Origin of the sequence: Actinomadura sp. WAC 06369, from assembly GCF_003947565.1 — a bacterium.
Taxonomy (GTDB): Bacteria; Actinomycetota; Actinomycetes; order Streptosporangiales; family Streptosporangiaceae; genus Spirillospora; species Spirillospora rifamycini.
Map to the genome: position 1 here is coordinate 57,672 of NZ_QHJN01000008.1, position 51,468 is coordinate 109,139.

Below are 51,468 nucleotides of genomic sequence, written 5' to 3' on the forward strand. Positions count from 1 at the left end.
AGAACACCCGGACGCCGATGACCTTGCCCTGCTCGCCGTGCGGCACCTTCAGCGAGGTGTCGCGGACCTCGCGGGCCTTCTCACCGAAGATCGCGCGCAGCAGCCGCTCCTCGGGGGTCAGCTCGGTCTCGCCCTTCGGGGTGACCTTGCCGACCAGGATGTCGCCGGGGACGACGTCCGCGCCGATCCGGATGATGCCGCGCTCGTCGAGGTCGGCCAGGACCTCCTCGGAGACGTTCGGGATGTCCCGGGTGATCTCCTCGGGGCCCAGCTTGGTGTCGCGGGCGTCGACCTCGTGCTCCTCGATGTGGATCGAGGACAGGACGTCGTCCTGCACGAGGCGCTGGGAGAGGATGATGGCGTCCTCGTAGTTGTGGCCCTCCCACGGCATGAACGCCACGAGGAGGTTCTTGCCGAGCGCCATCTCGCCGTTGTCGGTGCAGGGCCCGTCGGCGATGACCTGGCCCTCCTCGACGCGCCGGCCTTCCTCGACGATCGGCTTCTGGTTGAAGCAGGTGCCCTGGTTGGAGCGCTTGAACTTGGTCACCCGGTACGTCGTCCGGGTGCCGTCGTCGTTCATGACCGTGATGTAGTCGGCGGAGACCTCTTCGACCACGCCGGCCTTGTCGGCGGTGATGACGTCGCCGGCGTCGACCGCCGCGCGGTACTCCATGCCGGTGCCGACCAGCGGCGCCTCGCTGCGCAGCAGCGGCACCGCCTGGCGCTGCATGTTGGAGCCCATGAGCGCGCGGTTGGCGTCGTCGTGCTCCAGGAACGGGATCATCGCGGTCGCGACCGAGGCCATCTGGCGCGCCGAGACGTCCATGTACTGGACCTCGTTCGGCGTGACCAGCTCGATCTCGCCGCCCTTCTTGCGGACCAGGACGCGCGACTCGGCGAACGAGCCGTCATCGTTGAGGGCCGAGTTGGCCTGCGCGATGACGTAGCGGTCCTCGACGTCGGCGGTGAGGTAGTCGATCTGGTCGGTCACCACGCCGTCGGTGACCCGGCGGTACGGGGTCTCCACGAAGCCGAACGGGTTGACCCGCCCGAACGCGGCCAGCGAGCCGATCAGGCCGATGTTGGGGCCTTCCGGCGTCTCGATCGGGCACATGCGCCCGTAGTGCGACGGGTGGACGTCGCGGACCTCCATGCCCGCCCGCTCACGCGACAGACCGCCCGGACCCAGCGCGTTGAGCCGCCGCTTGTGCGTCAGCCCGTCCAGCGGGTTGGTCTGCTGCATGAACTGGGAGAGCTGGCTGGTGCCGAAGAACTCCTTGATGGAGGCGACGACCGGCCGGATGTTGATCAGGGTCTGCGGCGTGATCGCCTCGACGTCCTGGGTGGTCATCCGCTCGCGGACGACGCGCTCCATCCGGGCGAGGCCGAGCCGCACCTGGTTCTGGATCAGCTCGCCGACCGTGCGCAGGCGCCGGTTGCCGAAGTGGTCGATGTCGTCGACCTCGATCGGCACGGGGACGGAGCCGAGGGTCGCCTCCTCCTCGCCGGCGTGCAGCCGGACGAGGTACTCGATCGTGGCGACGATGTCGTCCTCGGTGAGCGTGCCCTGGTTCATGTCCAGGTCGAGGCCGAGCTTCTTGTTGATCTTGTAGCGGCCGACCTTGGCGACGTCGTAGCGCTTCGGGTTGAAGTACAGGTTCTCCAGCAGCGTCTGCGCGGACTCGCGCGTCGGCGGCTCGCCCGGGCGCAGCTTGCGGTAGATGTCCAGCAGCGCGTCGTCCTGGCCGGAGGTGTGGTCCTTCTCCAGGGTCACGTTGATCGACTCGTAGGAGCCGAAGCGCTCGCGGATGCGCGCCTCGTCCCAGCCGAGCGCCTTGAGCAGCACGGTGACGGGCTGCTTGCGCTTGCGGTCGATGCGCACGCCGACGTTGTCGCGCTTGTCGATCTCGAACTCGAGCCAGGCGCCGCGGCTCGGGATGACCCGGCAGCCGTAGATGTCCTTGTCCGACGCCTTGTCGAGGGCGCGGTCGAAGTACACGCCGGGCGAGCGGGTCAGCTGCGACACGACGACGCGCTCGGTGCCGTTGATGACGAAGGTGCCCTTCGGGGTCATGAGCGGGAAGTCGCCCATGAACACCGTCTGGCTCTTGATCTCACCGGTGGTGTTGTTGATGAACTCCGCCGTGACGAACATCGGGGCGGAGTAGGTCATGTCCTTGTCCTTGCACTCCTCGACGGAGTACTTGGGCGGCTCGAACCGGTGGTCGCGGAACGAGAGGGACATGGTCCCGGAGAAGTCCTCGATGGGACTGATCTCTTCGAAGATCTCCTCGAGGCCCGACTGGGTCGGGACGCTCTTACTATCGGCCTTCTGGGCCGCCTCGACCCGGGCCTTCCACCTCTCATTGCCCAGCAGCCAGTCAACAGAGTCGGTCTGCAGAGCAAGGAGGTCCGGGACTTCGAGCGGCTCCTTGATGCGCGCGAAGGAGACGCGGTTCGGACCGGTTGCGGTATTCGAGGCGTTGCGCGAGGCTGCCAAGAGTGGTCCTTCCGAGGGCTCGCGGCGTAACTGACGACACGCACGCCAGACGATCCACGTCCAAGACCTACGCGATAGGGTCCAAAACGGACTCCTGTAGGGGTGCTCTCACACGTGGATAGTCAGAGGGCAGCGCAAAGGGGCAGTGTAGCCGACCCGCCACACCGCTCGCAACTCTAGCGCCGCAGTATGCATCACGTTGCCTTGGAGCATCGCCCCTCGCGCCCGTGCAGTCAAGAGCGGACTTGGACTTTTCGGGCTCTGACCTGCAGTGAGGAAGGCCATAGTTTAGGATCCCTCCCCCTACCCGGCGGCAGGCCCCTGGAGACGGGCGATTCCGGGCACTTCAGACCCCCGCGGAACCCTCTCGACGGGCCCTTGACGAGGCCGTCCGGCGGGTGTGGAAGCGGCTCCGGACGCGGACCGGGCGACCGCCCGCGGAGGGTGGTCGCCCGGTCCGGAACGCTTGCTCAGGTCAGGAGATGACCTGCAGCTTCCGCGCCAGCCACTCGCCGTCCTTCTCGACCATGACCATCCGGATGCGCAGCGGCTCCGGCAGCCGCGCCTCGGTGTCCTTGTTCGTCGCCGACGCGCGGTTCGCGTACACCAGCACGACGACCTCGTCCGGCTTCGCGCTCACCGCGCCGGCCTTGAGGACCGTCGTCGTGGACACGGCCTGCTGCTGCGTCGCCTGCGTCCGCAGCTGGGCGGCGAGCTTGTCGAACTCGCCGCGCAGCTCGCCCGTGGTGGTCGCGGACGCGGACTTCAGGTCGGTCTCGAGGGTCCGGTAGTCGTAGGACGACAGCGCCTTCGCCGCGTTCGACGCGGCCGCGACGGCGTCGCGGCGGGCGTCGGCGGTCGCCTGCTGCTCGCGGACCTCCAGCCCGAGGAACACCGCCCCGGCCGCGAGCGCGGCCGCCACGACGGACAGGACGCCGATCACGACGGCGGGAGAGCCGCGCCGCCGCGACGACCGCGCGGACTCGCCGTCGTCCGCTTCGGCGGACGGCGTCGCGGTCTCCGCGTCGTCCTCGTCGTCCTCGTCTTCTTCCTCGTCGTCCTCGGAGTCGTCCTCGTCGTCGAGGTCGTCGAGGTCGTCGTCCTCGTCGGTGTCCTCGTCGGTGTCCTCGTCGTCGGCGGCGAGGTCGTCCTCGTCGTCGGTCCGGTCGCCGTCGGTCCGCTCGCGGGTGAGTTCGCCGTCCGCGCGGGTCTCGGCGTCGGCGGAAACGGTCGTGGACGCCGCTGAGTCGTCCGCTGCGGCCTCGCCACCCTCGGGCGCGACTTCGAAGCCCTTCCGTCGCTTCCGTCGCTTCTCGAGCGATGTGGCGGCCTTGCCGGGCTTCTCCGGGGCGTCCGCGTCGCCGTCCGCCCCGGCCTCGGCGGAGGCGGCGTCGGCGGCGATCTGCGCGAGCCGCGCGGCCTCCTTGGCGCGGGCGGCCGCCTCCTCGGCGTGCCGGGCCGCCTCGGCGGCCTCCTCGGCCTTGGCGGCCCGCTCGGCCGCCAGGCGCGCCTTCTCTTCCGCCTCGGCGGCCCGCTCGGCCGCCTCTTCCTGGGTCAGGCCCTCGTCGGGGTCCTTCTCCAGGACGCCCTTGCCGCCCTTGCGGCCCTTACCTGGCTTGCCTGGCTTGTCTGTGGAGGAGCGCTTGCCCCGGCCGAGCATTGTCACGGGACCATCTCCAGCTGGGAAACGAGCCAACGGTCATCGACCTTGGTCATCTGCATCAGGTACCGGTAGGCGCGCGTGACGCCGTTCTTGACCTTCTCGTTGGTGACCGTGCCGTTGAGGGAGACCATCACCTCGGCCGAGTCCCCGTCGATGGAGACGACCGCGGCCTCGACGTCGGTCACCGTCGACTGGGCCTTGGTCTTGTTCAGCTGGTCCAGGAAGACCTTGGACTGGGAGCTGAGCTCGTCCTTCAGGTCGCCGGTCGAACCGGACACGATCCGGTCGAGGTCCTGCTGGGCGGTCTTGCTGTCCAGAGTCAGCAGGTTGACGCCCATCTGCCGCGCCGACTGCCGCGCCTGGGCCCAGTCGTCGGCGTCGCCGCCGTTCTGCCAGGCGCGGAAGCCGAGCCAGCCGGTGCCGGCGAGCAGGCCGACGACGGCCACGCTCAGCACCGCGGCCAGCACGCGGGTCCCTTTACCCCCGAGGCGGCTCATCGGGCCGGCCTCACTGGCTCAGAGGTCCGAGCAGGAGCCACTTCCACGATGATTCCTCTCCCAACTCCCGCGAACCTGCGGTGCGGGGCATGACGTATCGCTTGCCGTCGGCGCCGTAGACCGCGCCGGTCGAAGGATCGTATCCAGCGAATTTCACCGAATCGGCCGGATAGGACATGTAGAGCTGCCCGTTCGCCAGCATCGCGCCGCCGGACGATTCCGCGGCCTTCCCGGTGGCGTCGGACGTCCCGCCGGAGCCGCCGGACGAGCCCGCGGCGGACGCGGCGTCCGAACCGGAACCGCCGTCCGAACCGGAGCCGCCCGTCGGGAACCCGGCGCCCGCGGTCGCGCCCTCGGGCAGCTTCGGCGCGGGCACCAGGGCCTCGGGCGGGAAGTTGCGGGCGCCGCGGACGGCCTTCTCGGAGTCGTGCGGCTCGGCGCACCCGACGTCGAGCCTGGGCTTCTTGTGCTCGGTGTCCTGCGGCCACCGCTGGTCGGTCTTCTCGTAGCCCTTGGTGCAGTTGGGCGGCGAGTTGATGTTCAGCACCAGGCCCATGTGCTGGGTGCCGTCGCCGGGCATGACCGTGGGCAGGCCCGCGACGGTCACCGGGTAGAGGATGAACAGCGACCGCAGGCCCGCCTGGCGGGTCGTGATGATCTGCCCGGTGGTGGTGAGGTTCGCCAGCAGCACCGGCAGCGTCGGGGACAGCTGGTTGATGGCCTGGTGGGTCTGGTTCACCGCGCCGGGCGCGGCGTCGATCGTCCGCCGCAGCGCCTTGTCGTCGTCGCGGATGGACGAGCTCAGCTCGTTCAGGTTCCGGGCGAAGCCCCGGATGTTCGCGCCCTGGCTCCGCTGGGTGTCCAGGACGGTCAGGCTGTTGTCGAGGAGCTTCTTGGTGTCCGGGTACGCCTCGTCGGCGGTGTCCAGGATCCGGTCGGTGTCGTCGAGGATCTGCTGGAGGTCCTCGGCGGTTCCGGTGAACGCCTGGTTGAGCTCGTCGATGACGATGCCGAGGTCCCGGGTGTTCACGGAGGTGACGAGGGCGTCGACGTTCTGCAGGAGCTCGGCCGTGGAGACCGGCAGCTTCGTGCGCTCCTTGGGGATCGTGTACGGGTCGCCCTCGTCGAGGTACGGGCCGTTCTTCCCGGACGGCACCAGGTCGATGTACTGCTCGCCGACGGCGGAGCGGTTCGCGACGACGGCCGTGATGCCCTGCCGCGGGATCCGCTCGCCGCGCTCAAGTTCCAGCTCGACCTTGATGCCGGAGTCGGTCAGCCTGATCGGGCCGACCCGGCCGACGGGCACGCCGCGGTAGGTGACCTCGGCGTTGGTGAAGATGCCGCCGGAGTCGGTGAGGTCGACGTAGGCGGTGTACTGCCGGCCGAGCATCTCGCGGCCGAAGCCGATGTACTTCACCGACACGACCGACACGCCGATGATCGTGATCAGCACGAAGGCGATCAGCTGGACTTTGACGCCGCGCTTGAGGATCACGACAGGCCCCCCGTCATCAGGGTCGACAGACCGCTCGGCCGCTGACCGAACGCCCCGGGGCGGTTCTCGCCGCCGCCGAAGAGGTCCCAGAAGTCCCCGCCGTCCTTGTCCTTCTTCTCGCCGCCGGTGCCGGGGGTCTTCTCCCCGGTGGGCGTCGCGTCCGGCGTCGGCGCGGGGGTCGAGCCGCCGGGGGCGCCGCCCCCGCCGCCGGGCTTCTGGCGGGTCCCGCCCGCCGCACCGGCGGCGCCGTCCGGCGGGAGGACGCCCAGCGGCGCGTCCGGCAGCGTCAGGTTCGGCACCTGGATCATCTTGCGCATCTCCTGCCCGCTGCCGAGCGAGCTCTCCAGGTCGGTGCCGCCCAGGAGGTTCTGCGCGAGGGACTCGAAGTCCAGGTCGACGGTCAGGTGGACGTTGCCGTAGTCGCCCTCGATGACGTTCTCGAACGTCGTCGGGAACGGGTAGGTGATCAGCATCTCCAGCGCGTTCGGCAGGTCCGAGCCCGCCTTGTTCAGGTTCTGGAGGATCGTGTCGAGCTGCTTGAGGTTGCCGACCAGGTCCTGATGCGACTGGTTGATCACGTTCGTGGTGGTGCGGCTGAGCTTGTCCAGCGCGACGAGCATCTCGGTGAGGTCCTCGCGGTTCTGCTCCAGCACCGCGATGGCGGGACCGGTCTCGTCGACCGTGTCCTGGATCGTCTTCCGCTCGGCCGACAGCTTCGCCGTGAGCCGGTCGAGGCTGTCGAGCGCCCGCGTGATGGCGTCCCGGTTCTGGTCGAGGGTGCCGACGAACACGTTCACCCGGTTCAGCACCGACTTGATCGTCGCCTCGCGGCCGCCCATCGCGGCCTGCAGCTCGTGGCTGATCGTCGAGACCTGCTCCAGGCCGCCGCCGTTCAGCAGCAGCGACATCGCCGACAGCACCTGCTCGATCTCGGTGCCCTGCGCGGTGCGGGCCAGCGGGATCACGTCGCCCGTGCCGAGCCGGCCGCGCGGCGGCTCGTTCGCCGGGGGCGACAGGTCCACGAACTTCTCGCCGAGCAGGCTCGTCTGCGAGATCCGCGCGTTCGCGTTGTCGGGCAGCTCGACGTCCTTGCGGACCGCGACCGTGACGACCGCGCGCCAGCCGCCCTCGCCGCCGGCCAGCTCGATGTTCTCGACCTGGCCGACCGACACGTCGTTGACCTTGACCACCGACTGCGGGACGAGGTCCAGCACGTTCGCGAACTCGACCTTAAAGGTCTGCGGGTCGTCGCCGAGGTCGGGGCCGCCGGGCAGCGGCAGCGACGCCACGCCGTCGAACGAGCAGCCCGACAGCGCCGTCACGCCGGCCAGCGCCGCCGCGCCGAGCAGCCGCGCCCGGCGCCGCGCGCCGCGCACGGGCCGTGTCCTGCTCATCGGCCACCTCCAGGCAGCAGTGCGGAGAGTCCCTGCGGCGCGTGGGCCGCGTTCCCCTGGGCGCCGCCCTGCGCGTTCGTCCGCGCCTTGTTCGGCTGCGCGTTCGTCCGGGCGCCGCCCCGGTTCGGGTTCTCGGGGTCGTTCGGGCCGTAGGCGTCCGGCGGGATCGGGACCGGGTCGTAGTGCGTGGTCAGCGCCGTGATCCACGACAGGTCCAGGTGGAGGCCGCCCAGTGCCTGGCCGATGCCGTTGTAGGGCTCGACGAAGTCGAGGCACTGGTCGGCGGGCGTCCCGACCGAGTACGCCAGCGAGCACACCCAGTCGGCCAGGTTGTTGAACTGGCGCAGGTCGGCCCGGTTGTGGATGGTGCCGCTGATCGGGTCGTACGCGCGGGCCAGGTTGTTGATGGCGAGCGGGCCGGCCGTGAGGATCTCGGCCAGCGCCTCCTTCTCCTTCACCAGGACGCCGGTGATCTGCGCGAGCTGCTCGACGTTGTCGGACAGCTGCCCGCGGTTCTCCTTCACGAACGTCTCGACGTTCCGCAGCGTCGGCCCCAGCGTGTTCAGCGCCGCGCTCAGCTCCTCCTTCTCCTGGGACAGCTGCCCGGAGACCGAGTTGAGCCGGGTGGTGAACGACTTGATCTGCTGGTCGTTCCGCTTCATCGCGTCGGTGATGATCCGCAGGTTCTCGATCGTCTTCGCGACGTCCTCGCGGTCGGTGCTCAGCGTGCTGAGCATCTCCGACGTGTTCTTGATCGTCTCGTTGATGTCGTCGCCCTGGCCCTGCAGGTTCTCCGCGCCGACCCGCAGCAGCCGCGACAGCGAGCCCTCGCCCGTCGCGCCCGGCGCGTTGGCGCCCTGCGGGCCGAGCGCCTCGCTCAGCTCGTTCAGGCTGCCGCTGATCGAGTCGACCTCCACGGGGACGGCCGTCCGGCTCGTCGTCAGCGTCGCGCCGTCCTTCAGCACCGGCCCGTTCTTGTAGGCGGGCGTGAGCTGGACGTACCGGTCGGCGACCAGCGTCTGGTTGACGATGACGGCCTGCGCGTTCGCCGGGATCTTGTACTTGGCGTCGTAGCGCAGCCGCACCCGGACCGAGTCGCCGACCGGGTCGACCCGCTCCACCTCCCCGACCTTGATGCCGAGGATGCGGACGTCCGCGCCGGCGTAGAGGCCGACGGCCTTGGTGAAGTACGCGGTCATGTGCCGCTGCTTCGGCTCCTGCAACAGCAGGACGAGCGCGGCGACCAGCACCGCGACGGCGAGCATCGCGCCGCCGAGGCGGAGAATCGTTGCCGAGTTTCGCACTACCGGTACCTGCCTGCTGTCACGGGAGGAAGGGGAGCGGGCTGTCGCCCTGGTTCTGGCCGTTCTGGCCCTGCCTGGTCTGGTTCTGGCCGTTCTGAGCGCCGTTCGGGGTGCCGTTCCGCGCGGCGCCGTGGCCGCCCTGGCCCTTCGTCCCGGCGTTCGAGTCGTCGATGGCCGCCGGGATCGGGATGAGGTTCTGCAGGTAGGCGTCGAACCAGCGGCCGGTGCCGGTGACGTCCGCGAACTGGCGGGCGAACGGCCCGAACATCTGCAGGATCCGGTCCAGGTTCTTCTGGTTCTTCAGCAGCACCTGGTTGACCTGCTCCAGGTTGTCCAGCATCGGCTTGAGCTGCGCCTGGTTCTCGTTGATCAGCGCGTTGACCTGCTGGGACAGCTGGACGGTGTTCACCAGCAGCCGGTGGATGACCTCGCGCCGCGCCTGGACGGCCGCCAGCAGCCGGTCGCCGTCCTGGACGAGCTTCTCGAAGTCCTTGTTGCGGTCCGCGAGCAGGCCCGACACGCTGCGGGCCCGGTCGGCCAGCTCGTGCAGCTCGTCGTCGCGGGACGAGATGGTGTCCGACAGCCGCCGCAGGCCCTGCAGCGACGCCTTCACCTCGTCCGGCGAGTTCGCGAACGTCGTCGACAGCACGTCGAACGACTTCGCGACCTGCTGCACGTCGATCTGCCCGACGCGCTCGCCCAGCTCGCTGATCGCCGGGACGACCTCGAACGGCGTGTGCGTCCGCTCCAGCGGGATGTGCGCCTTCATCGGCCGCGACCCGTTCGGCGACAGCCCGAGGTAGTGCGCGCCCAGCAGCGTCTTGATCTTGATGCTGGCCTCGGTGCGGTCGCCCAGCTTCACGCCGTCGTCCACCCGGAACGTGACCTTCACCTTGTCGCCGTCGAGCTCGACGGCCCGGACCTGGCCGACCTTGACGCCCGCGATGCGGACCTCCTCGTCCGGCTTCAGCCCCGCGGCCTCCCTAAACGACGCCGTGTAGGTCGTCCCTCCGGTGACGAACGGGATCCTCTCCAGGTTCATCACCACGAGCAGCGCGACGATGATGACCGCGAACGCGGAGAGGCCGATGGGGACCGGGTTTCGCTCCCGGAACGGAATCCTCATCTACTTGCACCTCGCGTTCTCGTTCACGATCGCCGGTGTCTGGTAGACCGGTCCGCCCGGCAGCCGCACCCGCGCGTCGAGACCGCAGACGTACATGTTGAACCAGGACCCGTAGGACGAGATGTTCAGCAGCTCCTCGAGCCGCCGCGGCGTCCGCTGCAGCCCCTTGTCGAGGGTCGCGCTGTGGTCGTCGAGCGTCCCGGTGAGCTTCCGCAGCCCCGCGATGTCGTCCTTGATGTCCGGCCGGGTGTCCCGCAGCAGGCCCGCCGTCGCCGACTCCAGCCCGTTGATCGCCTCGACCGACTCGAAGATCGCCTCACGGTCGTGGGACAGCCCGCTGACGAAGCTCCGCAGGTCCACGACCATCTTGTTGACCTGCTCGTGCCGCGAGTCGATCGTGCCGAGCACCTCGTTGAGGTTCTCGATGACCCGGCCGATCACCGCGTCCCGGTCCGCGAGCGTGTTCGTCAGCGACGCCGTGTGCCGCAGCAGGCTGTTGATCGTCCCGCCCTCGCCCTGCAGCACCTTGATGATCTGCATCGCGAGGGTGTTGACGTCCTGCGGCTCCAGCGCCCGGAACAGCGGCCGGAACCCGTTGAACAGGACGGTCAGGTCCAGCGCCGGCTTGGTCTGCGCCAGCGGGATCGTGTCGCCCGGATCGAGGAACTGGTTCGCCTGCCCGGCCCCGTCGGTCAGCGCGAGGTAGCGCTGCCCCATCAGGTTCCGGTACCGGATGTGCGCCTGGGTGGACTTCGGCAGCCCCGCCCGGAACACCCCGTCGCTGTCGACGCTGAACGTCACCAGCGCCTGCTTGCCCTTGTGCAGCTCGATGTCCTCGACCTGCCCGACCCGCACGCCCGCGACGCGCACGTCGTCGTTCTCCAGCAGCCCGGTGACGTCCGAGAACACCGCCTTGTAGGTCTCCGACGGACCGAACCGCAGGTTCGAGATCGTCATCGCCAGCACGCCCGTGGTCAGCGAGGTGAGGACCACGAAGATCCCCAGCTTGACCGCCGCGCCCGTCGTCTTCACTCGACCGTCACCACCGATCCCCGCAGCAGCGGCCCGAACATCAGCGCCGACATGTCCGACAGCTCGTCGGACGGCGTCCGGGTCAGCGGCGCGACGATGTTCTTGATCGTCTCGTTGTCGTCACCGGAGCCCGGCTCGACGAACACGTTCGACACCGCGCGGCCCCGGTTCCCCGCCGCGCCGGCGTTCGCCGGGTCGGGGTTCTTCCACCACAGGTCGTCCTGCGTGCCGTCCAGCGCCAGGTAGTCCGGGAAGGGGACCTTCGAGTTCGGGATCCCGTAGCAGCGCGGGTTCCGGTGGTCCCGGGCCTCCGGCTTGTCCAGCGGGTACGTGTACGCCGGCCGCGGCTTCACGATCTCGATCGTCAGGTTGTAGGTCTTCGACCCGCCGCCGCCGCCGACCCGCTCCAGCTCCGGCTTGGCCTCCATGAGGCCCTCCAGGACGCACGGCATCGCCGGCGAGTACTTCGCGACGATCTGCAGCACGTCCCGGTTCGCGATGTTCACCCCGATGATCTTCGGGCCGTTCTGCCGCATGAACGTGTTCCCGTCCTCCGACAGCGCCGTCACCGCGGGGATGAGCTGCTCGATCGTCCGCTCCTTGTCGGTGATCGTCCGGCTCGTCACGTTCAGGTTCCGGAGGGTCTGCAGCAGGTCGGGCGCCGCGGCGTTGTAGACGTCCGCGACGTCCGCGAGGCCGTGCAGGTCCTCGACCAGCGTCCCCAGCTCCGGGTTGATCTTCTGCAGCAGCGCGTCGGCCTGCTCCAGGTTCTCGCCGAGCTGGTCGCCGCGGCCCTGCAGCGCCGTCGCCAGCGCGTTCAGCGTCGTGTTCAGCTCCGCCGGCTTCACCGCCTGCAGCAGCGGCAGCAGGTCGTCCAGCAGCCGGTTCACCTCGACCGCCGCGCGCGACCGGTCCTGCTGGATCGTCATGCCGTCCGTCAGGCCGGTCGGCCCCGGCTGCGCGGGCATCTCCAGCGACACGTACTTCTCGCCGAACAGCGTCTTCGGCAGCATCCGCGCCTGGACGTTCCGCGGGATCAGCTCCGCCTTGTCCGGGTCCAGCGCCAGGTGCAGGACGGCGCCGTCGTCGGTCACCTCGGTGTCGCGCACCTCGCCGACGATCAGGCCCCGCACCTTGACGTCCGAGTGCGGCAGCAGCTGCAGCCCCACCCGCTCGGCGGAGACCTTCACGTTCACCACCGGCCGGAACGCCTTGTTGTAGAACGCCACCGTCAGAGCCAGCGCGAGGAGGATCACCACGACCATCGTCACGCCCAGCAGGCGCAGTCGCATCCGTTCGGTCATCGCGCCCTCACCCCGCGATCCGCACCGACGTGTCGGTGCCCCAGATCGCCATGCCGAGCATCAGGTCCGCCACGTTGATCACGACGAGGCTGGTCCGCACCGCGCGGCCCACCGCGACGCCCACGCCGGCCGGACCGCCGCTCGCGTTGTAGCCGTAGTAGCAGTGGATCAGCATCACCAGGACGGAGAAGACGATCACTTTTCCGAACGACCACAGGATGTCGTTCGGCGGTAGGAACAAGTCGAAATAGTGGTCGTAGGTGCCGGTCGACTGCCCGTAGAACGTCGTCACGACGATCCGGGTCGCGCCGTACGACGCCAGCAGGCCCACGATGTACAGCGGGATCACCGCGATCATCCCGGCGATCATCCGCGTCGTCACCAGGAACGGCACCGACGGGACGGCCATGACCTCCAGCGCGTCGATCTCGTCGGAGATCCGCATCGCGCCGAGCTGCGCGGTGAACCCGCACCCGACCGTCGCCGACAGCGCCAGCGCCGACACCAGCGGCGCGATCTCCCGGGTGTTGAAGTACGACGCGACGAACCCGGTGAACGCGGCCGTCCCGATCTGGTCCAGCGACTCGAATCCCTGGAGGCCGACCTGGCTGCCGGTGAAGAACGTCATGAACCCGACGATCACCACCGAGCCGCCGATCACCGCGAGCCCGCCGGTGCCGAGGCTCACCTCGGCCAGCAGCCGCATCACCTCGGTGCGGTACCGGCGCAGCGCCCGGAACGTCCACGCGAACGCCTGCAGGTAGAACGACAGCTGGTGCCCGAAGTCGTCCAGTCGCTGCAGGGGTGCGTTCACCGCACGGGAGACGGCCTTCCCCGTCTTGCCTGGGGCCGCCATCTACATGCCCTTCGACGGAACGAACTGGAAGTACAGCGTGGAGATCAGGAAGTTCTCCACGAACAGGAGCATGAAGGTGATGACCACGGTCTGGTTGACCGCGTCCCCCACGCCCTTCGGGCCTCCCTTTGCGTTCAGCCCCTTATAGGCCGCGACAAGGCCGGCGGTGATTCCGAAGACGAACGCCTTGAACTCCGCCTGCAGCAGGTCGGGTAGTTGCGCAATGGCGTTGAACGACGCCAGATACGCGCCCGGCGTCCCGTCCTGCAGCATGACGTTGAAGACGTAGCCGCCCATCAGGCCGACCACCGACACCAGGCCGTTCAGGAACAGCGCCACGAACGCGCACGCCAGCATCCGCGGGACGACCAGGCGGTGCAGGGGGTTGATCCCCAGCACCTCCATGGCGTCGATCTCCTCGCGGATCTTCCGGGACCCGAGGTCCGCGCACATCGCCGATCCGGCCGCGCCCGCGATCAGCAGCGACGTCACCAGCGGACTCGCCTCGCGGACGATCGCCACGACCGCCGTCGCGCCCGTGTAGGACTGCGCGCCGAGCTGCCGGATCAGCCCCCCGACCTGCAGCGACAGCACGCCGCCGAACGGGATCGCGACCAGCATCGTCGGGACGACCGTGACGCTGACGATGAACCAGGCCTGCTGGATGAACTCGCGCCACTGGAACGGCCACTGGAACATCGCGCGGCCCGTGTCCAGGCAGAGGGCGAAGAACCGCCCCGGCTCCCGGACCGCGACGTTCGTCGCGCCGTCGCCGATCTTGCGCAGCGACACACGGGACGAAGTGCTCTTCTCACCGCCCTGGTCCGCGCCGATACCAGGAGTGGACATCAGTACTTCGCACCCGCCCCGTACTGCCCCGGCGGCGGACCGCCCGGGAACTGGCCGGGCGCGGCGGGCACGCCGCCGGCCGTCGACAGCGACGCCACGTACCGCGGCCACTCCTCGACCCAGTTGCGGCCCAGGTCGTCGATGAACGACCCGGGCGGCGGGACGACGCCGTGCGCGGCGCACCACGCGCCGGGCGCGTGCTGGCCCGCGCGCAGCAGGCCGTTCGTCGGCATCTGCTGCGGCGGGATCGGCGGCAGCTTGCCCGGGTCGTGGCCCATCTTCGCCTCGGCCTCCAACTCGGAGGCGTCCTTCTCCTCCGACATGCCGATCGGGCCGATCTTGCTCGCGTTGAGGAACTGCCGGACGACCGGCTCCTCGCTCGACAGCAGCATCTCCCGCGGCCCGAACATCGCCAGGTTCCGCTGGTACAGCAGGCCGATGTTGTCCGGGACGGTCCGGGCGGTGTTGATGTCGTGGGTGACGATCAGGAACGTCGCGTTGATCTGCGCGTTGAGGTCGATGAACACCTGGTTCAGGAACGCGGTGCGCACCGGGTCGAGGCCGGAGTCCGGCTCGTCCACCAGCAGGATCTCCGGGTCCAGCACCAGCGCGCGGGCCAGGCCGGCGCGCTTCTTCATACCGCCGGAGATCTCGCCGGGAAGTTTGTACTCGGCGCCGAGCAGACCCACCAGTTCCATCTTCTCGAGGACGATTCGCTTGACCTCGGATTCGGACTTCTTGGTGTGCTCGCGCAGCGGGAACGCGATGTTGTCGAACAGGTTCATCGAGCCGAAGAGGGCGCCGTCCTGGAAGAGGACACCGAACAGCTTCCGCGTCTCGTACAACTGCGACTCGGGCAGGTTGGGCAGGTCCCGGTCGCCGATCCAGATGTGCCCGCGGTCCGGCTTGAGCAGCCCGACGAGGGACTTCAGGAAGACCGACTTGCCGGTGCCGGATGGGCCGAGGAGAACGGAGATCTCCCCTGCGGGAATGGTCAGCGACACGTCCTGCCAGATCACCTGGCGGCCGAAGGACTTGGTCAGGCCCTCAACTCTGATCTCGACGCCCACTCGTCACCTTTCGTCCAGGCCGGGGGGAATCCCGAACCAATGAGCGAGTAGTACTCAGGCTCTGTCTTACCGAGGCTGTCTTACCGAGGCTCTGTCGTCACACCGCGTGCCCGTCTCCTTGCTACCGTCCGGTAGCCGCGACGGGTGCCACTACCGTAGCGACCTCCCGGGCAAATGGAAGAGGTACCGGACCAGATCAGTGGCCAAATGCGACGTCGTAAGACAATCGTTACTTACATCGCCTATGAGACTAGTGGTCCAAGAACCGGCTCCTCAAGCCGGGGGTCACGGCCCGGCCGTCCGCTGTTGCCCGACGGGCGGTCGTTACGGGAGCGGCCCGGTGGGGCCACAGCACCAGAACGGGACGCTACGCCCCGGTATGTGACCTGCACAACCCGCCGTGGCACACGGTTTGCGGCGGCCCTTTATCACCTCGGCACAGGAAACGAATCCCCTGACCAGCACGGTTGCGCAGCCGCCGACAAGGCCGGCCCGCGTCCGAAGCCGGACATGCGAGAAGGCGGCCACCCGAACGGGTGACCGCCTTCCGTGACGCGGTGGAGCCGAGCCGCACGGCTCCGGTGCGAAGGTGGACCGTCTTACTTGACGGTGACCGAGGCGCCCGCCTTCTCCAGGGCCTCCTTGGCCTTGTCGGCGGTCTCCTTGTTGACCTTCTCCAGCAGCGGCTTCGGCGCGCCGTCGACCAGGTCCTTGGCCTCCTTCAGGCCGAGGCTGGTGAGCGCGCGCACCTCCTTGATGACCTGGATCTTCTTGTCGCCGGCGCCCTCGAGGATGACGTCGAACTCGTCCTGGGCCGGGGCCTCCTCGGCCGGAGCGCCGGGGGCGCCCGGGGCGGCCGCGACGGCGGCGACCGGCGCGGCGGCCTTGACGTCGAAGACCTCCTCGAACTGCTTCACGAACTCGGAGAGCTCGAGAAGGGTCATCTCCTTGAAGACGTCGAGCAGCTCGTCGGTGCTGAGCTTCGCCATGATGTTTCCTCCGCTATGGCTGAAAAACTGGGGTGTACGGAACCGCGGGTGCCTATTCGGCGGACGCCTCGGCGGGGGCGCTCTCGCCCTCGCCCTCGCGCTTGGCGCGCAGCGCCTCGGCGAGCTGGGCCGCCTGCGTCGGCAGGGCGTTGAAGAGGCCCGCGGCGTTCGCCATGGAGCCCTTCATCGCGCCGGCCAGCTTCGCGAGGAGCACCTCGCGAGACTCCAGGTCGGCCAGCTTCGTGATCTGCGCGGCGTCCATCGACTGACCGTCGATGTAGCCGCCCTTGATCACCAGCGCCGGGTTCGCCTTGGCGAAGTCGCGCAGGCCCTTGGCGGCCTCGACCACGTCGCCCCGGACGAACGCGATGGCCGACGGGCCCTCGAGCAGCTCGCGGAACTGCTCGTCGACACCGGCCTCGTTCGCGGCGCGCTTGGTCAGCGTGTTCTTCACAACGCGAAAACGTGCGACCTCGCCGAGGTTGCCGCGCAGCTCGGTGACCTGCGCGACCGACAGCCCGCGGTACTCGGTCAGCACGGCGCCGTTCGAGCTCTCGAACTCGCTCTTGAGCTCGGCGATGGCCGCATCCTTGTGGTCCTTGGCCATGGCCCTCCTTCCGATTACCTTGGGGAAGCCGCCGGGGCGAAAAAGGTCTCGGAAAAGGGAACGCCCCGGCGCAGGCGCACGGGGCGTGGGCATGACGCGGAGGCCATGCGGAAGCTCTCGTCTCACCTACGCGGGCCGCCCGAATCTCTTCGGGTCCTTCGGCCGCCCGTGAGCGGGCGGCGACCGGCGGTCTTCGGCAGGAAACAGACTACGCGCAGAGACGCCTTTAGACCAAATCGGCGCGGCGCGCAACGGCGAGGGGGCCGCGCCCTCCGGCGCGGCCCCCTCGATCCGGGTCGGAATCCCGTGCGGTCAGCTTCCGCCGAGGCCGCCGCCCAGCCCCTGCATCATCTCCGCCATGTCGGTGACCTGGTTCGCGGGCGGCGCCGTGACCTGCACCGGCTTGCCGTAGTCGCGGTAGGTCATCGTCATCGTCATCGCGCCCGCGGCCGACGACGGCGTCGACATCGCCATCTTCTGCGGGAGCTGCTGCCCGTCGACCCACACGTCGAACTTCATCGACTCCATGCCGGTCTGGGCGATGGCCGCGCGGGCCGCCTCCTGCTGGTCCGCGGGAAGCTCCGCGATGGCGTCCGCCATGTTGTACGAGCCCGAGTAGTGCGTCGTCTCGACGCCGTTCACGTTCTCCTTGCCGACCTCGCGGACGTCCTTGGACGCGGTCAGCTTCTTCATGTTCGCCACCGGGTCCATCTGCTGCGACTGCTGCAGCATCTGGTCGATGTTCAGCCCGGCCGCGCGTCCGGCCTCCTCGAGGGAGATCTTGATCCACGGCTTCGCGGAGGCGCCGGGCAGCTCCGAGAGCATCGGCATCTTCATGTACATGGTGCGGCCGACGAGCAGCTGCTCCATGCCGCCCATGGACTGGCCGCCGACGGACATCTCGTTGTACTTCATGCTGTACGCCAGCTCGGGCTTGAGCTGGTACTGCATGGCGCCGGACGCCTTGACGTTCCCGTCGGGGGCCGAGACGTTCATGTCGAAGTCGGCCTGGAAGCTGTCGATCTGGCCGGTCTTCTCGGCGCTCTTGCCGAGCACCTGCGCGGCGCTCAGCTTCAGGTTCTCGCCCGCCTGGCTCACCTTGTCGCCGGCATCGCCGAGACAACCGGTGAGCGAGAGGGTCAGGCTGGTGACCAACGCGGTCCCCACGGCGAACCGACGGATCATCTTCACGATCTCCTTGCGTCGTCGAAGAGCGGCCCGACCCGGGGCCGGACCGCTCTTTACTTCTTCCTTATGACGCCGGAGACCCCCGTCTAGTTCGCGTCGAACTGGGATTTTCCGTAAGAATCGGTCAGCTGCCGCCGAGGAACGACTCCAGCGAGAGCGTCCCGACCTGCTCGGCCGGCGGCGGGTTCACCGACACCGACTCGCCGTACTCGCTGTAGACGACCGTCACCTTGCCCGCGTGCCCCTGGTCGCCCTTCACGTCCGTCTCGAGCTTGCGCGGCAGGTTGTCGCCGTCGGTCCACAGGTCGAACTCGATCGTCGCGTCGGCGTCCTGCGGCATGTGCCGCTTCGCCTCCTCGCGCGCCTCCGCGTCGAGGCGGCTGAGCGCGTCCTGGACGGTGACGGTGCCCGCGTAGTGCGTCGTCTCGACGCCGTTGACCTCTTCGGTGCCGACGCGGCGGACGTCCTCGGAGCCGGTGAGCATCTTCGTCTGCTCGGCCGGGTTCACCTTGCGCACCTGGTCGATGAGCTGCCGGACGTCGAAGCCGTTCTGCTGCGCGACCCGGTTCACGTCGATCTTCACCCACGGCTTGCCGCCGGCGACGAACCGGGCGAGCTGCGGGACCTTCGCGTACAGCATGTCACCGGTGTAGACGGCGCGTCCCTGAAGGCCCGGGATCGCCGACCCGCCCCGCGTCGCCTCGTCCAGCTCGGCGGAGAACTTCAGCGTCGGCCGCAGCTGGAACTGCCCGTTGGCGCGGATCTTCCCGCCGCCGTCCTCCTCGGTCGTGACGGTCAGGTCGGCGTGGAACGTGTCGGCCTTGCTCGTCTCCTTCGACGAGGCCAGCAGCGCCTCGTTCGCGCTGAGATTCACGTTGGCCGCCGTGCCGCCCGACCCGTCCCCGCCGCAGCCGGACAGCAGGAGCACCGCCCCCATCGCGGTTCCGCCGGCGGCGACCATGAGTCGTCGGTTCATCGGTTCTCGAGCCTCCTTGATCGCCCTGCTCGTTCCCACCAGTCTGTAGGCCCGGCGGAAACGCGGCATCCCCCGATGGTACGAATGCTCGGCGGACGAGTACGACCATGGGGGGGTTACCCCGGACGACGAACGGGCTCCTGGGGACGCCTCAGAGGCGCGAGCCGGACGTCAGCGGTACGAGCCGAACGTCATCGACCCGTCCAGCGCACCACCGGGGGCCTGCGCCTTCAGCCCGATCCAGGTCGGACGCGCCTTGGCGTTCGCCCACAGGTCCACGCCGACCCCGGTCTCCGCCGGGATGACCCGCCCGATCTGCTCCGCCGCCTGCCGCGGCAGCAGCCCGTACAGGTCGCCCAGCCTGCTGTCGGCGAGGAAGTGCGTCCGGCCCTGCGCGTCCGGTCCCTCGGCGAACAGGTCGGGCAGGCTCGCCATCAGGTACGTGAACTGGCGCGGGTCCGACTGCGTCTGCAGCGTCGTCAACTGGGCCTGGGTCAGCTTGGACTGCGTCCACTCCTGCCCGTCGTACCCCTTCAGGACGCCGTCCTGCACGATGACCTTCTCGGTCACCTTGGACGTCTGGCCGTCCTTCACCATGGTGGTGACGCCCGTCGCGGTCAGCGAGAACTCGGGGAAGAGCGTGAACGTCGCGGTCTCCGCCGCGTGCGTGTAGTCGCCGCCCGTCCCGTGCGTCAGCTTCACCTCGGTCTCGCGGACGAACGCGCGCAGATCGGGGCTCGGCTTCGGCTGCTCGTCGGGCAGCACGGCCTTCGCGGCCGCGCTCCCGCCGCCCGCCGCGGCCGTCCCGGCGCCGCCGGACGCGCCCGCGCCCGAACCGGTCCCGGCGCCCGCGCCGGAGCCCGTCCCGGACCCGGGAACGGCGCCGCCGGAGGGGGACAGCGTTCCCGTGCCGGGCCCCTCCCCGGCGGCCTCCCGGTCCGCCATGGCGGCGGCGGGCGGCATCGCCCCGGCGTCCGGCCCCGGGCCGCCGCCGGTCTTCACCACCGCCAGGACGACCGTGGGGACGACCGCCACGGCACCGAGCGCGGAAATCGCGATGATGCGGTCCGTTCTACGCTTCACGGACCCGATTCAACACCAAGTTCCCCGGCGGTAACAAAGGTCTTCGCATATCGGTTTGGCCATTTCCGGACCCGATATCCGGTAATCCCCGGTTTTTCGCCGGAAACGCCACAGGGCGCCCCCGTGCGGGGACGCCCTGTGATCAGGCCGGACGGATCAGGCGGTCTCGAGCTCCGCCGTCAGGTTGCGGACCGCGTTCGGGTCCAGCGGGATGCTCGGGCCCATCGACGTGGTCAGCACGGCCTTCTTGACGTACCGGCCCTTGGCGGCCGACGGCTTGAGCCGCTGGATCTCCTCGATCGCCGCCGCGTAGTTCTCCACCAGCAGGCGCTCGTCGAAGGACGCCTTGCCGATGATGAAGTGCAGGTTCGCGTGCCGGTCGACCCGGAACTCGATCTTGCCGCCCTTGATGTCGGAGACGGCCTTGGCCACGTCCATGGTGACCGTGCCGGTCTTCGGGTTCGGCATCAGGCCGCGCGGACCGAGCACCCGGCCCAGCCGGCCGACCTTGCCCATCTGGTCGGGCGTCGCCACGACCGCGTCGAAGTCCAGGAAGCCGCCCTGGATCCGCTCGATCATGTCGTCGGAGCCGACGAAGTCGGCGCCGGCCTCGCGGGCCTCGTCGGCCTTCGCGCCGCCGGCGAAGACCAGCACGCGGGCGGTCTTACCGGTGCCGTGCGGCAGGTTGACGGTGCCGCGCACCATCTGGTCGGCCTTGCGGGGGTCGACGCCCAGCCGCAGGGCGACCTCGACGGTCGCGTCGAACTTGGTGACCGCGGTCTCCTTGGCGAGCTTCACGGCCTCGGCCGGCGAGTACAGCCGGTCGCGGTCGATCTTCTCGGCCGCGGCGCGGTAGCCCTTGCTGCGCTTCATGCTGTTCCTCCAGTGGAACCCGTGGTCGCGGGCCGCGCCCGGCCCTCCCACGTGACGGACTTACTTGACCTCGATGCCCATGGACCGCGCGGTGCCCGCGACGATCTTCTCGGCGGCCTCGATGTCCTTGGCGTTGAGGTCGGGCATCTTGGTGGTGGCGATCTCGCGGATCTGGTCCGCGGTGACCGAGCCGACCTTGTTCTTGTGCGGCTCGCCGCTGCCCTTCTCGACGCCCGCGGCCTTCAGGATGAGCTGCGCGGCCGGCGGGGTCTTGGTGACGAAGGTGAACGAGCGGTCCTCGTAGATGGTGATCTCTACGGGGATGACGTTGCCGCGCTGGGACTCCGTGGCAGCGTTGTACTGCTTGCAGAAGTCCATGATGTTGACGCCGTGCGGACCGAGAGCGGTACCGACCGGCGGCGCCGGGGTCGCGGCACCGGCCTGCAGCTGCACCTTGACGACGGCGGCGACCTTCTTCTTGGGAGGCATGCCTCACCCCTCGCGTCCCATTTTCTCGATGGCTCCGACTCCCGGAGTTCCGGGCAACACGGTGGCTGGGACGATTCCGCCGTGTGGGAGCCGCTGTACGCCCCTGGTCGGGGCGGGTCTGTCAGATCTTGGAGACCTGGTTGAAGGACAGCTCGACCGGAGTCTCGCGCCCGAAGATCGACACGAGGACCTTGAGCTTCTGCGCCTCGATGTTGATCTCGTTGACCGTCGCCGGGAGGGTCGCGAACGGGCCGTCCATGACGGTGACGGACTCGCCGACCTCGAAGTCGACGGTCGCCTGCGCCTTCGCGGGCTCCTTGGTCTTGACGGCCCCGGCGGCCTCTTCGGGCTCGGGGGCCAGCAGCTTCGCGACCTCGTCCAGGCTCAGCGGGGACGGCTTGTTCAGCAGCCCCACGAACCCGGTGACGCCCGGGGTGTTGCGGACCGCGGCCCAGGACTCGTCGGTGAGGTCCATGCGGACGAGGATGTAGCCCGGCAGGACCTTCTCGTTGACCTTCTGCCGCTTGCCCTGCTTGATCTCGGTGACCTCGTGCTGCGGGACCTCGATCTGGAAGATGTAGTCCTCCATGTTGAGGGTCTGCGTCCGGGTCTCGATGTTGGTCTTGACCCGGTTCTCGTAGCCCGCGTAGGTGTGCACGACGTACCAGTCGCCCGGCTGGAGCCGCAGCTCCATCTTGAAGTCGGCGTACGGGTCGGCCGGGGGCCCGGCGGGGGCCTCGGCCTCCTCGCCCTCCTCGCCCGGCTCGGCGTCCTCGCCCGCTTCGGCGTCCTCGTCCTCGGCGCGCACCTCGGCGGCGAGGTCGGCGGCGCCCTCGGCGACCTCCGGACCGGGGGGCTCCTCGCCCTCGAGCTTCGTGTCCGCGGGCTCGCCTTCCCCGGCGGTGACGGCCGCCTCGGCCGCCTCGTCGGCGGGCTCGGCCGCCTGGCCGGCCGCAGCAGCCGCAGCGGACTGGGCCTCTTCCACGGCCTCGTCGTAGGGCTGTGAGGACTCGGACACGGTGTCTCTTTCTCTCGGTCTGCGCTGACTGGTTGTACGACGGTACGGCATGTGGCCGTTCGGCGGGCCGCGCGGCCCGGATGCCCCGGCGCCGGTCGTCCCGACGCGGTCGTCCCCGCGGGGCGGGATCAGCCGAAGATGGCGTAGATGCCTTCCTGCAGACCCCAGTCGACGCCGGAGACGAGCGCGACCATGAAGATGACGAACACCAGGGAGACCGTCGTGTAGGTGATCAGTTCCCGGCGGGTGGGCCAGATGACCTTGCGCAGCTCGGCGACGATCTGGCGCACGAACAGCGCGGGGGAGGTCCGCTTCCCGACCTTCTTCCGCTTGCCCTTGCCTTCGTCCTTGGCCTCGGGCTCGCCGCGCGTCTCAGTCGCCATGCCGCCGTTCACCCCATCGGTCGTGTTCGGACCACCTCGTGGTCGCCGCGCCGTTCGCGCCTTCGCGCGTCACGGCGTCGGCCGCCGCGACGCGGCCGGCACGGGTGCGCGCACCGCACCTCGCAGGGCAGGAGGGACTCGAACCCCCAACCGCCGGTTTTGGAGACCGGTGCTCTACCAATTGAGCCACTGCCCTTCATTCTCCGGTGACGGAGAACTGCCCGGCCGGGTGGCCGAGCTCGTGCCGGTTACCAGCTTACGGCCTCCCGAGGGTCGCTCGTGCGGACAGCCTCGTAGCCGGTGACGCGTCACTAGTCGCAGGAGTCTACGTGGCCGCGGCCCCCGCGTCGAACCGAAACCCGCCGCGGGCGTCGCGGCGGACGCGCGGCCGACGCGCGTAACGCCCCCCACCGGCCCGAACATATCGCTCTGGTCACCGTCTGGCGTCTGTAACGATAGAGGTATGAGCACCGACCGTCCGCGCATCTCCAAGCGCATATCCGCGATCTCCGAGTCCGCCACGCTGGCCGTCGACGCCAAGGCCAAGGCGCTGAAGGCGGCCGGGCGCCCGGTCATCGGGTTCGGCGCCGGAGAGCCCGACTTCCCGACGCCCGACTACATCGTCGAGGCCGCGGTGACGGCCTGCCGCGTCCCGCGGTTCCACAAGTACACCCCGGCCGGCGGGCTGCCGGAGCTGCGCGCGGCGATCGCCGAGAAGACCGAGCGCGACTCGGGCCTGAAGGTCGAGCCGTCCCAGGTCCTGGTCACCAACGGCGGCAAGCAGGCCGTGTACGAGGCGTTCGCCGCGCTGCTCGACCCGGGCGACGAGGTGCTGGTCCCCACCCCGTACTGGACGACCTACCCCGAGTCGATCAAGCTCGCCGGGGGCGTCCCGGTGGACGTCGTCGCCGACGAGACGACCGGGTACCGGGTGAGCGTCGAGCAGCTCGAGGCGGCCCGCACCGACCGGACGAAGGTGCTGCTGTTCGTCTCCCCGTCGAACCCGACCGGCGCCGTCTACACCCGCGACCAGATCGAGGCGATCGGCCGCTGGGCGGACGAGCACGGCCTGTGGGTGATCACGGACGAGATCTACGAGCACCTCGTCTACGGGGACGCCGAGTTCCACTCGATGCCCGTCGTGGTGCCGGAGCTCGCGGACCGCACGCTCGTCCTGAACGGGGTCGCGAAGACGTACGCGATGACCGGCTGGCGGGTGGGCTGGATGATCGGCCCGGCGGACGTCGTGAAGGCCGCGCAGAACCTGCAGTCGCACGCGACGTCGAATGTGGCGAACGTCTCGCAGGCCGCCGCGCTCGCCGCCGTGACGGGCGACCTCGACGCCGTCGCGGAGATGCGCAAGGCGTTCGACCGGCGCCGCCACACGATGGTCAAGATGCTGAACGACATCCCCGGCGTGCTCTGCCCGGAGCCCGAGGGCGCGTTCTACGCGTACCCGTCGGTCAAGGAGCTGCTGGGCAAGGAGATCCGCGGCAAGCGCCCCGCGACGTCCGTGGAGCTGGCCTCGCTGATCCTGGAGGAGGCCGAGGTGGCGCTGGTGCCGGGCGAGGCGTTCGGCACCCCCGGCTACTTCCGCCTGTCGTACGCGCTCGGCGACGACGACCTCGTCGAGGGCGTCTCCCGCGTCGCGAAGCTGCTGTCCGAGGCGGGCTGAGGCCGGCGCGGACGAGGGAAGGGCCCCGGGCTCCGGCTCGGGGCCCTTCCCTATGGGCGGACGCCCTCGGCGATGCGCATGAGGTCGCCGGCGGCGGCGCCGCCCGCCTGGACGGTCGCGCCGAGGCCGGCGCGCGGCAGCCAGGAGACCTGCCGCCCCGAGCCGGGCGCGGCGCCCGCGAGCGCGGGCGTCCCCCGGACGGACGTGCGGACCGGCACGCCGACGGGCGGTGCGAGCTCCTCGGGGCCGCCGATGCCGGTGCCCTCGACCAGCCGGATCCGCACCCAGCCGGGGTCGCCGCGCCACTCGCAGACGGTCGTGGTGCGGGCGGTGCCGCGCTCGGTGGCGCACGGGCGCGCGGCGTCGAGGCCGTCCGGCAGGTAGGCGAGCCACGCGGGCAGGGACGGCTCGGCGCGCGGCGCCTCGGCGGCCGGCGCGTCGGGCGCGCCGGTGGACGGGCGCGGCGTCCGCGGCTCCGCCGTCCCGCCCTTCCCGGACTCGGGCGGACGGGACGGGACGGGCGCGGGCACCCGCTCGGGCGCGCCGTCCCCGGACGCGGCGGCGGACGGGACGACGCCCTCGGGCGCCCCGGCGGGCGCGGGCTGGATCGACCGGTACGCCGGGGCCAGCGCGAGCGCCGCGACGGACGCCCCGGCCACCGCCGCCGCGGTCCGGATCCGGGCCTTGCGGCGGCGGTGCCGGCGCCGGACGTCCGCGGCGAGCGACCTCGGCGCCCGCGCGCCCGCGACCGTCTCGGCCATCGCGCGGCGCAGTTCGTCCTCTACGTCCATGTCATCCCCCCATCGGCGCCAGGTTCGTGTCGAGGCGTTCGCGGAGCCTGGCGAGTCCCCGCGACGCCTGGCTCTTCACGGTCCCGACGGAGCAGCCGAGCACCCGCGCGGTCTCCGCCTCCGAGAGGTCCTCCCAGAAGCGCAGGACGAGCACGGCGCGCTGGCGCGGGCCCAGCCGGCGCAGCTCGTCCATCAGCGCCCCTCTCAGCTCGACGGAGTGGTGCGGCGACACGGCCGGCGTCTCGGGGAGCCGGGCCATGTGGATCTCGCGCAGCACCTTCCACCGCCGCGCCCGGCTGATCATGAGGTTCACCAGGATCCGCCGGACGTACGGCTCGGGGTCGGCGTCGGGGTCGAGCCTGCCCCAGTGCCGGTACGCCTTCTCGAGCGCGGTCTGCAGCATGTCCTCGGCGTCCTGCCCGGCGCCGCACAGCAGCGCCGCCGTGCGCAGCAGCGCGTTGCCGCGTGCCGCCACGAACTCCACGAACGACTCGTCGTCTCGACGCCCCACTGTGCTCCGTCCGGCTCGTGCGGTAACGGTCATCGGGGACGGGCGGTCCCGGGCCGCGGGGTCGGCGCCCGGGACCGCCCGCCGGTCTTCGGGTCGGGTCCGGCCGGCGGTGCTAGCGCAGCCCGGCCGCGACGTCCTTCACCTGGCCGAGCGAGGGCGAGCCGTGGACGTGCACGAAGCGGCCGTCCCGCTCGTGGACGAGGACGCCGTGCCCGCCCGGAAGCTGCCACGCGGCCGCCCCGGGGACGGCGACGGGCGTGCCGCCCGAGGGCAGCTTCAGCCCCCGGCGCACCTCCTGCCCGGTGACGCCGGACGGGGCCTCGACGACCAGCACGCCGAGCCACCGGCCCGCGGCGCCCGTCCACTTCTGGGCGACCGTGCAGACCTTCTCGCCGCCGAGGTCGCGGGCGGCGCGGGACGTCGCCTCGTGGCGCAGGCCCTTGGTGAGCACGAGGGCCTTCTCCACCGGCCCGCCGACCGGGACGGCCGGGTCGAGGTCGCGGCAGTCGAGGCGCGGCGTCGGCGCCTCGGGCACGGCGGGCGCCGCGGGAACCCGCGCGTCCGGCGCACCCGCAGGCGCACTCACCGGCACATCCCCACCCGCAGTCGGACACACGGGCAGCTCCCCGACCTCCTGCCCAGCCCCGGCGGCCCCGGCCGCACCGCCGGCGGCCTCACCCGCCCGGGCCTTCGCGCCCTCGGCGGCCTCACCCGCCCGGGCCTTCGCGCCTCCGGCGGCCTCACCCGCCGCGCCCGCCGCACCGCCGGCGGCCTCGCCCGCAGCGCCCGTCGCACCGCCGGCGGCCTCGCCCGCAGCGCCGGTCGCACCGCCGACGGCCTCGCCCGCAGCGCCGGTCGTGCCTCCGGCGGCTTCGCCCGCGCGGGCCCTCGCGCCTTCGGCGGCTCCGCCCGCAGCGCCCGCCGCACCTCCGGCGGCTTCACCCGCCGCGCCGGTCGCGCGCTTGGCGGCTTCGCTCGCGCGGGCCTTTGCGGCCTCGGTCGCCTCGGTGGGCAGGACGACGGTCGGCACCTTCGGTGCGTCCTGCCGGCGCAGTTCTTCCGTCCCGGGCAGCTTCACGCCGGGAGCCGGGACGCAGGTCGGCGCCGCGGCCGGTGCGCCGCCCGCCTCCCGCGCGGCGGCGGGGGCGGACGCGTTCGCGCCCGCGGGCACGGCGGTGTCCGAGCCCGCGCCCGCCATGGCCCACGTGACGCCGCCGCCGACGGACAGCGTCCCGACGGCGGACGCGGCGACGAGGGCGGCCTTGAGCGTGATCATCGTGATTCCCTTCTGCCCCGCAACACTCTTGCGCCCCTCGTCTACGCACGGACGGTGAGCAGGGTTGCACGGAAATCACAAGATTTTTCGGGCATGCCCATGGGGCGTGATGGCCGCCGCGTGTCATGGGAGGTAGTCCGGAGTGATGATCCTGGTGGGGCGGACGGTCACCGCGGCGCGCCATCCGGCAACATTGGTCCATGGAGGCCCGTACCGTTCCCGCCCGTCCGGTCGACGAGGGTGCCCGCGAGAGGCCCGTCGCGCGCGGCGCCGCGCGCCCGGACACGGCGCTGCTGCCGAAGGCGCACCTGCACCTGCACTTCACCGGCTCGATGCGGCATTCGACGCTGGTCGAGCTGGCCCGGCTGCACGGGGTGCACCTGCCGGACGCCCTCGTGGACGACTGGCCGCCGCGCCTGCACGCGACGGACGAGCGGGGCTGGTTCCGGTTCCAGCGGCTCTACGACATCGCGCGCTCCGTCCTGCAGACCCCGGACGACCTGCGGCGGCTCCTGCGCGAGACGGCCGAGGACGAGGCCGCCGAGGGGTCGGGCTGGCTGGAGATCCAGGTCGACCCGAGCGGGTACGCGGCGAGGTTCGGCGGGCTCACCCCGACCGTCGAGCTCGTGCTCGACGCGGCGCGGGAGGCGTCGGCGGCGACCGGCGTCGGGATCGGGCTGGTGATCGCCGCGAACCGGACGCGGCACCCGCTGGACGCGAAGACGCTCGCGCGGCTCGCCGTCCGGTACGCGGGGCAGGGCGTCGTCGGGTTCGGGCTGTCCAACGACGAGCGGCGGGGCCGCGCCTACGACTTCGAGGGCGCGTTCCGGATCGCGCGGCGCGGCGGGCTGCTGTCGGACCCGCACGGCGGCGAGCTGCTGGGGCCCGCGAGCGTCCGGGAGTGCCTGGAGACGCTCGGCGCCGACCGCATCGGGCACGGGGTGCGCGCCGTCGAGGACCCGCGGCTGCTGGACGCCATCGCGAGCCGGGGCGTCACGCTGGAGGTGTGCCCCGCGTCGAACGTGGGCCTCGGCGTCGCGGCGACGGCGGCGGACGTCCCGGTGCGGGCCCTGCAGGAGGCGGGCGTCCCGATCGCGCTCGGCGCCGACGACCCGCTGCTGTTCGGGTCGCGGCTCGCGCGGCAGTACGAGCTCGTCCGGTCCGAGCACGGGTTCAGCGACGCGGAGCTCGCGGAGCTGGCGCGGCAGTCGATCCGGGGGTCGGCCGCACCGGACGACGTCCGGGCGCGGCTCCTCGCGGGCATCGACGCCTGGCTCGCGGACGCGAACTGACCGGGGCGGCGGGCGCTCACCGGCCGGGCCCGTCAGGGCGCCACCGCCCGCGCCGCTCCAGGTGCGCCACCAGCAGCTCGCCGGCGCGCAGGACGTGCGCGCGCATCTCGGCGCCCGCGCCCGGCCCGTCGCCCGCGCGCAGCGCGTCCAGGACGCGGCGGTGGTCGCGGACGGCGAGCCGCGGCCAGTCGGGGACGTCGCCGAACATCCCGCGCGGGACGTACCGGGCGGCCGTCCCCATCGACCAGGCGAGCTTCGGGGACGCTGCGGCGACGTTGATGCGCCGGTGGAAGTCGCGGTTGTGCTGCTCCATCAGGTCCGGGCGGTGGACGGTCCGGGCCTGTTCGAGCGCGTGGTGGAACGCGTCGAGGTCGCCCAGCGCGGCGTCGTCCAGCGCGGCGGCGGCGCGGGCGGCCAGCTCGGCGGCGATGCCCGCCTGCACCCAGAACAGGTCGGTGACGTCCTGCTTCGACAGCGGCGCGACGACGAACCCGCGGCGCGGCTCCAGGACGACGAAGCCTTCGGCGCGCAGCGACTTCAGCGCCTCCCGGACGGGCGTGACGCTGATCCGGAACTCGGCGGCGAGCCGTTCGAGGCGCAGGTGCTCCCCGGGCCGGACCCGCCCGTCGACGATCAGTTCGCGGATCCGCGCGGCGACCTCGTCGGCGAGCTGCAGGCGCATCCCGGCCGAACCGGGAGTCGGCGGCGGGCGAGGGCCCGGCGGCGCGCCGGGCGTGTGCCGGGGCAGGGGGACGGCCACGGTGCACTCCCCAACGGGCCCCGCCGCGGCCGGGCCCCGCGGACGTCAAAGGGCCCGTCCTGTTCATGCCCGCGAAGCCGCGCCCTGATGCCCGCGGAGCCGAAGCCCGCCCGGCTCGCGGCCGCCGCCCGGCTCAGAGGGCGACGCCGACGAGGACCGGTTCGTTCACGAGCTCCACGCCGAACGCGTCCCGCACCCCGGCGCGCACCTCGCGGGCCAGGTCGAGGAGGTCGGCGGTCCGGGCGCCGCCCGGGTTGGTGAGCGCGAGGGCGTGCTTGCCGGAGATGCGGGCCGGGCCCGTCCCGTGCCCCTTCACGAACCCGGCGCGGTCGATGAGCCACGCCGCGGACGTCTTGGTGCGCCCGTCCGGCTCGGGGTAGCGGGGGAACGCCGCGTCGGGGCCGAGGCGCGCGGCGACGCGCCGCTCCAGCTCGGCGAGCTGCGCGGGCTCCAGGATCGGGTTGGTGAAGAACGATCCGGCGCTGCGGGTGTCGGGGTCGGCCGGGTCGAGGACCATGCCTTTGCCGCGCCGCAGCTCCAGGACGGCGTCGCGCGCCTCCTTCAGCGCGACCCGCTCGCCGGGCCGGACGTCCAGCCTGCGCGCCAGCTCGGCGTACGCGATCGGCTGCGACTCCTCCGACTCGCGCAGCGCGTACGTCACGTCCAGGACGACGTACCGGTCGTCGCCTTTGAACACGCTGTTGCGGTAGGTGAAGCGGCACTCGTCCGGGCCGAGCGTCACCCACGCGCGGTCGCGCCGGTCGTAGGCGCGGACCCGCACGATCGTCTGGCTGACGTCCTGCCCGTAGGCGCCGACGTTCTGGATGGGCGTCGCGCCGACCCGCCCGGGGATCCCCGCGAGGCATTCGACGCCGGCGAGGCCGTCGGACACGCAGCGCGCGACGAACGGGTCCCAGTCCTCGCCGGCCTGCACGCGGAGGTGCACCCGGTCGCCTTCGGCGGCGACGCGCTCGGTCCCCCGCGTCCCGACGTGCACGACCGTCCCGGGGAACCCGTCGTCGGACACCACCACGTTGCTGCCGCCGCCGAGCACCAGCAGCGGCTCGCCCGACTCGTCGGCCTCCCGGACCGCCGCGACGACCTCCTCCTCGGTGGTCGCCTCGACGAACCGCCGGGCGGGGCCGCCCAGCCGCAGCGTGGTGTATCCGGCCAGGTTCACCTCTTCGGCGATCACCGCCACGTCGTCATCCCTCCGTCGCATGTTCGCGTCCGCACCGGCCGGTCGTCCCCGGCCGGTGCGGACGGGCGCGCGCCCGTTCAGGCGAGACGGACGACCGCCTTGGCGCGCGTGAGGACCTTCTGGTCGTTCGACTTGGCGGTGAGCGCCACGACGACCTTGCCGTCGTCCAGCTTCTCCTCCACCGTGCCGCTGATCTCCAGCGACGCGCCGCCCTCGTCGGGGACGACCACGGGCGAGGAGAACCGTACCCCGTAGTCGACGACCGCACCCGGGTCGCCCGCCCAGTCGGTGACGAACCGGCCGCCCTGCGCCATCGTGAACATGCCGTGCGCGATGACGTCCGGGAGCCCGACGGCCTTCGCGAACGACTCGCGCCAGTGGATCGGGTTGAAGTCGCCGGACGCGCCCGCGTACATGACGAGGTTCGCGCGGTCGACCTTGTACGTCTGCGCCGGGATCTCGGTGCCGACCTCGACGTCGTCGTACTTCACCTTCGCGGTCATCCCTAGGCCCCCCGCTCCACGATCGTGTTGTAGGTCTTGCAGACCAGTTCGCCCTCGACCGTCTTCACGTCGGTCTCCACGACCATCTTCTCGTTGTTGCCGATCGACTTGATCTCGGTGATCGTCGACGTGCAGGTCACGACGTCCCCGGCCGTGATCGGGCGGGTGTACTCGAACCGCTGCTCGCCGTGCACGACCATCGCGTAGTTGAGGCCGAGCTCGGGGTCGGCGAGGCCGGGGTTGCCGAGCGACACCACGATCGGGAACGTGGGCGGCGCGATGACGTCGGGGTGCCCGGCCGCCTTCGCCGCCTCCGCGTCGCGGTAGACGGGGTTGTGGTCGCCGATCGCGTCCGCGAACTCGCGGATCTTGACGCGGCTGACCTCGTAGGGCTCGCTGGGCGGGAAGCTCCGCCCGATGAAATCACGGTTCAGTGCCATGCAGTCCGTCCTTCCAGGTCGAACGGGGCGTCGCGCCCGGGTGCCCGCGCCGTGAGCACCGTTCCCTCTGCGTCCCGACGGACGGTAACAGAACGACGTTCAGCCCGCCCCCATGGGTCTCACCCATGAGGACGGGCTGAACATCATGCTGAACAGGTGCGCAAGCCGCGAAGGAACCACCCGGAACCCCGCGCGCCCACCGCCACGATCCACCCCACGCGAACCGACCCGACCGACACACGTCCGGCCGCCGTTTCGCTTCGGCGTGTCCGCCGACCACTCAACCTCCGAGAGCGCGCTCGTCCCTGAGGACGTCCGCTCGACGCCTGCGCGCCGCGCTCGACCCTTGGGGCGTCCGCACGATCCCCCTGCGTTACAGGCCGGGTCGCTCGGGCGCTCCCGCCGAGTGCTCGGCGTCTGCGCGCCGCTCTCGGCCTGAGGACGTCCGCTCGGCGCCCGCGTCAGCCGAGTGCTCGGCGTTGCGGGTCGGGCTCGGCCCTTGGGGCGTCCGCTCGATCCCCGGGTTGCGGGCCGGGGCGGTGCCTCGGGGCTCGGGCTCCGGGGTGGGAGCTCGGTGAGCCGGGGCTCGTTCCGCGCGCGGCCGGAGGGCGCTCGGCGCCCGGAGGCCGTGCGGCTCCCCCGGCGTCGGGCTAGCGGGTCTCCCGGTGCGGACGGTGCGTCCGGCAGTTCGGGCAGTACTTCTTGATCTCGAGGCGGTCCGGGTCGTTGCGCCGGTTCTTCCGCGTGATGTAGTTGCGGTGCTTGCACTCCTGGCAGGCCAGCGTGATCTTCGGCCGTACGTCGGTGGCAGCCACGTTGGAGTGCCTTTCTGAGCTAGGGACAAGGAACTACGGACCGGGACCGCCCCTGCGGGCGGCCGGCGGTACGGACCCAGCCTGCTCACCCCCCGGAGGGGGTGAGAGACCTGGGTAGTAGCGAGGGCCGGACTTGAACCGGCGACACAGCGATTATGAGCCGCTTGCTCTGCCTGACTGAGCTACCCCGCCGTGATGGTCGGTGTGGACCGGTTTGCAAGGATACCGGATGCCCACCGCACCCTCGGAACGGCATTTCCCGGACCGGAGGTCGGGGAAGTGCGTTCGGGTGGCCCCGGAGGGCCGCACCCAGGTTACCCGGTGGGCCGGGTGACCTGCGAATCGTCCCGATGGAACCGGTGGGACGCTACCACAGGGCCTGCCGCGAGGCGAATCCGGACGTCCGGGCCCGGAGCACCCCCGGGAACGACGAAGGCCGCCCTCCGATCGTCCGGACGGCGGCCGCGGTGTCGTTGAGCCCCTTTACGGAATCGAACCGTAGACCTTCTCCTTACCATGGAGACGCTCTGCCGACTGAGCTAAAGGGGCTTGCGTCGTTCGCGCAGTGAAAACCATACACGGCCCGGGCACCACTTGCGAACTGGAAAGCCCCGCACACCCGCCCCGTCTCCTCGCGGCGGTGTTTCCCCAGGTCAGCGCAGGAGATGCCGGCCGATGACGAGCTGCTGGATCTGGCTGGTGCCCTCGTAGATGCGGAACAGCCGGACGTCCCGGTAGAACCGCTCGACGGCGACGCCGCGCATGTAGCCCATCCCGCCGTAGACCTGCACGGCCCGGTCGGCGACCCGCCCGACCATCTCCGAGCAGAAGTACTTCGCGCAGGACGGGCCGAGCTTGGTGTCCTCGCCGGCGTCGTAGGCGCGCGCGGCCTCCAGCACCATCGACCGGCCCGCGTACAGCTCGGCCTGCGAGTCGGCGATGAGGCCCTGGACGAGCTGGTACTCGCCGATCTTCCGCCCGCCCTGGGCGCGCTCCTTCGCGTACGCGACGGCCTCGTCCTGGATCCGCTGGGCGAGGCCCACGCAGACCGCGGAGATGCTCAGCCGGCCGTGCGCGAGGGACGCCATCGCGGTGCGGAACCCGGTGCCCTCCGGGCCGACCATCGCGGCGGCGGGGACGCGGACGCCGTCGAGGAGCACCTCGGCGGTGTGCGCCCCGCGCTGCCCCATCTTCGCGTCGGACGGCCCGACCTTCAGCCCGTCCGCGCCCTTCTCGACGAGGAAGGTGGAGATGCCGCGGGAGCCCTCGCCGCCGGTCCGGGCGAACACCATGAAGACGTCCGCTTCCGGGGCGTTGGTGATGAACCGCTTGGCGCCGTCGATGACGTAGTCGTCGCCGTCGCGGCGCGCCGTCGTCGTCAGCGTGCTCGGGTCGGACCCGGCCTCGGCCTCGGTGAGCGCGAACGCGCCGACGGTCTCGCCGGACGCGAGGCGGGGCAGCCAGCGGTCCTTCTGCGCGTCCGTCCCGGCGTGGACGAGGACCTGGCCGGCGATGCCGTTGCTCGTCCCGAACATCGAGCGGAACGCCGGGCTGGCGTAGCCGATCTCGAAGACGAGCCGGACCTCCTCGCTCATCGACAGGCCGAGCCCGCCGTACTGCTCCGGCAGCGCGTACCCGAACAGGCCCATGTCGCGGGACGTGCGCCGCACCGACTCGGGGATCGCGTCGGTCTCCTCGATCTCCTCCTCGCGGGGGACCACCTCGTCGCGGACGAAGCGGCGGACGGCCTGCAGCACGTCGTCGAAATCCTGTGGCTCCATGCCGTCCATTCTAGAATCCTTTTCTAGGATGGCGTCTAGAAGCGGACGAGCACCGCCGTCGCGTCGTCGTGCCGCTTGCCCCGCCCGCCGGCGTCCGCAGGCTGCGCCGCCTCGACCGCGCGCGTCCGCCGCACCAGCTCGGCGGGCCCCTCCTCGTCCAGGAGCCGGAGCAGCTCCGCCCAGGTCAGCCGCCCGAACCGCTCCACCAGGCGGGACGCGCCGTCGCTCAGCACCGCGGCCCGGCGCAGCCCCCGCAGCGGCACCCGCCCGGTGCGGGCCTCGTACGCCGCTTCCGGTTTCGTGCTCGCGACCCAGAACCCGCCGGGGCTGTTGCGCGCCGCCCGCACCGCCGCGCGGGTGTAGCTCGGCAGCCGGTCGATCCGGTCGTCCCGGCAGACGACCGTCCCGGCGGGCGTCTCGAACACGATCGGGGAGTCGGCGAGGACGAGCCAGTCGACGGCGTCCGCGCGGCGGCGCAGCACCGACACCGTCGCGGACGGGCTGTCGGGGTCGCCGAGGTCGCACGTCCCGGCGTGCGCCTCCCCGGTCACCTTGATCGCCTCGGCGACCAGGTCGGGCAGCGGCTCCCCGGCCTCGGCCGCCAGGCCCGCCGCGATCCGCCCGCCGATCCGCCGCACCAGCCACGCCGGGTCGTGCCGGCAGCCGCCGTCCACGCCCGGCGGCGCCGTCGCGCCGTCCAGCAGCACCACCCACCCGGGTCCGGCCGCGACGAAGTCCTCGTTCTCCCGGCCCGGCGTCGCCTCGCTCGCATAGGTCACCTGCACGGGTCCAGATCTACCCGCACGGCCGCCCGTCCGGGACCCGGCGGCCACCGAACCCTTACCTCCGGGGAGCATCCGGGTGCCCGCGGCCGTGCCGGTGTCCCGCACTTTCGGACCGTCCTCCCGGAAGCTTTCGCGCACGAAATGCAGCCACTTTACCGGAGGAATCCCAATCGGCCTTATACCGTTTGCGGGCGGCCCTATAACCGTCCGGCCATATGACGAGGCGAACATACGGGACCCGCATTTAGGTATTAGCCGGTGATATCGCTCACGTGCATCCTCGTCAGGTGTACTCGACCGGAAGGCCCAGGTGATGGACAACGACCGCCGGCAAGCGGCACGCCGCGTCTCATGGGCGGCCTTCATCGGCACCACCATCGAGTGGTACGACTTCTTCCTCTACGGAACGGCCGCCGCGCTCGTCTTCAGCAAGCAGTTCTTCCCCACGATGGACCCCGTCGCCGGCTCCATCGCCTCCTTCGGCACGATGACCGTCGGATTCCTCGCCCGCCCCCTCGGCGGCGTCATTTTCGGCCATTTCGGCGACCGCATCGGACGGCGCAACACGCTCGTCGTCTCGCTGCTGATCATGGGCATCGGGACCGCGCTCATCGGCCTGCTCCCGACCTACGACACCCTCGGCATCTGGGCCGCCGTCCTCCTGGTCGTCCTCCGCATCGCCCAGGGCATCGGCCTCGGCGGCGAACTCGGCGGCGCCGTCGTCCTCACCATGGAGCACGCCCCGAAGGGACGGCGCGGCCTGTTCGGCGCGTTCCCGATGATGGGGACGCCCGCCGGGATGATGTGCGCGAACGCCGTCTTCCTCGGCACCTCGGCCCTGCTCGGCGACGCCGCGTTCCAGTCGTGGGGCTGGCGGGTGCCGTTCCTGCTCAGCCTCGTCCTCGTCGGCGTCGGCCTCTACCTGCGGCTCCGCATCGAGGAGAGCCCCGACTACGAGGGGCTCGTCGAGCGCCGCAAGCCCGCGAAGCTGCCCGTCGCGCTCGTCCTGCGCGACCACTGGCGCTCGGTCGTCCACACCATCTGCGTCATCATCGGCAACAGCGCCGTCGCGTACATCTTCATGGTCTACGCCCTGTCCTACGGCGAGGACAACGTCGCCCTCGACCGCGACTACCTGCTCATGTGCGTCATCGGCGGCTCCGCCCTCTGGCTGCTCACCGCCCCGCTCTGGGCGCACTGGACCGACCGGTTCGGCATGCGGGCCGTGTTCACCGGCGGCTCGGTGGTCCTCCTGGCCGGCGCCGCCGCGATCCTCCCGGTGATCAACACGGGCAACCTCGTGCTGATCGCGGTGTTCATGGTGGCGATGGGCGCCGTCCTGTCGATGAGCCACGCCCCGCAGGGCACCCTCACCGCGAGCTTCTTCCCCGTCGCCATCCGGTACTCCGGCACGTCGGTCGCCTACCAGCTCGCGTCCCTGCTCGGCGGCGGCATCACCCCGCTCGTCGCCGAGTCCCTGTTCGCCTCCACCGGCACCTCCATGGCGATCACCGGCTACCTCACGGTGATCGCCGCGATCAGCCTCGCCGCCGCGCTCGTCATCCCCCGCGACCACGCCCGCGCGGAGGACGAGCCGCGGAAGGCCGCCGTCGCGGGCTGACCCGTCACGCCGGGGACGGGACCGCGCGCGTCCCCACGAGGTCCGGATCGTCCGCGTAGAACCGGACGCTCCGGACCTCGACCCGCTTCCCGAGCGGACGCACCGCGACGATCGGCTCCGCCAGCTCCACCAGCACGTTCGTCTGGGACGCGACCGCCACCGCCAGCCGCCCCTCCGACACCCGCACCAGCCCGGCCTCGTTGTAGTTCCGGACCGTCCGCACCGAGACGATCTTCTCCCGGGGGATCCGCAGGTCGAAGAACGCGCCGTACCGCACGCGCACCTCGCCGTCCGTCACCACGTGCGGCCGCGTGACGCACGCCGCGATGACCGCCAGCACGATCAGGATCGAGTACAGGTCCACGACCAGGACGACCAGCCGCAGGGCCTCGGGCGCGTCCACCGCCCGCAGCAGCAGCTCCACCCCGACCAGCTCGATCACCATCGCCGTCAGGAACGCGAGCTGGATCGCCGTCTGCCCCTTCGCGTAGGAGACGCCCACCGCGCCCGCGGGCACCCCGTGGCGGCGCCGCGCCGCGAACATGACCAGGCTGACCAGCCCGTCCTTGTCGAACGCCATGATCCGCCGCACCTGCTCGGGCACGATCGTCCGGTACGCGTGCCGCGCCGCCGCCGCACGTCCCGCACCGTCCCGGCGCGCACCCCGGTACAGGCGGAACGCGACCGTCCCCTCCAGCACCAGCGCCGCGAGCACCACCGCCTCGCCCGCCACCGTCACCCCGTGCGGCAGCGCCACCCCCGACACCACCAGCACCAGCAGGACGAGCTCCAGCGGGACCATCGCGAACAGCACGCCCCTCGCGGCCCTCAGCATCGCCGCACCCACCGGAACACCTCCGCCTGCGCGGGCGTCATCCCGTCCAGGTACGGGCCGTCGTCATGCTCCGCGAAGGCTTGCAGCAGTTCCGCCGGCAGGAACGCCGCCAGGTCGGCCGCGACCTCCGGGATGCGCGGATCGTCCACGTCGGCGTCCGCCAGCTCGTCCATCCGCGCGTACAGCTCCCGCACCCGCGCCGCCGCCTCCGGCTCCGCCAGCGGACGCAGCGTCTCCAGCAGCCACTCGCGCCCCTCCGCGTCCGCCGCCGTGTCGACGAGCGCGAGCATCCCCCGGTCGAGCTCCGCGAACTTCGAGCCCCCGCCCGTGACGTCCCGCAGGACGCCCGCCACCTCGGGCGACACCGCCGAGTCGGGGTTCAGCTCCCCGTCCTCCAGCAGCAGCGCCAGCCGCGCCCGCCGGGCCCGGACCGCCGCCTCCTGCCGCGCCAGGTCGTCGTCGAGCTCCCGCAGCACCTCCCGCAGGTCGCGGCCCCGGTCGTCCGCGAGCACGTCCCGGACCTCGTCCAGCGACATCCCCAGCTCCACCAGCCGCCGCACCCGCGCGAGCAGCACCGCGTCCCGCATGCGGTACTCGCGGTACCCGTTCGCCAGCCGCTCCGGCTCCGGCAGCAGCCCCTGCGCGTGGTAATGCCGCACCGTGCGGGTCGACACCCCCACCAGCGCCGCGATCTCTCCTATTCGCATACGGTCATTGAAAACGTTGACGTCGCGTCAAGGTCAACCCACGTCGCCGACCACCGACACCGGCTGCGCCGGCCCCGCCTCGACCGCCTCCGCCACCCGCCGCGCCGCCTCCCCCGGATCCACCCGGTCCGTGTGGACCACGAGGTTGAACACCGGATCCTCGAGCCCCAGCAGCTCCCGCCGCGTCTCGTCCCACACCCCGAGGACGACCCGCGCGTCGGCGTCGCCGCGCCGCTGCGCCCGCAGCCCGCACACCTCCCGCGGCGCCCACAGCAGCACGCTCGTCCACCCGAAGAACGGCACCGCGAACTTCAACCGCTGCAGGTCCACGACCTCGACCAGCCGCGCCACCGGGACCTCCCCCGCATCGGCGACCGCGTCCATGTCCCGCCGGTCGACCACGGCCTCCCCGCGCAGCTCGACCACGACCCGCCCGGACGCCCGCAGCGCGTCGAGCTCCCCCGGCGCGAACCCGCCCGCCGCCCGCTCCGGCAGCCGCACGAACCGCTCGTCCCTGCGGAACAGCTCGTCCGCGACCGTCGACTTCCCCACCGCCGCGGGCCCGCAGAGGATCACCCCACGTCTCATCCCCCGACCCTACGCACGCCCACCCCAAGCGACGACAAACCGCCCCCAACGTCTGCCGAAGCCGCTTCGCGCCGCCTCAGTCCCACCAGGTCACGACGGCCAGACGCCGTTCCGCGGCGACCCGGCAGAAGCGGCGGAGCGCGGTGAAATGCGCCGCCATGTAATCGAGCGGGTGCCCCTCCATGGACGCGTAGGGCTCGCCGAGCAGCGTCCCGGCGGCGTCCGGATCGGACGGCAGCGCCGCGGGGAGGCCCTCTGGACCGATGCCTTCGAGCTGGGCGGCGCAGCGCGCCACGTCCTCGGCCGCCACCGCCCTCGGCGGCTCCACCACGCCGTCGGGGCGGTCCCGGTAGGCGAGGTTGACCTCCTCGCCGCCGTCCAGCAGCCCCCGCACCGCGCCGGCACCGAGGACCTCGCACACATGGACGATGCCGCCGCCCGCCCAGTCGAGATCGAGGTACTCCGAGGCCGCCAACGCCTCGAACGAGCAGAGCCGGTCCAGCACCGCGACCGACCGCCCGCACTCGCCGAGCACCGCGGGCGCGACCCGCGCCAGCAGCAACGTAACCGCCATGCCCGTAGCCTCCCGGTGACCGCCATGGGCCGCCGCGCGTGCCGCGCGTGCCGCTCACGGAATCGCGCCGCGCCCCGGGTGCCCTTCACCCCCTGAAGTGCTCGACCAGCCGCGAGTAGCTGTCGTCCGCGTGGCCTTGCTCGAGGGCATGCGCGACGAGCGTCCGGGTGTACTCCGGCAGCTCGCCGTCGATGCCGCGCGCGCGGCTCTCCCGGACCACATCGTCGACCGACGGCAGGTGGTGGCGCAGCGCCCCGAACGGCACCGCGTGCGCCCCCGCGTCGACCTCGTCCGCGATCGACGGCAGGAAGGACGTCAGCGCGGACATCGACGGGCGCGCGTACTCCAGGAACCGCTTGGCCTCGATGCCCGCATCGGACAGGAGAGCGGCGGCGTGGAGGAACCCGTTCAGCAGGCCCCACATCGTGTCGTGCACGGCCATCCCGTACAGGACGGCCGCGCCCGGATCGGCGGACACCCAGGTCCCGCGCCCGCCGAGAGCCCGCAGCACCGGCCGAAGCCGCTCGTGAACCCGCTCGTCCCCGCCGTAGAACACCACCGCGTCCTCGTGGCCCACGCCGGGCGCGATCGTCATGATCTGCCCGTGCAGGTGCTCCGCACCTTCGCCCCGAACCCGCTCGGCCACCGCCGTCGCCTCGGCGGACGTCCCGTCCGTCACGTTCAGCAGCGTGCGGCCCCCGAGCGCGTCGCCCGCGTCGTCCAGCAACCCGAGGACGGTCCCGTTGCCCTTCACGCACACGACGACGAGCTCTCCGGCGAGAACCGCGTCCCGAACCGTCCCCACGTGCCGTGCGCCCTTCGCCACCAGGGCGTCCGCCTTACCGGGCGTCCGGTTCCACACGGTGACCGGGTGGCCCCGCTCGAGAAAGGCGTCCGCGAGCGCCGCCCCCATCTCGCCGAGCCCGATCACCGTCACACCGATCGATGCGCCGTCCATGGCGTCTCCCATCCCCTCGCGCCCGATCCGGTGACCGGGCGACCGGGACCGACGCTAGAACCTCAAGCAAGCTCGAGGTCAACCCCGAGCGCTTTCCTCCTGCAGGGTGTCGAACAAGTGCTCCCGACTCCGGTTGGCGTGCGCGTGCGGAACGCTTTCAGTGACTCTCGGCCGTTTCCGCCTTGGCTGCACCGGCTCGGAGCGAGCCCAGCCCAGGAATCAGCACCGCCGCCACCACCAGGTGCATCAGACCGAGCGAGACCCGGGTGCCGCCGTCCATGCCTTCACCGGCGAACGGCAGGAAGGACACCACCAGCACGGCGCCGGCCACTCCGACCCAGACGGCGCGGGCCCGCCGCACCCCGAACCGCTCCAGGACGGCGAGCAGCCCCCAGCCCGCGAGCGACGCGAGCAGCGCGACAACTGCCACGGGCGCGACGCCGATGTCGAGCGTCTCCTCGCCGTCGGCTATCCGCAACTGCTGCCCGAGCAGCGGATCCGCGACCAGCCACACCAGGACGGGCGCCAGGACGGCCAGGGCCGCGACCCCAAGGCGCCTCCTCCGCACGTTCACTCGGCACTTCCAGTGAACGCCCCGTGCAGGAAGACGTCCACCAGCTCCCGCGGGGCCAGGTCGGGCTTGTCGTCCGTCCGCGGCTGGGTGAAGAGCAGCCCGAGGAACAGCGCCGCGACCTGCTCCGGCGGCCGCCGGAGCGCCTCCCGCTCGGGCTCCAGCAGCTCCGCGAGCGCCGCGCGGAGACGGGACATCGACTCCTCGCGTCCCGCACCGCGCACCGTCCCCGGGTGCTTGCCGCCGCCGTGGCCGAGCGAGCCGAACACCGCGCCCAGCCGGTCCATGTGCGCCTGCAGCGCCTCGGCCGCCTCCGCGAGCCGCTCGTCCGGCGGCAGCGACATGTCGATCGCCTCCAGCTCCCGGATCGCGTGCTCGGGGGAGAGCACCTCCGCGATGCAGGCTTGCAGCAGCTCGTCCTTGTCGGCGAAGACCCGGAAGATCGTGCCCTCCCCGATGCCCGCCGCACGGGCGATCTTCGCCGTCGTCACCGCCGCCCCGTACTCGGTGATCAGCGGGATCGCGGTCTGGATGATCATCTCGCGCCGCCGCTCCGGCGACATGGCCGGCGCCCGCCGCCGAGCGGGCCGGTTCTCCTTGGATGCCGTCATGGCCGCGACAGTACAGAGTGAGCACTCACTCCGTCAATGAGTGAGCCCTCACTCCCCAGCGCGTGACGCACAGTGCCCGATCGAGTTCGGCCCGCCGCAGACCCCCGAAAGACATTCCTGCCCCTAGAAGGAGGCACTCCACTACCCTGTGGCGACATGTCCGCGAATCGGAAAATCAGAACCAGAAGTACCGCCAGAAGCGTAGTCGCTTACGACCTTTCCATACCGCCCCCCAACGGTGGCCGCTTCGACGAGGCGGGGGTATTTCCCACCGAAGAACCACCGATCGGCCATGCGGCCTCACCCGACCTGGAGCATGCCGTTTATACGACCGACAAAGAACTCGTCTGCGTCGGACGCGACGGCACACCCAGGTGGCGAATGGACTTCGGGGCGGCACCCACGCCTTACATGAACGGCCGCGCTTCCTGCGCGTTCTCCCAGAACGGTGAAGTGGTGTGGCTATACCGGCCGGACATGGCCCTAAGGGGTGCCGGCCACACCGACCAGTGGTTCGCCCTCGACGCGGCCACCGGCGCCGTGTTGGGGCAGACCGACCTCGGCAGCGGAGGTCACGGCGCGTTCCATTTCGCCCACCCGGACGGCGAGCACATGCTGCTCGACGTCGGTGAAGGGCAGGAAGGCTCCCGGGTTTACCGCGGCCGCCTGGAGGGCGGAGGAATCTCGGTCACCGAGTACGCATGGGACGGCCTGTTCGACCTTTCACCCGACGGCAGGCGCATGCTCACAGTCGAAGACGTGCCGGGCACCCTCCTTCAGCAACTGCGCGTACGCACCTTCCCCGACGGGCAGGAAGAGATCGCCGTCCAGGCCGATTCCTTCGGGTACGACGAAGACAGACACGAGACCTTTTTCATCGGCTGGATCGTCGGCTTCCTTGACGCCCGAACCGCGATCGTCTCCGTTCACGGTGAGCGCGTCACCGCGCTCGACGAGTTCGGCGATCCCGAGGATTTCGAGGATTTCCAGGAGAACTATCTTGTCGATGTCCACGTCGGACGAGTGCTCCGCCCCCTCGGCCCGGAGTTCTTCGCGCGCACGGACATCGTCCCCCTCGGTGACGGCTCCTGGCGGACCACCGGCCCCGACGGCGAGTGGCACCGCCACACCGAGGCGGCGCCCGCCCCGGAGCCGGGCCCCTGAGCGGCAGCGGGCGGGTCGGACCGGCACGCCTACAAGTCCGTGGCGTGCCCCTCGATGAAGTACGACCGGCCGGCCTCGGGAGGCGGGCAGGCCAGCACCTCGATGAGCCGCGGCCAGTGTTCGGCCGCGACCTCGTACGACCCCGCCGCGAACCACTCGTCGTCACCGTTGTCGAAGATCCGGAGGTCATGGACCCTCATGATCTGCTCCCGGCTGACGGGAAAGGTATCGATGAGCCGCTCATCGCCGTCGTCGAACCAGACGAGCCGCCATCCCATGTTCCGGCCGTCGGCGTAACGAGCGGGGTCTCCAGCCACAGCCCGATTCTGGCAGCGCCCCGGACGACGATGCGACAGCCGCTCGGCCGGACGCATGCACGTCCGGCCGCTGGACGAACGATAGACGCCGACGGCCCCTGACCGTTGTTGCTGGTCAGGGGCCGTTTAGGCTGGTGGTGGCGGGTCCAGGATTCGAACCTGGGTAGGCTAAGCCGACGGATTTACAGTCCGCTCCCATTGGCCACTCGGGCAACCCGCCGTGGTGTGTCGCGCTCGGCGACGGCACTGGAAAGAATAGCGGACGGGGCGAGTGGACGTGACATCGGTGGCGGGGGAGGCGCGCGGGGGGCAGCCGCTACCCTGCGCTCAAGCTGTGTTGACGTGGTGAGGTTTGTGGTGCGTTCAGGAACGATCTTCAGTTTCGACAATGTGCGGGGGTACGGGTTCATCGTGCCGGACGGGGGTGGCGAGGACGTGTTCGTGCACGCCAACGACCTGCTGGACGACAAGAGCCTGTTCACGCCCGGGACGGCGGTGGAGTTCGAGGTCGCGCAGGGGGAGCGGGGGCCGAAGGCGTTCGCCGTGCGGGCGCTCGACGAGCCCGCGGCGCCCGAGCGGCCGCCGGCGAGGAGGGCGGCCGAGTCGTTCGACGACGATGTGCTGTGCGACGTCCTGTCGTCGCGGGAGCTGGGGCACGAGATCACGGACGTGCTGCTGGCGAAGGTCCCGGAGCTGACGGGCGGGCAGATCGTGAAGATCCGCGAGAGCCTGCTGGCGGTCGCGCAGAAGCACGGGTGGACCGAGGACTGAGCGGAAGGTCGATACGCTTCGTCGACGTGTTAGTCGCTGGTGAGGGGACGTCTGATGGCCGACAGTAGTTTCGACGTGGTCTCGAAGCTGGACCGCCAGGAGGTCGACAACGCGCTGAACCAGGCCGCGAAGGAGGTGGCCAACAGGTTCGACTTCCGGAACGTGGACGCGGGGGTCAAGTGGTCCGGGGAGACCATCGAGATCCAGGCGAACACCGAGGAGCGCGCGAACGCCGTGCTGGACGTGCTGAAGGACAAGCTCGTGAAGCGGGGGATCTCGCTGAAGGCGATCGATCCGGGCGAGCCGAAGCCTTCGGGGAAGGTGTACAAGATCGGCGTGGGGCTCAAGGAGGGCATCTCCCAGGAGGACGCCAAGAAGATCGGCAAGATCATCCGGGATGAGGGCCCGAAGGGCGTGAAGGCGCAGATCCAGGGGGACGAGCTGCGGGTCAGCTCGAAGAAGAAGGACGACCTGCAGCAGATCATCTCCCTGCTGAAGGGCAAGGACCTCGATGTCGCCCTGCAGTTCGTGAACTACCGCTGACGTGCGAGAGCGCGCCGCCCGTCTCCCCCGCAGAGACGGCCGGCGCGCTCTCGTTTTCTATGACGCCGCGGACCCCGGGGTTGTTCGCGCGAGTTAGCGGGCCATGCGTTCGAGGCGGGCGATGCGGTCGGCGGTCGGGGGGTGGGTGGAGAAGAGCTTGCCGATGCCCATGCCCTGGAACGGGTTCGCGATCATGAGGGAGCTGGTGGTCGCGAGTTCGGGGTCCTGGGGCAGCGGCATCGCGCGGGTGCCGGCCTCGATCTTGCGGAGGGCCGAGGCGAGGGCGAGGGGGTCGCCGGTGATGCGGGCCCCCGCGGCGTCGGCGGCGTACTCGCGGGTCCGGCTGATCGCCATCTGGACGACGGCGGCGGCGACGGGCCCGAGGACGAGCATGAGGAGGGCCCCGAGGATGCCGGGGCCGTCGTCGTCCTCGGAGCGGCCGAGCGGCAGGAAGATCGCGAGGTGCGACAGGTAGGTGATCACGGTCGCGATGGCGGCGGCGACCGAGGAGATCAGGATGTCGCGGTTGTAGACGTGCGAGAGTTCGTGCCCGAGGACGGCGCGGAGTTCGCGTTCGTCCAGCATGCGGAGGATGCCGCGGGTGCAGCAGACGGCGGCGTTGCGGGGGTTGCGGCCGGTGGCGAACGCGTTGGGCTGCATGGTCTCGGAGATGTACAGGCGCGGCATGGGCTGCCGCTGCGAGGTGGCGAGTTCCCGGACGAGCCGGTACAGGACGGGCGCCTCGACCTCGCCGACGGGGTGGGCGCGCATGGAGCGCAGCGCGATCCGGTCGCTGAAGAAGTAGGCGACGCCGTTGGTGCCGAGCGCGATGACGAGGGCGATCGCGAGGCCGGCGCTTCCGCCGATCGTCCACCCGACGGCGAGCATCAAGGCCGACAGCGCAGCGATGAGTGCCGCGGTTTTGATGCCGTTGAACTGCACTTTTCCGAAGCCTCCCCGTTTGCTCCACCCAACACCGAGAACGGGGTGACCTGGCTGAACGTTCCCGTCAGCTCGCCGCGGCCACCGTCTGCAGGATGACCTGCGGCGCGACGGACAGGACGATCGCGCCCGCGGCGGTCGCGGCGACGGCGAAGCGAACGGGCAGGCCGGGGGCGGTTTCGGCGGCCGGGCCGGTGGGCGCGGCGAACAGGCGGGCGGCCCAGAGCAGGTAGTAGTAGAGCCCGACGACGGTGTTGACCGCCATGACGACGGCGAGCCAGACGACGTCGCCGGCGACGACGCCGCGGAACACGACGACCTTCGCGAACAGTCCCATGACGCCCGGGGGGAGCCCGGCGAGGCAGATGAGGAAGAAGGCGAGGGCGGCGGCGGTGGCGGGGGCGCGGCGGGCGAGCCCGCGGAAGTCGTCCAGGGTGTCGATCGGCTGGGCGCGTTCGTCGGTGCGGCGGCGGAAGCCGGTGACGACGGCGAACGCGCCGAGGTTCATGACGGCGTAGAACGCTACGTAGGCGGTGGTCGCGGCGACGGCCTCGGGCAGGTGGTCGGTGCCGACGGCGAGCGGCGCCAGCATGTACCCGGACTGCGCGACCGACGACCAGGCCAGCAGCCGGACGGCGGTGCGCTGGCGGAGCGCGACCAGGTTGCCGAGCGTCATGGTGGCGGCGGCGAGGACGGCGACGAGGGGCCCCCACACGTGCGCGTAGGCGGGGAGGCCGAGGGACAGGACGATCGCGAGCCCGGCGAACCCGGCGGCCTTCGACACGACGGACAGGAACGCGGCGACGGGGAGGGGCGCGCCCTGGTAGACGTCCGGGGCCCAGAAGTGGAACGGGACGGCCGCGACCTTGAACCCGAAGCCGGCGAGGAGGAGCACGATGCCGGCGGCGGCGACCGCGTCGAGTTCGGCGGGGAGTCCGGCGAGGGCGGGGGCGATGCGGTCGAGGTGCATGGCGCCGGTCGCGCCGTACAGGAGGCTGACCCCGAACAGCATGATCGCGGCGGAGACGACGGAGACGAGGAAGAGCTTGAGGGCGGCCTCGGAGGCGGTGCCGTCGTAGCGGCGCAGCCCGACGAGCGCGAACACCGGCAGCGAGAGGGTCTCGAGCGCGACGACCAGCAGGATCAGGTCGCGGGCGGCGACGAGGGCGAGGGCGCCGACGACGGCCGCGAGGAGGAGGAAGTGGTACTCCCCCGCCGGGACCTTCGCGTCGGCGATCTGCTGCACGGACAGCAGGACGACGACCAGGGCGCCGAGGAGGACGATCCCCTGGAAGGCGAGCGTGAAGTCGTCGGCGACGTACGAGCAGGACGCGGGCCCGTCGCCGCGGAGGCCGTCCGGCAGGCAGAAGGTGGCGCGGCAGTCGCCGGGGCCGAGCGCGAGGACGGCGGCGAACGCGGCGGCGAGCGCCCCGCCGGACAGCGCCCCGAGGGCGCGCCGGGGCAGGCCGAACGCGTCGCCGAGCAGCAGGCCGACGGCGGCGACCGCGACGATCAGCGGCGGGGCGACGGCCGCGTAGTCGATGCTCTGGATCATCAGCCGCCTCCGAGCAGGGCCCGCACGGGGGCGGTCGTCACGTCCAGCAGGGTCTTCGGCCACAGCCCGATGAGCAGCGTCAGCGCGACCAGCGGGATCCAGGCGGCGTACTCCTGGACGGTGACGGCGGGGGCGCGCGGCGGCGCGGCGGGGTCCGGGCGGCCGTGGGTGATCGTGGAGAGCATGCGCAGGAAGTAGGCGGCGGTGAGGACGGCGCCGAGCGCGGCGACCGCCAGGAAGATCAGGAACGCGGTGCGGGGCAGGTCGGGGGCGGGCCGGTAGGCGCCGATGAGGGCCATCAGCTCGCCCCAGAACCCGGCGAGCCCGGGCAGGCCGAGGGACGCGACGGACGCGAAGGTCAGGACGGACGCGAGCCGCGGGGCGGTCGCGAGCATCCCGCCGCCCAGGGCGTCCAGGTCGTAGGTCCCCCAGCGCTCCTTGACGGCGCCGGCGAGGAAGAACAGCAGGCCGGTGACGAGGCCGTGCGCGATGTTGCCGAACAGCGCCGCGTTCACGCCGACGGGCGTCAGCGTCGCGATGCCGAGCAGCACGAAGCCCATGTGCCCGACCGACGAGTACGCGATCATCCGTTTGAGGTCGCGCTGGCCGAGGCAGGCGAGGGCGCCGTAGACGATGCCGATCACGGCGAGGAGCGCGAGCCACGGCGCCCAGAACGCGGCGCCGTCCGGGGCGAGCGGGACGGCGACGCGGACGAGCCCGTAGGTGCCAATCTTCAGCAGGACCCCGGCGAGCAGGACGGACCCGACGGTGGGGGCCTCGGTGTGCGCGTCGGGCAGCCAGGTGTGCAGCGGCCACATCGGCGCCTTTACGGCGAACCCGAGGCCCATCAGCGCGAACGCGGTCACCTGCATGCCGTGGGTGAGGCCGGCGCCGTGCCGGGCGGCGAGCTCGGTCATGTCGAGCGTCCCGGCGTCGACGGCGACCAGCAGCATCCCGGCGAGGAGCAGCCCGGAGCCGAGGAGGGTGTAGAGGACGAACTTGTACGCGGCGGCGCGGCGTCCGGGCCCGCCCCACAGCATGATCACCGCGTACATCGGGATCAGCACGACCTCGAAGAACACGAAGAACAGGACGAGGTCGAGGGAGGTGAAGGTGCCGAGGAGCCCGACCTCCAGGACGAGCAGCAGCGCGGTCAGCAGCCGCACGTCGCCGCCGTCCGGGACGTGCCGGAGGAGGTGCAGGAAGCACAGGAAGGTGAGCAGGGCGGTGAGGGCGACGAGCGGGAGGGAGATCCCGTCGACGCCGAGGTGGAAGCGGAGGCCGATCGCGGGGGCCCATTCCCGGTCGACGCCGAGCTGGACGGCGGACGGGTCCGCGTAGTCGAACGCGTTGAGCGCGGCGACGGCGACGAGGAGCGTCGCGCCGGACGCGAACGCCCCGAACCGGCGGACGGCGAGGCCCGTGGACAGGAACCGGTCGCGCGGGAGGAGCAGCGCGAGCGCCCCGGCGAGCGGGATCGCCATCATCACGACGAAGATCACTGGAAGATCACCACCACGGCCGCGATGACGACGACGCCCGCGAGCAGGCCCGTCAGGTACGTCTGCGGGTTGCCGTTCTGCGGGACGCGCAGGGGCCCGGCGATCCGGCGCGCGGACCGTCCGGTCGCGACGACGGCGGCGTCGACGCCGCGGGCGTCCGCCGCGACGACGGCGCGGGCGAGCGCGCGGGCGGGACGCACGATCGCCGCCGCGTACAGTTCGTCCACGTAGAAGGCGCGCGCGAAGACCGGACGGACGCGCCCGAGCGCGCGCGCGGGATCGAGCGCGGGGTCGCGGTTCCAGACGAGGAACGCGGCCCCCGCGCCGAGCGCCGTCAGGACGGTCCCGAGCAGCGCGGAGCCGAGGTGCGGCCGCAGTTCCGCCGCGCCGAGCCCGAAGAACCCGAGGGCCGCGGCCGGGACGGCGAGCGCCGCGACCGTCCACGACATGATCGTCGAGGGCTCGCGGGCGTCGTGCGTCCCGCGCGGCTCCCCGAAGAACGTCATCAGCCAGGCCCGCGCCGCGTAGGCGGCGGTCAGCGCGACGGTGAGGAGAAGGCCCAGGTAGACGACCCAGGCGACGCCGGTGGGGATGGTCTGGACGGGGACCGGGACGCCTCCGGTTACGAGGATGCCCGTGACGCCGGGGTCCAGAGGGAGCAGGCCGCCGTCCCGGAGGGCATCGGCGTTCCGTGCGCCGTTGTACAGCTCGCCGCCGTGGAGGGCGGAGTGCTGGGCGGCCTCGATGACCGAGTCCTTGCTGAACCAGCCGGACAGGGGCGGGACGCCCGCGAGCGCGGCGAACCCGACCGTCATCGACCAGAACGTGATCGGCATGCCGTGCCGGAGGCCGCCGTAGCGGGCGAGCATGTTCGTGCCGGTCGTGACGATGACGCACCCGGCGGCGAGGAACAGCAGCGCCTTGAACGCGCCGTGCGACAGCAGGTGGAAGACCGCGGGGGTCGGCGCGCCGACGGCGAGGCCCGCCGCCATCACGCCGAGCTGGCTGATCGTGGAGTACGCGAGGACGCGCTTGAGGTCGTCCTGCGCGAGGGCCGCGAGCGCCGCGCCGACCATCGACACGACGGCGAGGACGCCGAGGACGGCCAGGGCCGCCGGGGCCGCCGCGAACACGCCGAACAGCCGCGCGACGACGTAGACGCCCGCCGCGACCATCGTCGCGGCGTGGATCAGCGCGCTGACCGGCGTCGGACCCGCCATGGCGTCAGGCAGCCAGGTGTGCAGCGGGAACTGGGCGCTCTTGCCGACGACGCCCGCGAGCAGCAGCAGCGCGGCGGCGGTGGCGGTCGTGTCCGGGAGCGCGGCGGCGTGCCGCAGGACGTCGGCCGTCGCGAACGACCCGGCGCCGACGCCCAGGACGATGATGCCGACGAGGAACCCCGCGTCGCCGAGCCGGGTCGTCAGGAACGCCTTCACGGCCGCCCGCGAGTACTCCCGCTCCTCCCAGTGGTGGCCGATCAGGAAGTACGAGCAGACGCCCATGACCTCCCACCCAACGTACAGGACGATCAGGTCGGCGGCGAGGACGACGAGCAGCATCGCCGACGTGAACAGCGACACGAAGGCGGCGTACGAGGAGTAGCGGCGGTCGCCGTCGAGGTAGACGACCGAGTACACCTGGACGGCGAGCGCGACGCAGCACACCATCAGCGCGACGACGGCCGACAGTCCGTCGACCTGCAGCGCGACCCGGATCGGGACGGTGCCGGTGTCGACGACGGTGAGCCCGCCCGTCCGGGGCCCGGGGTCGCGCCAGACGGTGCCCGCGACGACCGCCGCGAGGACGAGCGACGCCGCCGCCGGGACGCACGCGATCAGCGCGGGGCCGTTGCGGAGGGGCGAGCGCGGGGGCGTGCCGCCGCGCAGCGCGCGGGTGAGGCGGGGGCCGAGCAGGAACCCGGCGAGGGCGGCGGCGAACGGGAGGAGGACGGTCAGGGACGCGAGGACGATCACCGTGCGGCCTCCCCGTCCCGGACGGCGCCGTCCTCCCGCGCGGGACGGCCCGGGCGTTCGTCCGTCCGGTCCTCGGCGAGGTCGCGGAGGCGGTCGACGTCGATCATGCGGCGGTTCCGGTAGACGAGCAGGACGATCGCGAGCCCGATGCCGATCTCCGCCGCCGCGATCACGATCGTGAACAGGGTGAGGACCTGGCCGCCGTGCAGCCGGTCCCGGAGCCAGATGTCGAACGTGACGAGGTTCAGGTTCACGGCGTTCAGCATCAGCTCGACCGACATCAGGACGAGGATCGCGTTCCGCCGCGCCAGCACCCCGTACACGCCGATCGAGAACAGGAGGGCCGCGACGACCGTGGGGTAGGCGAGGTGCATCAGCGCTCGCCCTCCCGGCCGGTCTCCGGCCCGCCGTCCGGGGCGCCGTCCAGGTCGGGCTTCGCCGGGCGGTCGGGCTTCGGGCGGATGTCCGTGCGCGACAGGACGATCGCGCCGACGAGCGACGCGAGCAGCAGCACCGACAGCACCTCGAACGGCAGCACCCACGTGCGGAACACCGCCGAGCCGAGTTCCTCGGCCGAGCCGCCGCCCGCGCGCAGCGGCATCCGCTCGTCGCCGAAGCCCATCACGAGGACGGTGACCAGGACGGCGGCGGTCGCGGCGGCGACGGCGGCGGCGACCCACCGGTTCGGGGAGTCGAGGTCGGCGGACTCGCCGATCGGCGCGCGGGTCAGCATGATCCCGAACAGCAGCAGCACGACGATCGCGCCGGCGTAGATCAGCACCTGCACCCACGCGACGAACTCCGCCGTCAGCACCAGGTAGCCGCCCGCGAGCGCGCCGAACGACACGACCAGCCACAGCGCCGCGTGGACGAGCCGGCGCGTCGTCACCACGAGCAGCGCGGAGCCCACGGCGACCACGCCGAGCAGCGCGAAGACGACCTCCTGGCCGGTCACCGCGCGTCCCCGGGGGGCCCGCCGGAGGCGCGGGCGGCGCGGGCGGCGGCCTTCTCCGCCGCGGCCAGCTCCTTCGGGTCCTCGGCGCCCGGGTCGGGGGCCTGCGGCGGCGGGACCGTCCACATCCACTCCCGCAGCCGCTCCTTCTCGTGCGTCAGCTCGGCGATGTCGTACTCGGCGTACTCGAACTCCGGCGACCAGAACAGCGCGTCGAACGGGCACACCTCGACGCAGATGCCGCAGTACATGCACAGCGCGAAGTCGATGGCGAACCGGTCGAGGACGTTCCGTGTGCGCGCGCGCCCGCCGCCCTCGGCCGGGAGGGTCTCCTTGTGGGAGTCGATGTAGATGCACCAGTCCGGGCATTCACGGGCGCACAGCATGCAGACCGTGCAGTTCTCCTCGAACAGTGCGATGACACCCCGGCTGCGCGGTGGCAGATCGGGCTGCACTTCCGGATACTGGCGCGTGATGGAACGCCGCGTCATCGTCCGCAACGTGACGGCCAGCCCCTTGGCCAGCCCGCCTCCTGGTAGCCGTCCCACCGCCCCATGATTGCGCACTGAGGGGCGCGGGGGAACGCGACGGCCGCCGCGTTCGTCGTACGAGACGTGGGACCGCCGGTCCGTACCGCGATCGGCCTGCGGCGAGGAGGTCAGGTGAGCCACGCGAACGGCCCCGAGAAAGCAGGACCCGGCCGGCCCGGGGACGCACCGCACGTGCCGCCGCGCGCCCCTCAGTGCGCAATCATGGGG

At 71.5% G+C, this 51,468-nt stretch carries 52 protein-coding genes and 4 tRNA genes (1 of these 56 cut by a window edge); 6 read left to right on the forward strand and 50 right to left on the reverse strand.

Features of this window, described 5'->3' with window-relative positions; translation table 11 throughout:
• From rpoB to DMH08_RS03690, 22 genes are all read right to left on the reverse strand, one after another.
• Nucleotides 1-2,500: the 5' portion of a DNA-directed RNA polymerase subunit beta gene (rpoB, locus tag DMH08_RS03585; protein ID WP_026404213.1), read on the reverse strand. It extends 968 nt beyond the left edge of the window; the window shows 2,500 of its 3,468 coding nt (coding positions 1-2,500); its start codon is at nt 2,498-2,500; its stop codon lies beyond the left edge, outside the window.
• 475 nt (nt 2,501-2,975) lie between these two features.
• A complete protein-coding gene (locus DMH08_RS03590) occupies nt 2,976-4,166 on the reverse strand; it encodes a hypothetical protein (protein ID WP_125611702.1) in 1,191 nt (396 codons plus the stop codon).
• Nucleotides 4,163-4,660: a hypothetical protein gene (locus DMH08_RS03595; RefSeq protein ID WP_125611704.1), complete on the reverse strand. Its 498-nt coding sequence runs from the start codon at nt 4,658-4,660 to the stop codon at nt 4,163-4,165. Before DMH08_RS03595 ends, DMH08_RS03590 begins: the two co-directional genes overlap by 4 nt.
• A gap of 10 nt (nt 4,661-4,670) precedes the next feature.
• On the reverse strand, nt 4,671-6,155 hold the full coding sequence (locus DMH08_RS03600) for an MCE family protein (protein ID WP_026404215.1): 1,485 nt from the start codon (nt 6,153-6,155) through the stop codon (nt 4,671-4,673).
• Nucleotides 6,152-7,549, reverse strand: a complete 1,398-nt coding sequence (locus tag DMH08_RS03605) for an MCE family protein (RefSeq protein WP_125611706.1) — start codon at nt 7,547-7,549, stop codon at nt 6,152-6,154. Before DMH08_RS03605 ends, DMH08_RS03600 begins: the two co-directional genes overlap by 4 nt.
• Nucleotides 7,546-8,853 (reverse strand): MCE family protein, encoded by a 1,308-nt coding sequence (locus DMH08_RS03610; protein WP_233617376.1) that lies wholly within the window; start codon nt 8,851-8,853, stop codon nt 7,546-7,548. Before DMH08_RS03610 ends, DMH08_RS03605 begins: the two co-directional genes overlap by 4 nt.
• A gap of 19 nt (nt 8,854-8,872) precedes the next feature.
• Nucleotides 8,873-9,979: an MCE family protein gene (locus DMH08_RS03615; protein ID WP_125611708.1), complete on the reverse strand. Its 1,107-nt coding sequence runs from the start codon at nt 9,977-9,979 to the stop codon at nt 8,873-8,875.
• Nucleotides 9,980-11,011 (reverse strand): MCE family protein, encoded by a 1,032-nt coding sequence (locus tag DMH08_RS03620; RefSeq protein ID WP_026404219.1) that lies wholly within the window; start codon nt 11,009-11,011, stop codon nt 9,980-9,982.
• Entirely contained in the window at nt 11,008-12,315 is a 1,308-nt protein-coding gene (locus tag DMH08_RS03625) for an MCE family protein (RefSeq protein WP_026404220.1), read from the reverse strand. Before DMH08_RS03625 ends, DMH08_RS03620 begins: the two co-directional genes overlap by 4 nt.
• A 7-nt stretch (nt 12,316-12,322) precedes the next feature.
• On the reverse strand, nt 12,323-13,171 hold the full coding sequence (locus DMH08_RS03630; RefSeq protein WP_026404221.1) for an MlaE family ABC transporter permease: 849 nt from the start codon (nt 13,169-13,171) through the stop codon (nt 12,323-12,325).
• Complete coding sequence (locus DMH08_RS03635) at nt 13,172-14,020, reverse strand: MlaE family ABC transporter permease (RefSeq protein ID WP_051301145.1); 849 nt, start codon at nt 14,018-14,020, stop codon at nt 13,172-13,174.
• Nucleotides 14,020-15,090: an ABC transporter ATP-binding protein gene (locus DMH08_RS03640; RefSeq protein WP_026404223.1), complete on the reverse strand. Its 1,071-nt coding sequence runs from the start codon at nt 15,088-15,090 to the stop codon at nt 14,020-14,022. Before DMH08_RS03640 ends, DMH08_RS03635 begins: the two co-directional genes overlap by 1 nt.
• Nucleotides 15,091-15,689: 599 nt before the next feature.
• Complete coding sequence (gene rplL, locus DMH08_RS03645) at nt 15,690-16,079, reverse strand: 50S ribosomal protein L7/L12 (protein ID WP_026404224.1); 390 nt, start codon at nt 16,077-16,079, stop codon at nt 15,690-15,692.
• A 52-nt stretch (nt 16,080-16,131) separates the two neighbouring features.
• Entirely contained in the window at nt 16,132-16,686 is a 555-nt protein-coding gene (gene rplJ, locus DMH08_RS03650; RefSeq protein WP_026404225.1) for a 50S ribosomal protein L10, read from the reverse strand.
• Between the two features lie 312 nt (nt 16,687-16,998).
• A complete protein-coding gene (locus DMH08_RS03655; protein ID WP_064743703.1) occupies nt 16,999-17,871 on the reverse strand; it encodes a DUF6612 family protein in 873 nt (290 codons plus the stop codon).
• 127 nt (nt 17,872-17,998) lie between these two features.
• Nucleotides 17,999-18,850: an LppX_LprAFG lipoprotein gene (locus DMH08_RS03660; RefSeq protein WP_233617377.1), complete on the reverse strand. Its 852-nt coding sequence runs from the start codon at nt 18,848-18,850 to the stop codon at nt 17,999-18,001.
• A gap of 171 nt (nt 18,851-19,021) precedes the next feature.
• On the reverse strand, nt 19,022-19,933 hold the full coding sequence (locus DMH08_RS03665) for a hypothetical protein (RefSeq protein ID WP_125611710.1): 912 nt from the start codon (nt 19,931-19,933) through the stop codon (nt 19,022-19,024).
• A 156-nt stretch (nt 19,934-20,089) separates the two neighbouring features.
• Nucleotides 20,090-20,806 (reverse strand): 50S ribosomal protein L1, encoded by a 717-nt coding sequence (rplA, locus tag DMH08_RS03670; RefSeq protein WP_026404228.1) that lies wholly within the window; start codon nt 20,804-20,806, stop codon nt 20,090-20,092.
• 60 nt (nt 20,807-20,866) lie between these two features.
• A complete protein-coding gene (gene rplK, locus DMH08_RS03675) occupies nt 20,867-21,295 on the reverse strand; it encodes a 50S ribosomal protein L11 (protein ID WP_026404229.1) in 429 nt (142 codons plus the stop codon).
• A 121-nt stretch (nt 21,296-21,416) separates the two neighbouring features.
• On the reverse strand, nt 21,417-22,313 hold the full coding sequence (gene nusG / locus DMH08_RS03680) for a transcription termination/antitermination protein NusG (RefSeq protein ID WP_026404230.1): 897 nt from the start codon (nt 22,311-22,313) through the stop codon (nt 21,417-21,419).
• Between the two features lie 128 nt (nt 22,314-22,441).
• Nucleotides 22,442-22,696, reverse strand: coding sequence for a preprotein translocase subunit SecE (gene secE / locus DMH08_RS03685; protein WP_026404231.1), 255 nt, complete (start codon nt 22,694-22,696; stop codon nt 22,442-22,444).
• A gap of 123 nt (nt 22,697-22,819) precedes the next feature.
• A tRNA-Trp gene (locus tag DMH08_RS03690) sits at nt 22,820-22,892 on the reverse strand.
• A gap of 267 nt (nt 22,893-23,159) precedes the next feature.
• Here DMH08_RS03690 and DMH08_RS03695 point away from each other — a divergent pair.
• Nucleotides 23,160-24,371, forward strand: coding sequence for a pyridoxal phosphate-dependent aminotransferase (locus DMH08_RS03695; RefSeq protein WP_026404232.1), 1,212 nt, complete (start codon nt 23,160-23,162; stop codon nt 24,369-24,371).
• Between the two features lie 50 nt (nt 24,372-24,421).
• Here the strand turns inward: DMH08_RS03695 and DMH08_RS03700 are convergent, their stop codons facing one another.
• The 3 genes from DMH08_RS03700 to DMH08_RS03710 all read right to left on the reverse strand — a co-directional run bounded on the left by DMH08_RS03700 (nt 24,422) and on the right by DMH08_RS03710 (nt 26,949).
• Nucleotides 24,422-25,162: a hypothetical protein gene (locus DMH08_RS03700; protein ID WP_125611712.1), complete on the reverse strand. Its 741-nt coding sequence runs from the start codon at nt 25,160-25,162 to the stop codon at nt 24,422-24,424.
• Between the two features lies 1 nt (nt 25,163).
• On the reverse strand, nt 25,164-25,673 hold the full coding sequence (locus DMH08_RS03705) for a SigE family RNA polymerase sigma factor (protein WP_026404234.1): 510 nt from the start codon (nt 25,671-25,673) through the stop codon (nt 25,164-25,166).
• A gap of 112 nt (nt 25,674-25,785) precedes the next feature.
• Nucleotides 25,786-26,949, reverse strand: a complete 1,164-nt coding sequence (locus DMH08_RS03710; RefSeq protein ID WP_125611714.1) for a hypothetical protein — start codon at nt 26,947-26,949, stop codon at nt 25,786-25,788.
• 332 nt (nt 26,950-27,281) lie between these two features.
• Here DMH08_RS03710 and DMH08_RS03715 point away from each other — a divergent pair, with 332 nt between their 5' ends.
• On the forward strand, nt 27,282-28,241 hold the full coding sequence (locus tag DMH08_RS03715) for an adenosine deaminase (RefSeq protein WP_051301161.1): 960 nt from the start codon (nt 27,282-27,284) through the stop codon (nt 28,239-28,241).
• Nucleotides 28,242-28,257: 16 nt separating this feature from the next.
• Here the strand turns inward: DMH08_RS03715 and DMH08_RS03720 are convergent, their stop codons facing one another.
• The 9 genes from DMH08_RS03720 to DMH08_RS03760 all read right to left on the reverse strand — a co-directional run bounded on the left by DMH08_RS03720 (nt 28,258) and on the right by DMH08_RS03760 (nt 34,526).
• Nucleotides 28,258-29,001: a GntR family transcriptional regulator gene (locus DMH08_RS03720; protein WP_199747596.1), complete on the reverse strand. Its 744-nt coding sequence runs from the start codon at nt 28,999-29,001 to the stop codon at nt 28,258-28,260.
• 133 nt (nt 29,002-29,134) lie between these two features.
• On the reverse strand, nt 29,135-30,223 hold the full coding sequence (locus DMH08_RS03725) for a UDP-N-acetylmuramate dehydrogenase (protein ID WP_051301148.1): 1,089 nt from the start codon (nt 30,221-30,223) through the stop codon (nt 29,135-29,137).
• 56 nt (nt 30,224-30,279) lie between these two features.
• Entirely contained in the window at nt 30,280-30,705 is a 426-nt protein-coding gene (locus DMH08_RS03730) for a MaoC family dehydratase (protein ID WP_026404239.1), read from the reverse strand.
• Nucleotides 30,706-30,707: 2 nt separating this feature from the next.
• Entirely contained in the window at nt 30,708-31,145 is a 438-nt protein-coding gene (locus DMH08_RS03735) for a MaoC family dehydratase N-terminal domain-containing protein (RefSeq protein WP_026404240.1), read from the reverse strand.
• Nucleotides 31,146-31,795: 650 nt separating this feature from the next.
• A complete protein-coding gene (gene rpmG / locus DMH08_RS03740) occupies nt 31,796-31,960 on the reverse strand; it encodes a 50S ribosomal protein L33 (protein ID WP_026404241.1) in 165 nt (54 codons plus the stop codon).
• 118 nt (nt 31,961-32,078) lie between these two features.
• Nucleotides 32,079-32,152: transfer RNA gene (locus DMH08_RS03745), tRNA-Met, on the reverse strand.
• A gap of 284 nt (nt 32,153-32,436) precedes the next feature.
• Nucleotides 32,437-32,509, reverse strand: a tRNA-Thr gene (locus DMH08_RS03750).
• Nucleotides 32,510-32,613: 104 nt separating this feature from the next.
• Complete coding sequence (locus tag DMH08_RS03755) at nt 32,614-33,741, reverse strand: acyl-CoA dehydrogenase family protein (RefSeq protein WP_026404242.1); 1,128 nt, start codon at nt 33,739-33,741, stop codon at nt 32,614-32,616.
• Nucleotides 33,742-33,776: 35 nt separating this feature from the next.
• On the reverse strand, nt 33,777-34,526 hold the full coding sequence (locus DMH08_RS03760) for a protein phosphatase 2C domain-containing protein (protein WP_199747598.1): 750 nt from the start codon (nt 34,524-34,526) through the stop codon (nt 33,777-33,779).
• A gap of 313 nt (nt 34,527-34,839) precedes the next feature.
• Between DMH08_RS03760 and DMH08_RS03765 the strand changes: the two genes are divergently transcribed.
• A complete protein-coding gene (locus DMH08_RS03765) occupies nt 34,840-36,147 on the forward strand; it encodes an MFS transporter (RefSeq protein ID WP_034519774.1) in 1,308 nt (435 codons plus the stop codon).
• A 4-nt stretch (nt 36,148-36,151) separates the two neighbouring features.
• Here the strand turns inward: DMH08_RS03765 and DMH08_RS03770 are convergent, their stop codons facing one another.
• The 7 genes from DMH08_RS03770 to DMH08_RS03800 all read right to left on the reverse strand — a co-directional run bounded on the left by DMH08_RS03770 (nt 36,152) and on the right by DMH08_RS03800 (nt 40,991).
• On the reverse strand, nt 36,152-36,982 hold the full coding sequence (locus DMH08_RS03770) for a hypothetical protein (RefSeq protein WP_125611716.1): 831 nt from the start codon (nt 36,980-36,982) through the stop codon (nt 36,152-36,154).
• A complete protein-coding gene (locus tag DMH08_RS03775) occupies nt 36,976-37,689 on the reverse strand; it encodes a MerR family transcriptional regulator (protein ID WP_026404244.1) in 714 nt (237 codons plus the stop codon). Before DMH08_RS03775 ends, DMH08_RS03770 begins: the two co-directional genes overlap by 7 nt.
• 33 nt (nt 37,690-37,722) lie before the next feature.
• On the reverse strand, nt 37,723-38,277 hold the full coding sequence (locus DMH08_RS03780; protein WP_125611718.1) for an AAA family ATPase: 555 nt from the start codon (nt 38,275-38,277) through the stop codon (nt 37,723-37,725).
• Between the two features lie 76 nt (nt 38,278-38,353).
• Complete coding sequence (locus tag DMH08_RS03785) at nt 38,354-38,851, reverse strand: hypothetical protein (RefSeq protein ID WP_125611720.1); 498 nt, start codon at nt 38,849-38,851, stop codon at nt 38,354-38,356.
• 85 nt (nt 38,852-38,936) lie between these two features.
• Nucleotides 38,937-39,809 carry an NAD(P)-dependent oxidoreductase gene (locus tag DMH08_RS03790; RefSeq protein ID WP_158642244.1) on the reverse strand — a complete coding sequence of 291 codons (873 nt, stop codon included), beginning with the start codon at nt 39,807-39,809 and terminating at the stop codon, nt 38,937-38,939.
• A gap of 157 nt (nt 39,810-39,966) precedes the next feature.
• Nucleotides 39,967-40,377: a DUF6069 family protein gene (locus tag DMH08_RS03795; RefSeq protein ID WP_233617378.1), complete on the reverse strand. Its 411-nt coding sequence runs from the start codon at nt 40,375-40,377 to the stop codon at nt 39,967-39,969.
• A 2-nt stretch (nt 40,378-40,379) separates the two neighbouring features.
• Nucleotides 40,380-40,991: a TetR/AcrR family transcriptional regulator gene (locus DMH08_RS03800; protein WP_125611722.1), complete on the reverse strand. Its 612-nt coding sequence runs from the start codon at nt 40,989-40,991 to the stop codon at nt 40,380-40,382.
• A 156-nt stretch (nt 40,992-41,147) separates the two neighbouring features.
• Here DMH08_RS03800 and DMH08_RS03805 point away from each other — a divergent pair, with 156 nt between their 5' ends.
• Complete coding sequence (locus tag DMH08_RS03805; protein ID WP_125611724.1) at nt 41,148-42,155, forward strand: hypothetical protein; 1,008 nt, start codon at nt 41,148-41,150, stop codon at nt 42,153-42,155.
• Nucleotides 42,156-42,184: 29 nt separating this feature from the next.
• Here DMH08_RS03805 and DMH08_RS03810 read toward each other — a convergent pair whose 3' ends face one another.
• Both DMH08_RS03810 and DMH08_RS03815 read right to left on the reverse strand, forming a co-directional pair.
• Nucleotides 42,185-42,472 (reverse strand): hypothetical protein, encoded by a 288-nt coding sequence (locus DMH08_RS03810; protein ID WP_125611726.1) that lies wholly within the window; start codon nt 42,470-42,472, stop codon nt 42,185-42,187.
• A gap of 135 nt (nt 42,473-42,607) precedes the next feature.
• Nucleotides 42,608-42,692 (reverse strand) — tRNA-Tyr (locus DMH08_RS03815).
• 134 nt (nt 42,693-42,826) lie between these two features.
• On the opposite strand from DMH08_RS03815, the gene DMH08_RS03820 reads away from it, so the two are divergent.
• On the forward strand, nt 42,827-43,243 hold the full coding sequence (locus tag DMH08_RS03820) for a cold-shock protein (protein ID WP_233617379.1): 417 nt from the start codon (nt 42,827-42,829) through the stop codon (nt 43,241-43,243).
• A 54-nt stretch (nt 43,244-43,297) separates the two neighbouring features.
• Nucleotides 43,298-43,786: a YajQ family cyclic di-GMP-binding protein gene (locus DMH08_RS03825; RefSeq protein ID WP_026404252.1), complete on the forward strand. Its 489-nt coding sequence runs from the start codon at nt 43,298-43,300 to the stop codon at nt 43,784-43,786.
• Nucleotides 43,787-43,879: 93 nt separating this feature from the next.
• Here DMH08_RS03825 and htpX read toward each other — a convergent pair whose 3' ends face one another.
• The 7 genes from htpX to DMH08_RS03860 all read right to left on the reverse strand — a co-directional run bounded on the left by htpX (nt 43,880) and on the right by DMH08_RS03860 (nt 51,165).
• Complete coding sequence (gene htpX, locus DMH08_RS03830) at nt 43,880-44,728, reverse strand: zinc metalloprotease HtpX (protein ID WP_125611728.1); 849 nt, start codon at nt 44,726-44,728, stop codon at nt 43,880-43,882.
• Between the two features lie 67 nt (nt 44,729-44,795).
• The gene (locus DMH08_RS03835; protein ID WP_125611730.1) at nt 44,796-46,283 is read right to left on the reverse strand and encodes an NADH-quinone oxidoreductase subunit N; all 1,488 of its coding nucleotides are present in this window, start codon (nt 46,281-46,283) and stop codon (nt 44,796-44,798) included.
• The gene (locus DMH08_RS03840; protein ID WP_325052906.1) at nt 46,283-47,785 is read right to left on the reverse strand and encodes a complex I subunit 4 family protein; all 1,503 of its coding nucleotides are present in this window, start codon (nt 47,783-47,785) and stop codon (nt 46,283-46,285) included. The genes DMH08_RS03835 and DMH08_RS03840 overlap by 1 nt, the downstream gene beginning before the upstream one ends.
• Complete coding sequence (locus DMH08_RS03845) at nt 47,782-49,758, reverse strand: NADH-quinone oxidoreductase subunit 5 family protein (protein ID WP_125611732.1); 1,977 nt, start codon at nt 49,756-49,758, stop codon at nt 47,782-47,784. The genes DMH08_RS03840 and DMH08_RS03845 overlap by 4 nt, the downstream gene beginning before the upstream one ends.
• The gene (gene nuoK, locus DMH08_RS03850) at nt 49,755-50,132 is read right to left on the reverse strand and encodes an NADH-quinone oxidoreductase subunit NuoK (protein WP_026404257.1); all 378 of its coding nucleotides are present in this window, start codon (nt 50,130-50,132) and stop codon (nt 49,755-49,757) included. The genes DMH08_RS03845 and nuoK overlap by 4 nt, the downstream gene beginning before the upstream one ends.
• Nucleotides 50,132-50,713, reverse strand: coding sequence for an NADH-quinone oxidoreductase subunit J family protein (locus DMH08_RS03855; RefSeq protein WP_125611734.1), 582 nt, complete (start codon nt 50,711-50,713; stop codon nt 50,132-50,134). Before DMH08_RS03855 ends, nuoK begins: the two co-directional genes overlap by 1 nt.
• Nucleotides 50,710-51,165 carry a 4Fe-4S binding protein gene (locus DMH08_RS03860; RefSeq protein ID WP_233617380.1) on the reverse strand — a complete coding sequence of 152 codons (456 nt, stop codon included), beginning with the start codon at nt 51,163-51,165 and terminating at the stop codon, nt 50,710-50,712. Before DMH08_RS03860 ends, DMH08_RS03855 begins: the two co-directional genes overlap by 4 nt.
• Nucleotides 51,166-51,468: the final 303 nt, after the last annotated feature.

What these genes read in the sequence shown, in the direction of transcription:
- rplJ (WP_026404225.1), bottom strand. Translation starts at nt 16,686, where the DNA reads ATGGCCAAGGACCACAAGGATGCGGCCATCGCCGAGCTCAAGAGCGAG.
- DMH08_RS03635 (WP_051301145.1), bottom strand. Translation starts at nt 14,020, where the DNA reads ATGTCCACTCCTGGTATCGGCGCGGACCAGGGCGGTGAGAAGAGCACT.
- DMH08_RS03715 (WP_051301161.1), top strand. Translation starts at nt 27,282, where the DNA reads ATGCGGCATTCGACGCTGGTCGAGCTGGCCCGGCTGCACGGGGTGCAC.
- DMH08_RS03655 (WP_064743703.1), bottom strand. Translation starts at nt 17,871, where the DNA reads ATGATCCGTCGGTTCGCCGTGGGGACCGCGTTGGTCACCAGCCTGACC.
- DMH08_RS03625 (WP_026404220.1), bottom strand. Translation starts at nt 12,315, where the DNA reads ATGACCGAACGGATGCGACTGCGCCTGCTGGGCGTGACGATGGTCGTG.
- DMH08_RS03710 (WP_125611714.1), bottom strand. Translation starts at nt 26,949, where the DNA reads ATGATCACGCTCAAGGCCGCCCTCGTCGCCGCGTCCGCCGTCGGGACG.
- DMH08_RS03775 (WP_026404244.1), bottom strand. Translation starts at nt 37,689, where the DNA reads ATGCGAATAGGAGAGATCGCGGCGCTGGTGGGGGTGTCGACCCGCACG.
- DMH08_RS03755 (WP_026404242.1), bottom strand. Translation starts at nt 33,741, where the DNA reads ATGGAGCCACAGGATTTCGACGACGTGCTGCAGGCCGTCCGCCGCTTC.
- DMH08_RS03595 (WP_125611704.1), bottom strand. Translation starts at nt 4,660, where the DNA reads ATGAGCCGCCTCGGGGGTAAAGGGACCCGCGTGCTGGCCGCGGTGCTG.
- rplL (WP_026404224.1), bottom strand. Translation starts at nt 16,079, where the DNA reads ATGGCGAAGCTCAGCACCGACGAGCTGCTCGACGTCTTCAAGGAGATG.
- DMH08_RS03735 (WP_026404240.1), bottom strand. Translation starts at nt 31,145, where the DNA reads ATGGCACTGAACCGTGATTTCATCGGGCGGAGCTTCCCGCCCAGCGAG.
- DMH08_RS03630 (WP_026404221.1), bottom strand. Translation starts at nt 13,171, where the DNA reads ATGGCGGCCCCAGGCAAGACGGGGAAGGCCGTCTCCCGTGCGGTGAAC.
- DMH08_RS03785 (WP_125611720.1), bottom strand. Translation starts at nt 38,851, where the DNA reads ATGGCGGTTACGTTGCTGCTGGCGCGGGTCGCGCCCGCGGTGCTCGGC.
- DMH08_RS03805 (WP_125611724.1), top strand. Translation starts at nt 41,148, where the DNA reads ATGTCCGCGAATCGGAAAATCAGAACCAGAAGTACCGCCAGAAGCGTA.
- DMH08_RS03770 (WP_125611716.1), bottom strand. Translation starts at nt 36,982, where the DNA reads ATGCTGAGGGCCGCGAGGGGCGTGCTGTTCGCGATGGTCCCGCTGGAG.
- DMH08_RS03780 (WP_125611718.1), bottom strand. Translation starts at nt 38,277, where the DNA reads ATGAGACGTGGGGTGATCCTCTGCGGGCCCGCGGCGGTGGGGAAGTCG.
- DMH08_RS03835 (WP_125611730.1), bottom strand. Translation starts at nt 46,283, where the DNA reads ATGATCCAGAGCATCGACTACGCGGCCGTCGCCCCGCCGCTGATCGTC.
- DMH08_RS03825 (WP_026404252.1), top strand. Translation starts at nt 43,298, where the DNA reads ATGGCCGACAGTAGTTTCGACGTGGTCTCGAAGCTGGACCGCCAGGAG.
- DMH08_RS03695 (WP_026404232.1), top strand. Translation starts at nt 23,160, where the DNA reads ATGAGCACCGACCGTCCGCGCATCTCCAAGCGCATATCCGCGATCTCC.
- DMH08_RS03605 (WP_125611706.1), bottom strand. Translation starts at nt 7,549, where the DNA reads ATGAGCAGGACACGGCCCGTGCGCGGCGCGCGGCGCCGGGCGCGGCTG.
- DMH08_RS03725 (WP_051301148.1), bottom strand. Translation starts at nt 30,223, where the DNA reads ATGCGACGGAGGGATGACGACGTGGCGGTGATCGCCGAAGAGGTGAAC.
- DMH08_RS03790 (WP_158642244.1), bottom strand. Translation starts at nt 39,809, where the DNA reads ATGGACGGCGCATCGATCGGTGTGACGGTGATCGGGCTCGGCGAGATG.
- rplK (WP_026404229.1), bottom strand. Translation starts at nt 21,295, where the DNA reads ATGCCTCCCAAGAAGAAGGTCGCCGCCGTCGTCAAGGTGCAGCTGCAG.
- nuoK (WP_026404257.1), bottom strand. Translation starts at nt 50,132, where the DNA reads ATGCACCTCGCCTACCCCACGGTCGTCGCGGCCCTCCTGTTCTCGATC.
- DMH08_RS03660 (WP_233617377.1), bottom strand. Translation starts at nt 18,850, where the DNA reads ATGAACCGACGACTCATGGTCGCCGCCGGCGGAACCGCGATGGGGGCG.
- DMH08_RS03765 (WP_034519774.1), top strand. Translation starts at nt 34,840, where the DNA reads ATGGACAACGACCGCCGGCAAGCGGCACGCCGCGTCTCATGGGCGGCC.
- DMH08_RS03800 (WP_125611722.1), bottom strand. Translation starts at nt 40,991, where the DNA reads ATGACGGCATCCAAGGAGAACCGGCCCGCTCGGCGGCGGGCGCCGGCC.
- rplA (WP_026404228.1), bottom strand. Translation starts at nt 20,806, where the DNA reads ATGAAGCGCAGCAAGGGCTACCGCGCCGCGGCCGAGAAGATCGACCGC.
- DMH08_RS03700 (WP_125611712.1), bottom strand. Translation starts at nt 25,162, where the DNA reads ATGGACGTAGAGGACGAACTGCGCCGCGCGATGGCCGAGACGGTCGCG.
- DMH08_RS03615 (WP_125611708.1), bottom strand. Translation starts at nt 9,979, where the DNA reads ATGAGGATTCCGTTCCGGGAGCGAAACCCGGTCCCCATCGGCCTCTCC.
- DMH08_RS03730 (WP_026404239.1), bottom strand. Translation starts at nt 30,705, where the DNA reads ATGACCGCGAAGGTGAAGTACGACGACGTCGAGGTCGGCACCGAGATC.
- secE (WP_026404231.1), bottom strand. Translation starts at nt 22,696, where the DNA reads ATGGCGACTGAGACGCGCGGCGAGCCCGAGGCCAAGGACGAAGGCAAG.